48 protein-coding genes and 6 pseudogenes are annotated in these 49,392 nt (G+C 39.1%); 30 read left to right on the forward strand and 24 right to left on the reverse strand.

Translation table 11 applies throughout. The annotated features are described in order from the left end of the window. Positions 1-189: 189 nt before the first annotated feature. Both HMPREF9088_RS04015 and HMPREF9088_RS04020 read left to right on the forward strand, forming a co-directional pair. A complete protein-coding gene (locus HMPREF9088_RS04015; RefSeq protein WP_007207869.1) occupies positions 190-1,512 on the forward strand; it encodes a coiled-coil domain-containing protein in 1,323 nt (440 codons plus the stop codon). Positions 1,513-1,679: 167 nt separating this feature from the next. After that, positions 1,680-2,972 (forward strand): CHAP domain-containing protein, encoded by a 1,293-nt coding sequence (locus HMPREF9088_RS04020; protein ID WP_007207870.1) that lies wholly within the window; start codon positions 1,680-1,682, stop codon positions 2,970-2,972. Between the two features lie 135 nt (positions 2,973-3,107). Here the strand turns inward: HMPREF9088_RS04020 and HMPREF9088_RS04025 are convergent, their stop codons facing one another. Further along, on the reverse strand, positions 3,108-3,794 hold the full coding sequence (locus tag HMPREF9088_RS04025) for a prepilin peptidase (protein ID WP_007207872.1): 687 nt from the start codon (positions 3,792-3,794) through the stop codon (positions 3,108-3,110). 141 nt (positions 3,795-3,935) lie between these two features. Here HMPREF9088_RS04025 and HMPREF9088_RS04030 point away from each other — a divergent pair, with 141 nt between their 5' ends. After that, the gene (locus HMPREF9088_RS04030; RefSeq protein ID WP_007207873.1) at positions 3,936-4,424 is read left to right on the forward strand and encodes a Dps family protein; all 489 of its coding nucleotides are present in this window, start codon (positions 3,936-3,938) and stop codon (positions 4,422-4,424) included. A 59-nt stretch (positions 4,425-4,483) separates the two neighbouring features. On the opposite strand, the gene HMPREF9088_RS04035 is transcribed toward HMPREF9088_RS04030, so the two are convergent. The 4 genes and pseudogenes from HMPREF9088_RS04035 to HMPREF9088_RS04050 form a co-directional block, all read right to left on the reverse strand. Continuing rightward, on the reverse strand, positions 4,484-5,155 hold the full coding sequence (locus HMPREF9088_RS04035) for an ABC transporter ATP-binding protein (protein ID WP_007207874.1): 672 nt from the start codon (positions 5,153-5,155) through the stop codon (positions 4,484-4,486). Positions 5,156-5,170: 15 nt separating this feature from the next. Next, a pseudogene (locus HMPREF9088_RS04040) lies at positions 5,171-6,635 on the reverse strand (ABC transporter permease). 228 nt (positions 6,636-6,863) lie between these two features. Further along, positions 6,864-8,234, reverse strand: a complete 1,371-nt coding sequence (gene argH / locus HMPREF9088_RS04045; protein ID WP_007207877.1) for an argininosuccinate lyase — start codon at positions 8,232-8,234, stop codon at positions 6,864-6,866. A gap of 14 nt (positions 8,235-8,248) precedes the next feature. Continuing rightward, positions 8,249-9,466 carry an argininosuccinate synthase gene (locus HMPREF9088_RS04050; protein ID WP_007207878.1) on the reverse strand — a complete coding sequence of 406 codons (1,218 nt, stop codon included), beginning with the start codon at positions 9,464-9,466 and terminating at the stop codon, positions 8,249-8,251. 316 nt (positions 9,467-9,782) lie between these two features. On the opposite strand from HMPREF9088_RS04050, the gene rplM reads away from it, so the two are divergent. Together rplM and rpsI are read left to right on the forward strand one after the other, a co-directional pair. Next, the gene (rplM, locus tag HMPREF9088_RS04055; protein WP_338063985.1) at positions 9,783-10,229 is read left to right on the forward strand and encodes a 50S ribosomal protein L13; all 447 of its coding nucleotides are present in this window, start codon (positions 9,783-9,785) and stop codon (positions 10,227-10,229) included. A gap of 15 nt (positions 10,230-10,244) precedes the next feature. Beyond that, positions 10,245-10,637 (forward strand): 30S ribosomal protein S9, encoded by a 393-nt coding sequence (gene rpsI / locus HMPREF9088_RS04060; protein WP_007207880.1) that lies wholly within the window; start codon positions 10,245-10,247, stop codon positions 10,635-10,637. Between the two features lie 174 nt (positions 10,638-10,811). On the opposite strand, the gene HMPREF9088_RS04065 is transcribed toward rpsI, so the two are convergent. From HMPREF9088_RS04065 to HMPREF9088_RS04100, 8 genes are all read right to left on the reverse strand, one after another. Beyond that, positions 10,812-12,047: a tyrosine-type recombinase/integrase gene (locus HMPREF9088_RS04065; protein WP_007207881.1), complete on the reverse strand. Its 1,236-nt coding sequence runs from the start codon at positions 12,045-12,047 to the stop codon at positions 10,812-10,814. Between the two features lie 68 nt (positions 12,048-12,115). Next, positions 12,116-12,391, reverse strand: coding sequence for a helix-turn-helix domain-containing protein (locus HMPREF9088_RS04070; protein WP_026501626.1), 276 nt, complete (start codon positions 12,389-12,391; stop codon positions 12,116-12,118). A 16-nt stretch (positions 12,392-12,407) separates the two neighbouring features. Beyond that, on the reverse strand, positions 12,408-13,439 hold the full coding sequence (locus HMPREF9088_RS04075; protein WP_007207883.1) for a replication initiation factor domain-containing protein: 1,032 nt from the start codon (positions 13,437-13,439) through the stop codon (positions 12,408-12,410). Next, positions 13,414-13,926, reverse strand: a complete 513-nt coding sequence (locus tag HMPREF9088_RS04080; protein WP_040366367.1) for a hypothetical protein — start codon at positions 13,924-13,926, stop codon at positions 13,414-13,416. The genes HMPREF9088_RS04075 and HMPREF9088_RS04080 overlap by 26 nt, the downstream gene beginning before the upstream one ends. A gap of 549 nt (positions 13,927-14,475) precedes the next feature. After that, positions 14,476-14,868 carry a metal-dependent transcriptional regulator gene (locus HMPREF9088_RS04085; RefSeq protein WP_052607478.1) on the reverse strand — a complete coding sequence of 131 codons (393 nt, stop codon included), beginning with the start codon at positions 14,866-14,868 and terminating at the stop codon, positions 14,476-14,478. Positions 14,869-15,119: 251 nt separating this feature from the next. Beyond that, positions 15,120-16,055, reverse strand: coding sequence for a metal ABC transporter solute-binding protein, Zn/Mn family (locus tag HMPREF9088_RS04090; RefSeq protein WP_007207886.1), 936 nt, complete (start codon positions 16,053-16,055; stop codon positions 15,120-15,122). A 2-nt stretch (positions 16,056-16,057) separates the two neighbouring features. Next, the gene (locus HMPREF9088_RS04095; RefSeq protein ID WP_007207887.1) at positions 16,058-16,912 is read right to left on the reverse strand and encodes a metal ABC transporter permease; all 855 of its coding nucleotides are present in this window, start codon (positions 16,910-16,912) and stop codon (positions 16,058-16,060) included. Continuing rightward, positions 16,913-17,644 carry a metal ABC transporter ATP-binding protein gene (locus HMPREF9088_RS04100; RefSeq protein ID WP_007207888.1) on the reverse strand — a complete coding sequence of 244 codons (732 nt, stop codon included), beginning with the start codon at positions 17,642-17,644 and terminating at the stop codon, positions 16,913-16,915. Between the two features lie 275 nt (positions 17,645-17,919). Here HMPREF9088_RS04100 and HMPREF9088_RS04105 point away from each other — a divergent pair, with 275 nt between their 5' ends. The 3 genes from HMPREF9088_RS04105 to HMPREF9088_RS04115 all read left to right on the forward strand — a co-directional run bounded on the left by HMPREF9088_RS04105 (position 17,920) and on the right by HMPREF9088_RS04115 (position 20,438). Further along, positions 17,920-19,527, forward strand: coding sequence for an Nramp family divalent metal transporter (locus tag HMPREF9088_RS04105; RefSeq protein WP_040366370.1), 1,608 nt, complete (start codon positions 17,920-17,922; stop codon positions 19,525-19,527). 8 nt (positions 19,528-19,535) lie between these two features. Beyond that, the gene (locus HMPREF9088_RS04110) at positions 19,536-19,973 is read left to right on the forward strand and encodes a universal stress protein (protein WP_007207890.1); all 438 of its coding nucleotides are present in this window, start codon (positions 19,536-19,538) and stop codon (positions 19,971-19,973) included. Between the two features lie 252 nt (positions 19,974-20,225). Next, positions 20,226-20,438 (forward strand): hypothetical protein, encoded by a 213-nt coding sequence (locus HMPREF9088_RS04115; protein ID WP_007207891.1) that lies wholly within the window; start codon positions 20,226-20,228, stop codon positions 20,436-20,438. A 368-nt stretch (positions 20,439-20,806) separates the two neighbouring features. On the opposite strand, the pseudogene HMPREF9088_RS04120 reads toward HMPREF9088_RS04115, so the two are convergent. Beyond that, positions 20,807-21,133, reverse strand: a pseudogene (locus tag HMPREF9088_RS04120) (tyrosine-type recombinase/integrase); the annotation flags it as partial. Between HMPREF9088_RS04120 and HMPREF9088_RS04125 the strand changes: the two are divergent. The 4 genes from HMPREF9088_RS04125 to HMPREF9088_RS12215 all read left to right on the forward strand — a co-directional run bounded on the left by HMPREF9088_RS04125 (position 21,119) and on the right by HMPREF9088_RS12215 (position 27,825). Then, a complete protein-coding gene (locus HMPREF9088_RS04125) occupies positions 21,119-21,607 on the forward strand; it encodes a hypothetical protein (protein WP_007207893.1) in 489 nt (162 codons plus the stop codon). The pseudogene HMPREF9088_RS04120 and the gene HMPREF9088_RS04125 overlap by 15 nt on opposite strands. 162 nt (positions 21,608-21,769) lie before the next feature. Then, positions 21,770-26,485, forward strand: coding sequence for a DEAD/DEAH box helicase (locus tag HMPREF9088_RS04130; RefSeq protein WP_007207894.1), 4,716 nt, complete (start codon positions 21,770-21,772; stop codon positions 26,483-26,485). Between the two features lie 16 nt (positions 26,486-26,501). Then, the gene (locus HMPREF9088_RS04135) at positions 26,502-27,659 is read left to right on the forward strand and encodes a hypothetical protein (RefSeq protein WP_007207895.1); all 1,158 of its coding nucleotides are present in this window, start codon (positions 26,502-26,504) and stop codon (positions 27,657-27,659) included. Continuing rightward, entirely contained in the window at positions 27,649-27,825 is a 177-nt protein-coding gene (locus HMPREF9088_RS12215) for a hypothetical protein (protein ID WP_007207896.1), read from the forward strand. The genes HMPREF9088_RS04135 and HMPREF9088_RS12215 overlap by 11 nt, the downstream gene beginning before the upstream one ends. Before the next feature lie 391 nt (positions 27,826-28,216). Here the strand turns inward: HMPREF9088_RS12215 and HMPREF9088_RS11590 are convergent. The 5 genes and pseudogenes from HMPREF9088_RS11590 to HMPREF9088_RS04155 form a co-directional block, all read right to left on the reverse strand. After that, positions 28,217-29,459 (reverse strand): annotated as a pseudogene (locus HMPREF9088_RS11590) (tyrosine-type recombinase/integrase). Positions 29,460-29,527: 68 nt separating this feature from the next. Beyond that, a complete protein-coding gene (locus tag HMPREF9088_RS04145) occupies positions 29,528-29,803 on the reverse strand; it encodes a helix-turn-helix domain-containing protein (RefSeq protein ID WP_040366371.1) in 276 nt (91 codons plus the stop codon). Between the two features lie 161 nt (positions 29,804-29,964). Further along, positions 29,965-30,210: a GlsB/YeaQ/YmgE family stress response membrane protein gene (locus HMPREF9088_RS04150; RefSeq protein WP_007207901.1), complete on the reverse strand. Its 246-nt coding sequence runs from the start codon at positions 30,208-30,210 to the stop codon at positions 29,965-29,967. Between the two features lie 43 nt (positions 30,211-30,253). Next, positions 30,254-30,379, reverse strand: coding sequence for a hypothetical protein (locus tag HMPREF9088_RS12525; RefSeq protein WP_007207902.1), 126 nt, complete (start codon positions 30,377-30,379; stop codon positions 30,254-30,256). Positions 30,380-30,396: 17 nt separating this feature from the next. Then, the gene (locus HMPREF9088_RS04155; RefSeq protein ID WP_007207903.1) at positions 30,397-31,290 is read right to left on the reverse strand and encodes an SDR family oxidoreductase; all 894 of its coding nucleotides are present in this window, start codon (positions 31,288-31,290) and stop codon (positions 30,397-30,399) included. 243 nt (positions 31,291-31,533) lie between these two features. Here HMPREF9088_RS04155 and HMPREF9088_RS04160 point away from each other — a divergent pair, with 243 nt between their 5' ends. Beyond that, complete coding sequence (locus tag HMPREF9088_RS04160; protein ID WP_007207904.1) at positions 31,534-32,475, forward strand: magnesium transporter CorA family protein; 942 nt, start codon at positions 31,534-31,536, stop codon at positions 32,473-32,475. A 312-nt stretch (positions 32,476-32,787) separates the two neighbouring features. On the opposite strand, the gene HMPREF9088_RS04165 is transcribed toward HMPREF9088_RS04160, so the two are convergent. Further along, entirely contained in the window at positions 32,788-34,041 is a 1,254-nt protein-coding gene (locus tag HMPREF9088_RS04165) for an ISL3 family transposase (RefSeq protein ID WP_052607480.1), read from the reverse strand. A gap of 158 nt (positions 34,042-34,199) precedes the next feature. Between HMPREF9088_RS04165 and dhaK the strand changes: the two genes are divergently transcribed. From dhaK to HMPREF9088_RS04185, 4 genes are all read left to right on the forward strand, one after another. Then, complete coding sequence (gene dhaK, locus HMPREF9088_RS04170) at positions 34,200-35,189, forward strand: dihydroxyacetone kinase subunit DhaK (RefSeq protein WP_007207906.1); 990 nt, start codon at positions 34,200-34,202, stop codon at positions 35,187-35,189. A 12-nt stretch (positions 35,190-35,201) separates the two neighbouring features. Beyond that, positions 35,202-35,777 (forward strand): dihydroxyacetone kinase subunit DhaL, encoded by a 576-nt coding sequence (gene dhaL, locus HMPREF9088_RS04175; protein WP_040366372.1) that lies wholly within the window; start codon positions 35,202-35,204, stop codon positions 35,775-35,777. A gap of 1 nt (position 35,778) precedes the next feature. Further along, positions 35,779-36,153, forward strand: a complete 375-nt coding sequence (dhaM, locus tag HMPREF9088_RS04180; RefSeq protein WP_007207908.1) for a dihydroxyacetone kinase phosphoryl donor subunit DhaM — start codon at positions 35,779-35,781, stop codon at positions 36,151-36,153. A gap of 128 nt (positions 36,154-36,281) precedes the next feature. After that, entirely contained in the window at positions 36,282-36,506 is a 225-nt protein-coding gene (locus HMPREF9088_RS04185) for a hypothetical protein (protein WP_007207909.1), read from the forward strand. 118 nt (positions 36,507-36,624) lie between these two features. Here the strand turns inward: HMPREF9088_RS04185 and HMPREF9088_RS11595 are convergent. After that, positions 36,625-38,153: pseudogene (locus tag HMPREF9088_RS11595) on the reverse strand (L-lactate permease). A gap of 406 nt (positions 38,154-38,559) precedes the next feature. On the opposite strand from HMPREF9088_RS11595, the gene HMPREF9088_RS04200 reads away from it, so the two are divergent. The 6 genes and pseudogenes from HMPREF9088_RS04200 to HMPREF9088_RS12645 all read left to right on the forward strand — a co-directional run. Further along, positions 38,560-38,928 carry a YccF domain-containing protein gene (locus tag HMPREF9088_RS04200; protein ID WP_040366375.1) on the forward strand — a complete coding sequence of 123 codons (369 nt, stop codon included), beginning with the start codon at positions 38,560-38,562 and terminating at the stop codon, positions 38,926-38,928. Positions 38,929-39,100: 172 nt separating this feature from the next. Then, positions 39,101-39,745 carry a FusB/FusC family EF-G-binding protein gene (locus HMPREF9088_RS04205; RefSeq protein WP_007207913.1) on the forward strand — a complete coding sequence of 215 codons (645 nt, stop codon included), beginning with the start codon at positions 39,101-39,103 and terminating at the stop codon, positions 39,743-39,745. Between the two features lie 19 nt (positions 39,746-39,764). Continuing rightward, the gene (locus HMPREF9088_RS04210; RefSeq protein ID WP_007207914.1) at positions 39,765-40,754 is read left to right on the forward strand and encodes a DUF3114 domain-containing protein; all 990 of its coding nucleotides are present in this window, start codon (positions 39,765-39,767) and stop codon (positions 40,752-40,754) included. 128 nt (positions 40,755-40,882) lie between these two features. Next, a complete protein-coding gene (locus HMPREF9088_RS04215) occupies positions 40,883-41,302 on the forward strand; it encodes a GNAT family N-acetyltransferase (protein ID WP_007207915.1) in 420 nt (139 codons plus the stop codon). Between the two features lie 237 nt (positions 41,303-41,539). Then, positions 41,540-41,770 carry a hypothetical protein gene (locus HMPREF9088_RS04220; protein ID WP_338063983.1) on the forward strand — a complete coding sequence of 77 codons (231 nt, stop codon included), beginning with the start codon at positions 41,540-41,542 and terminating at the stop codon, positions 41,768-41,770. A 113-nt stretch (positions 41,771-41,883) separates the two neighbouring features. Continuing rightward, a pseudogene (locus HMPREF9088_RS12645) lies at positions 41,884-42,076 on the forward strand (hypothetical protein); the annotation flags it as partial. Here HMPREF9088_RS12645 and HMPREF9088_RS04225 read toward each other — a convergent pair. Then, positions 41,998-42,264: pseudogene (locus HMPREF9088_RS04225) on the reverse strand (type II toxin-antitoxin system RelE family toxin); the annotation flags it as partial. The pseudogenes HMPREF9088_RS12645 and HMPREF9088_RS04225 sit on opposite strands and share 79 nt — an antisense overlap. Then, entirely contained in the window at positions 42,264-42,443 is a 180-nt protein-coding gene (relB, locus tag HMPREF9088_RS12330; protein WP_052607481.1) for a type II toxin-antitoxin system RelB family antitoxin, read from the reverse strand. The pseudogene HMPREF9088_RS04225 and the gene relB, both read right to left, overlap by 1 nt. A gap of 252 nt (positions 42,444-42,695) precedes the next feature. Here relB and HMPREF9088_RS04235 point away from each other — a divergent pair, with 252 nt between their 5' ends. The 7 genes from HMPREF9088_RS04235 to HMPREF9088_RS04265 all read left to right on the forward strand — a co-directional run bounded on the left by HMPREF9088_RS04235 (position 42,696) and on the right by HMPREF9088_RS04265 (position 48,853). After that, positions 42,696-43,163: a PTS sugar transporter subunit IIA gene (locus tag HMPREF9088_RS04235; RefSeq protein ID WP_007207918.1), complete on the forward strand. Its 468-nt coding sequence runs from the start codon at positions 42,696-42,698 to the stop codon at positions 43,161-43,163. Then, on the forward strand, positions 43,153-43,434 hold the full coding sequence (locus tag HMPREF9088_RS04240) for a PTS sugar transporter subunit IIB (RefSeq protein ID WP_007207919.1): 282 nt from the start codon (positions 43,153-43,155) through the stop codon (positions 43,432-43,434). Before HMPREF9088_RS04235 ends, HMPREF9088_RS04240 begins: the two co-directional genes overlap by 11 nt. A 503-nt stretch (positions 43,435-43,937) precedes the next feature. Beyond that, positions 43,938-44,549 carry an SIS domain-containing protein gene (locus tag HMPREF9088_RS04245; protein WP_007207920.1) on the forward strand — a complete coding sequence of 204 codons (612 nt, stop codon included), beginning with the start codon at positions 43,938-43,940 and terminating at the stop codon, positions 44,547-44,549. Positions 44,550-44,562: 13 nt separating this feature from the next. Beyond that, positions 44,563-45,465 carry a 4-hydroxy-tetrahydrodipicolinate synthase gene (gene dapA / locus HMPREF9088_RS04250; RefSeq protein WP_040366377.1) on the forward strand — a complete coding sequence of 301 codons (903 nt, stop codon included), beginning with the start codon at positions 44,563-44,565 and terminating at the stop codon, positions 45,463-45,465. Positions 45,466-45,467: 2 nt separating this feature from the next. After that, a complete protein-coding gene (locus tag HMPREF9088_RS04255) occupies positions 45,468-46,094 on the forward strand; it encodes a bifunctional 2-keto-4-hydroxyglutarate aldolase/2-keto-3-deoxy-6-phosphogluconate aldolase (RefSeq protein ID WP_007207922.1) in 627 nt (208 codons plus the stop codon). Positions 46,095-46,118: 24 nt separating this feature from the next. Beyond that, positions 46,119-48,203 (forward strand): BglG family transcription antiterminator, encoded by a 2,085-nt coding sequence (locus HMPREF9088_RS04260; protein WP_007207923.1) that lies wholly within the window; start codon positions 46,119-46,121, stop codon positions 48,201-48,203. Further along, entirely contained in the window at positions 48,200-48,853 is a 654-nt protein-coding gene (locus tag HMPREF9088_RS04265) for an HAD family hydrolase (protein ID WP_007207924.1), read from the forward strand. The genes HMPREF9088_RS04260 and HMPREF9088_RS04265 overlap by 4 nt, the downstream gene beginning before the upstream one ends. Positions 48,854-48,932: 79 nt before the next feature. Here the strand turns inward: HMPREF9088_RS04265 and HMPREF9088_RS04270 are convergent, their stop codons facing one another. Further along, a complete protein-coding gene (locus HMPREF9088_RS04270; protein ID WP_007207925.1) occupies positions 48,933-49,301 on the reverse strand; it encodes an alpha/beta hydrolase in 369 nt (122 codons plus the stop codon). Between the last annotated feature and the right edge of the window lie 91 nt (positions 49,302-49,392).

Consider the following 49,392-nt stretch of genomic DNA (forward strand, 5'->3'; position numbering starts at 1 on the left):
ACAATCACTTCCAGATTTTCTGGTCTTTTTGATTATAATTGAAGAATTTAATCTCAGATTTTGTATAAATGAAATATATTTGAAACATTTCATTTATTTTTATGACATATTTATGTGGTAAAATTTACCATGACTTATATAACGTGCGATTTTTAAAAAATAGGAATAAATTCTTGGAGGAACTAACTCGTGAAAAAAAGTATTGGGAAGAGCCTATTATTATGTACCTTATTATTGGCAACGTTAGTACCAATGAGTGCTCATGCCGATGATGTGGATTCAAAAATAAATGAACAGACCGAAAAAATTTCGGCTATTAAAGAGCAAAAAGAAACAACTGAATCACAGATTGCTTCATTAGAAAGTGATATTGCAACGATCTACAATAACGGAATGAAATTGCAAAAAGAGCAAACAGCACTTGAAGAAGCTACTGCGACTTTAATAAAAGAAATTAGTGATTTACAAACAAGAATTGAAAAACGGACAGAAACGATGAAAAACCAAGCACGAGACATTCAAGTGAATGGTCAGGATACAAGTTTTGTTGACGCGGTATTAAGTGCGGACTCGGTATCGGATGCTGTAAGCCGTGTTCAAGCGGTAAATACATTTGTCCAAGCTAATAATGAATTGATTCAAGCGCAAAAGGCAGATAAAGTTGCCGTTGAGCAAAAGAAAGCTGAAAATGAGAAAAAAGCAAAACGTTTGGCTGCAGCGAAAGAAGAATTGGATGCGCAAAGACAAGAATTGGTCTTGAAGCAAGCTGCTTTATCTGTAAAAAAAATCAGCTTAGCTGCGGAACAAGCGACAGCGGAGTCTATTCGTAATTCTCTCCTTGAGCAAAAAGCACAAGCTGAAGCCGAACAAGCAAGAATCGAAAAAGCACAGGCTGAAGCAGTGGCAAAAGCGAAAGCCGAAGCAGTAGCACAAACGACAAGTAACACTACGACAAAAGCGTCAGAAACGCAAGCAACTGCAAGTCAGGCAACAACAAGCTCAAGTCAAGAAACCAAAGCGGCTGAAACGACAAGTTCAAGCCAAGAAGCAAAAGCGACTGAGTCAACTACGCAAGCGACAGCGAGCAGTACCACTCAAACAAGTAGTAGTACAGAGCAAGCAACGACTAAAAAAGAAACATCTACAAGTACATCAACTAGCAACACCAGTACCACATCTGCTGATGCAACATTGAATGCTTTAAATGCGTTACGCGTTGCGAATGGGCTAAATCCTGTTTCTTGGGATGCTAGCTTAGCTGCAGCTGCATCAAGTCGAGCAGCTTTGATTAATGGCAATGGTGGAGCAATTCCAAGTGATCATTGGACGAGTGGAAATGAAGTGATTGCTATTTTATTCAGTCCTGGTTCCGATGTAATCAATGCATGGTACAACGAAACCAATATGATTACAGCAACTGGTTCAGGTCATAGAGATTGGGAAATGAATCCATCTATTACACGCGTCGGTTTTGGTTACAGTGGCAGTGTGATTGTTGGTCATTCTGCATAATCATTCACAATTAAGAAGCATTTGTTTAGAAAAAATCTAAACAAATGCTTTTTTTGAAATGTTTTTGTAACATACCTATTACTTAGTTGACATGATGCTATGGTAAACTTCATTTGTCTTTAGAAATAATTAAGAACTAGTAGAAAAGTGATAGTGGAGGAATAATTGTGAAGAAACGCATATTTGCTTCGATTTTTTTAAGCTCAATCATCTTGACAACTGTAGCGGCTCCATCGATTGCTGTAGCTGATACATATGATGATCAAATTTCTCAAAAAAATTCAGAGATTTCCAACTTAGAAAACCAACAAACAAGCACACAAGCACAAATTGATACATTAGAGTCACAAGTTGCGACAATTAATGCCAAAAGCGATGAAGTAGTCGCGCAACAAAAAGTATTGGCTGCCGAGTCAAAACAATTAAAACAAGAAATTGCTGATTTGGAAGTTCGTATCGAAAAAAGAACGGAAACAATGAAAAATCAAGCGCGAGACGTCCAAGTTAACGGCCAAGATACAAGCTTTGTTGATGCGGTTTTAAGTGCAGATTCGCTATCAGATGCTGTTTCAAGAGTTCAAGCTGTTAATACTTTTATTAAAGCGAATAACACGTTGATTGAGCAACAAAAAGAGGATCAAGAAGCAGTTAAAGCAAAAGAAGCAGCTAACTCAGAAAAAATTGAATCATATCAAAAATATCAAGTTCAATTAGATACTCAAAAAAAAGAATTGCAAGCGACTCAAGCAGAACTAGCAGTACTAAAGACTAGCTTGGCAATCCAACAAGCAACAAAAGAAGATGAAAAAGAAGCTTTAGTGAAGCAAAAAGCCGAAGCCGAAGCAGAACAAAAACGAATTTTAGCGGCTCAAGCAGCGGAAGCGGCAGCGAAAAAAGCAGCAGAACAAGCCGAAGCGAAAGCCAAAGAAGAAGCTGAAGCAAAAGCAGCAGAGCAAGCAAAAGCTCAATCTAACGCTACTACAACTAGCACAACAGAGAGTGCTGTGACTGAAAGTAATACTGCGACAAGCACTTCAAAAGCAACTACAACAAGTACCGTAGCAAGCAGCTCACAAGCGACTACATCAAGCTCAACTTCTACAAGTAGTGTAAGCACAACAACGCAAGTGACAGATACATCGAACACGTATCCTGTTGGTCAATGTACTTGGTTTGTTAAAAACCGCGCGACTTGGGTAGGCAATCGTTGGGGCAATGCGAACCAATGGCCAGCAAGTGCACGAGCAAACGGCTTTAGAGTAGATAATTCTCCAGAAGTTGGTTCGGTCGTTGTATTCTTAAACGGTGCCCAATATTCTGACGCTACTTATGGACATGTCGGTTATGTTATCTCTGTCGCAAATGGTGTCATTACGATTGAAGAAGGAAACTACGCCGGACAAAGTTACAACGTTCGTCAAATTACGACTGAAGGTACTGTCTTCATTCATCAAAACTAATAGACATAGAGGCTGAGACAAAATGGTTCAGCGCTAAGTAAAAACCAGAAAATCCAAAAGCTTTTCTTCAAACTTTTGGCTTTTCTGGCTTTTTTGTCGTTTAGCTTGTCTCTTTTTATAGCAGCTATCACTGTGCTATAAAAAAAGACAAGCACTTAAGCCGATACTTAAAAAGGGAACGAATGGTAGGTGTTTTGGGGGCTGACGCTTAGAAAAGAGAAACAGGAGATAATACAGAATACCGGTGCCACTGGCAAGAAAAAGTAAGAGATGAATTTGTTGCCAACGTAGCCAAGGGAACCAGATGAAAAATAAAAGCAAATCACCGTCTCCAATGAAGTACCAATGACGTTGACCATACCAATAGATACAAAAAAATAAAAGCCAGGTCCACCAAGAAAACGCGGCACGCTGCCATAGTAGAACAGCCCATAAGATGATAGCAAAAGGATATAATAGGTAAGGATCGATAATCTGGTAGAGCCAATCTGTAATACTTAGACTAAAAGCCATTGTAAACCAGACAAGTGCGACTAATTTAGTCTCCAACGTGGCGGTAGAAAATGAAAATAGATAGCAAAAAAACAACCCGTAGATCCATTCAGCGACAAAAATGTGTCGAGGGATGGCTTGATGACAATGACGACAATTCCCCTTAAGTGCAATGAATGAAATTATAGGAATCAAATCATAAAAGGCAAGGGGACGCTGGCAGGTCGAGCAGCGACTACGGTCAGACCAAAAATTCATACGTAACGGCAGACGATCGGCGACGACGCACCAAAAAGAACCCATCACAGCTCCAACTATAAAAGAAATCATTGTGTACTCCTTTCTCCTTTATAATTACATACGAAAACCATAAGAAAACCTGAGAAGAATTCTCAAATAGTTGTTTTTAGTGTACATTTTTATGAAATCTAGTATGCTTAAAGTATAGAAGTTTAAAGGAGGAATCGAATTATGAAATATGGGAAAACGAAAGATCTTTTAAATCAATTGGTCGCAGATTTAAGCCAATTTTCAGTGGTGATTCACCAAACACATTGGTACATGCGTGGACCTGAATTCCTAACATTACATCCTTTAATGGATACATTTATGGATGAAATCAATGCACAATTGGATGTTGTTTCAGAACGTTTGATTACATTGGATGGTGCACCATACTCTACTTTACAAGAATTTGCTGACAATACAGCGATTAAAGATGAAATTGGTACGTATGAACGGACAATTCCTGAACGTATGGCTAAATTAGTAGAAGGCTACCGCTACTTAGCTGACTTGTATCAAGAAGGAATTGAAATTTCTGGAGAAGAAGGCGATGATTGCACGCAAGATATTTTCATCGGATTCAAAACTGAGGTTGAAAAGAAGATTTGGATGCTACAAGCTAAATTAGGTCTAGCACCAGATGTTGCTTCAGATGATTCAGTAAAAAATCTATAAGATTAGCTCATACTATCAAAAACCCCCTAAATCCTCAAATTTAGGGGGTTTTATTTGTTTTACTCAGCGGCAGCTGATTTTAAATGAAATACTTTGTGTTTTAGTTCAAATACTTCGTCACATGCTTTGGCCACGTCGCTTTCATGAGTCACAATGATGATGCATTTTTGTTCTTCATGGGCCATTTCTTGGAACACTTTAACGATATCTGATGATGTTTCTTCGTCAAGGTTACCGGTTGGTTCATCGGCGACAATTAGTTCATGATCACAACAAATCGCACGAACGATTGCGACCCGTTGTTGTTGGCCACCGGAAAGGAGACCGACTTTTTTGTTGGCTAATGTTTCATCGATGCCGACTTTGGCTAGGCATTGAAGAGCATAGGTTTTCTTGTCAGAACGTTTTGATCCAGCAATTTCCATTGCCGTCAAAATATTTTGAAGGGCGGTCATATAAGGAAGGAGATTATAGGCTTGGAAGACAATCGAAATGTCTTTGCGGCGATAATTCCGTAAGCCAATCTTTTGAATATTTTCTCCATTGTAAGTAATGGTTCCTTTTTTCGGTGTATCGAGTCCTGAGATTAAGGAAAGGAAGGTCGTCTTGCCAGATCCACTTGCGCCGAGGATGGCGTAGACTTTTCCTTTTTCAAATGTTAAATTGACATCTTTGTATAGTGCATCTTGCTCGTTGGTATACCAATAAGCTAAGTCTTGGGTTGCTAACATGGATTTCCCTTCTTTCTAACCAATTAAGATTTTCTTCGGATTCAAGCGTAAAATACCAAATGAGGAGAGTAGGATCGAGAAGAAGCTAATCACGAGCCCTAAGCCAGCGAGGATAGCGACTTCTTTTGGTTGAACGGTGATATTTAAGTCATCAATTTCAGTTGAACCTTGTACGGCTGTATTGAAGCCACCCATTTGGCCACCACCGCCAGGGCCACCATTTTGGTTTCCTTGTTGGTTGTTTGCGCCTTGTTGAGTTTGGGTATCTGTTTGAGACGTTGTTGTTTCTTGTGAAAGTAGTTGATTCCCTACGACATTACCGACAATATTACCAGTAAACGTAGCAATCACTAAGGCAATCAGCATTGTCACAAACATTTCAGTAAAGAATTGGAAAATCATCTTGGCACGTGATTCACCCATTGACAATAGAACACCTATTTCATAGCGGCGTTCGCGAATCATGAGCATAACGATGAGTGTTAGGATAATGATCCCAGCAACGGCAACTAAAATCACAATGTTTTTGGCAAAGCTAGAAACATTTTCTAATGGTGTAATCATTGATTGATACAATTGATCATCGGTTGTTAAGTCATACGTATCTGTATCGATTACTTTTTCTGCCGCTTTGGTGAACGCAGTGACTTTTGAAGGTTCAGAAAGTGTGTAGATGGCAGAGTCGACGGTATCTTCATCAGTGTTACCAGATAGTGTATTGGCTAATGTGTAATAAGAGTAAATCGTATTAACTGGGTTTAGCATGCTGACCTGTGCAGCGATGCCTGATGCAGATTCAGTAGTAGAGTAAATTCCTTTGACGGTAACTGTCACTTTATTTTCACCGTCTGAATCAGTCAGTTTGAAGGTATCACCGACCGACAAGTCGTTCGATTCTGCTAGAGTTTTTTCAATCAAGACATTGTTTGTACCAGCATCATCAGCAGTCAATGCTTCACCGTCTTCTAATGTAGCTGTGCCGTCTGAGAAGCTTGAGTAGTTAGCACTAGATGAAACACCGGTAATGGTGAAGTCACCTGTTTGCATATTGCCACCCATGCCACCAGGTCCTTGTTGTATCACTACTTGTAATTGGTTCAATACCATCACCAGCTGTTGCGGTACCAGATGTCACTAAGACATATGATTTCACGTTGTCTAGTGCGGCAATTTTCTCAGCATCGCTGACTTTGACAGGTGTTGAAGTGAATTCACGACGTTCACTTGTTGAGTCAGTGGAAGATGAATCGGATGTACTTGTATCATTTTGGCCACCACCAAACATTGCTTCACGACTCGCAGCGAGTGTGACTGTTGCACCCAAACTGTTCTGTGCATTCTCTGTTGCTTTTTCTGCCGCACTTTTGATTGTTAGCCCTGCTAAAACAAAAATTAAAATAGCAGAAAAAACAGCACATAACAATAACGTGCGACCTTTTTTGGCCCATAAACTTAAGAGCCCACGTTTGATAAAATTCATATCTTCCTCCTGTTCGTGCGAATAAATACCATCCGCTCGTTAATCGATTTGTTACTAATGTAAGATAGCCAACGAACCTTAAAGCAAGGTTAAATGAATTTGAAGAAACTGTGAAAAGAAGGTTGAGATAGCGTTAGCGACAAAAACCATACAATCCAGAAGCTGTTTTTCAGACTTTTGGATTGTATGGTTTTTGTTTATAGGAATACAAACTGATTGTCACAAACGTTATTCACTCAGATGGGCTTGGTTGATCTGTGCGAGTACTTGATCAAATCCTGTCCCACCAAGCGAGTGGCGATTTTTGACAGCTTGCACGCTATCTAGTTTTTGGTAGATGTCTGCTTCGATAGTCGGCTCGATTTCTTGGTACTGACTAAGCGGGACATCTTGCAAGTAAATCCCATCTTCCATACAAGAAAGGATGAGCTTACCGACAATCTCATGCGCTTTTCGGAAGGGAATGCCCTTAGTCGCCAAATAATCGGCCAACTCCGTAGCATTTGAGAAATCTTGTTGGGTCGCTTGAAGCATGTTTTGTTCTTTGACTTTCATCGTGTCAATCATGCCAGCAAAAATTTCTAGCGAATGCATGACCGTAGAAACCGTGTCAAACATGCCTTCTTTGTCTTCTTGTAAGTCTTTGTTGTAAGCTAAAGGCAAACTCTTCATAATCGTTAATAGACCGAATAAATCCCCATACACACGTCCTGTTTTGCCACGGATTAATTCCGCCATGTCAGGGTTTTTCTTTTGCGGCATAATCGAGCTACCTGTCGAAAAGGTGTCCGTCAACTCAATGAATTGGTACTCATAGCTACACCATAAAATCAGCTCTTCGCAAAAACGAGAGAGGTGCATCATAATCAAAGAGGCATTGCTTAAAAACTCTAAAATAAAATCACGATCACTAACTGCATCTAGACTATTGGCATAGACACCGGCAAAACCAAGCTCTTGTGCAGCGTAGGAACGATCAATTGGGAAAGTCGTCCCAGCTAGTGCGGCCGCTCCTAATGGTGAAAGGTCAATCCGACTCAGACTTTCCGTGAGTCGTTCTTGATCACGCGTGAACATCTGATAGTAAGCCATCAAATGATGCCCAAAGGAAATAGGCTGTGCATGCTGAAGGTGCGTATAGCCAGGCATGACGGTATAGACATGTTGCTCGGCCTTTGTGACCAAGACTTGTCGTAAGGTTTTCAGTTGTGCCACAATTTGTTGGACGTGATCTTTTAAGTACAGATGCATATCTGTTGCTACTTGGTCGTTTCGACTGCGAGCAGTATGCAACTTGCCAGCGACAGGGCCAAGTAATTCATGCAAAAATACTTCCATATTCAGATGAATGTCTTCATTTTCTACTGAATAGTCCAACTCATTATTTTCGACCTTTGTGACTAAGGTCTGCAAACCAGCAAGAATGGCGTCAGCATCTTCTGCCGGAAGAATCGCCGTTTTTTTCAGCATTTTGACATGTGCGATGCTTCCTTGCAGATCATATGCCGCCAATTGTTGATCAAAGGAAATGGATGCACCAAATGCATCAATCCACGCTTCATTTTTTCCGTCGAATCGACCGCCCCATAATTTTGACATACTGTTTGCTCCTTTTATCCGATTGGTGTTAAAGGTGATTGTTGATTGGCTTGGACTTCTGCGTGCACTTTTGTTGGTAAGCCCCATAGCTTGATGAAGCCAACTGCAGCATCTTGATCAAATGTATCGGCAGAAGTGTACGTCGCTAAGTTTTCATCGTACAAGCTATTTGCTGACTTCCGACCTTCACAGATGACATTCCCTTTGAATAATTTTACACGAACCGTGCCGTTTACGACTGTTTGTGTGGATTTTAAGAAGGCAATCAGGGCATCTGTCAGTGGATTAAACCATAAGCCATCATAGATAACTTGTGCAAGCTGTTGTTCGATGACGGGTTTGAAATGAGCCAACTCACGAACAAAAACCAAATCCTCTAATTCTTTATGAGCCGTCATGAGCGTAATCGCACCAGGACATTCATAGACTTCCCGTGACTTAATCCCTACTAGACGGTTTTCAATATGATCAATCCGACCAATCCCATGTTCACCTGCTAGCGTGTTAAGCTTCATAACAATTGAAGCAAATGTATCTTCTTGACCATCTAGGGCGACGGGGACACCTTGCTTAAAGGTAATTTCTACAATGGTAGGTGTGTCAGGTGTTTCTTCTAATTCTTTGGTAATAGCGTAAGCACCTTTTGGCGGTGTTGCCCACGGATCTTCTAAGACACCACACTCACACGCCCGCCCCCATAAGTTTTGGTCAATCGAGTAAGGATTGTCCAAGTCAGCAGGGATAGGGACATTTTTTTCAGCAGCGTAGGCAATTTCTTCTTCACGCGACCATTTCCATTCACGCACAGGGGCGATGACGTTTAAATTAGGGTCTAAAGCAGCGATAGCCACTTCAAACCGTACTTGGTCATTCCCTTTGCCTGTGCAGCCGTGTGCGATGGTTGTCGCTTGTGTATCATGAGCCAATTCGACTAATTTCTTAGAAATCAATGGCCGTGAAAGGGCAGACACCAATGGATAAGAATTTTCATAAAATGTATTCCCTTGTAAGGCAATCAAGGCAAAATCGTCCGCAAACTCTTCGCGTGCATCAATCGCATACGATTCAGAAGCACCGACAAGCAACGCCTTCTCTTTAATCGCCGCCGTGTCGCGCCCTTCACCAATGTCTAGACAACAAGCAACTACATCGTAGCCTTCATCTACTAACCATTTAATTGAGACAGATGTATCTAATCCACCGGAATAAGCCAAAATAACCTTTTCTTTCATGAAACAACTTCCTTTCTATCGAAACCTACTTGATTGAAGCTATCATAGCAAATAAATATAAGTTAATCAAGCATAAAAATTATATTTATACATAAAATATTCTGATAAACGGTATTTTATTCAAAATAATGGCTAATCCTGTTTCTTTTATTAATCAAAAAGATCTGCGAGCGGGAAAAATAGTTACAAATTTAAAGGGAAAAACATTGACGTGCTACCTGATTCTGGGGTATCATACTAAATGGTATTGTTTACCCCATAAGAGCCCCGGAAACTCAAATGATTGTAAACATTCGAAATTGAATTGGAGGAAAAAATTGTGCGTACAACATATATGGCCAAACCAGGCGAAGTAGAACGTAAATGGTATGTCGTTGATGCAACAGATGTTCCTTTAGGACGTCTATCAGCAGTCGTAGCTTCTGTTCTACGAGGAAAAAATAAACCAACATTCACTCCTCATGTGGATACTGGTGATTTCGTCATCGTAATTAATGCAGATAAAGTAAAATTAACAGGTAATAAAGCTTCAGGAAAAATTTACTACCGTCACTCAAACTTCCCAGGAGGATTAAAATCAGTAACTGCTGGTGAATTACGTGCAAATAATTCTCGTCGTTTGATCGAAACTTCTGTAAAAGGTATGTTACCTAAGAACACGTTAGGTCGCGCTCAAGGAATGAAACTTCACGTATATGCTGAAGGAACTCATCCACATGCAGCTCAACAACCAAAAGTATTGGACATCACAAACTTAATCTAATAGGAGGGAATTTCATTGGCACAAGCTCAATATATCGGCACTGGCCGTCGTAAAAATGCTGTGGCCCGCGTACGTTTAGTACCAGGTACAGGTAAAATCACTGTTAACAAAAAAGACGTTACTGAATATATCCCACACGCTGACTTGCGTGAAGTAATCAACCAACCATTTGGCGTTACTGAAACAAAAGGCGCTTACGATGTTTTCGTAAACGTAAACGGTGGTGGATATGCTGGACAATCTGGCGCAATCCGTCATGGTATCGCTCGCGCATTACTAGAAGTAGACCCAGACTTCCGTTTAGCTCTTAAACAAGCTGGCTTACTTACTCGTGACGCACGTATGGTTGAACGTAAAAAACCAGGTCTTAAGAAAGCTCGTAAAGCATCTCAATTTTCAAAACGTTAATATCCTTTATATATCAACGTTTCTGGCACTTTCTGATTTTTGGAAAGTGTCTTTTTTTGTACGCTTAGGTACGAAAAAATGTACGAGATTTTGAATAGGCTGTTTTTAAGACCTAGGTTAGGAACCATATAATTGTTCTTTTTAAGTTGTTTAGTTGTTATTTTAAACTGTTATTTATTTCGCTTGGCGAGCTTCATCCAGACGTTTCTCGAATTTCTCATAGGTGGAAAGATCCACAACGTTCGGTGTATTAACGTATATCTCTGTCGTTTTGATATCCGAGTGGGTCAAGGCTTGAGAAATTTGAGCCATCGTTGCACCACCTTCACGAGCTAAGGTACTAAAGGTATGCCGCAGCTTGTGTGGATTTGTTTGAGTCAGTTCCTCATGTCTTCGGCGAATGGATTTTAGCCGATAATTTAAATAATCCACATGAACTGGAATGTTTACTTCGCCACTTCGATTGGCATAAGTGAAAAGAAACTGTTCTTTTGTCTGCTTAATCCCAAGCTGTAAAAGTTCTTCCTTTTGCTTTTTCTTCCATTCTTTTAAAAGTTCAATAAGGAATGTCGGAATCTTGAATTTCGTGGCTTTTCGACCTTTTGTGGATTTCAGATTGCCAAACTTATCCTTACTTTGAATCAAACTGACATAACCATTTTCAAAATCAATATGTTTCCACTGAAGGGCATAGGATTCGCTCTTGCGGTCACCTAGATTCAACGTCAGCATAAAGAGAACATAGTCTTGCATGATGAGGGAACCATTGCGATAATCCTCATTGGTTGCGTCTAACCAAGCAATCAATTCTTCTGCTGTCAGTGCTTCACCATTTAACTGACGTTCTGCTTTTAGTTGTTGTTTCTTAGGATCACCTACATAGCGAATGACTTTTTCGATCCGATTGTATTCGATATACTCTAATAATTCCGCGATATCAAAAACCTGATTGACATAACTTTTAATGATTTTGATATTGGCGTAGGTTTGGGATTTTTTCATCAATGTACGAAGCACAAAGTCTTTATTGTCGTTTAAAAACTTGATGGAATAATCCCCAAACATCGGTAGAATATGAAGACGGAAGACATCTTTTGTATTGCTAATGGTTGTAGCAGTCGGAATTTGTCGAGAACGACCTGTCGAACCAGCGATATACATATCCAACCAAACCGTTTGATAAAACTCTTTGAATTTGATATGGCCGTTCAGTTCAAAGGAACGAGCGCTTTTTTCGTTAAGGACACGTTGGATTTTTTGAGTAAGATCTTTTTCAGCCTGTTCTGCTTCTTTCTTTGTTCTGAATGTTTTGCGGTAGCGCTCGGTAGTGACACCGAGAATTTGTCGCACCTCCTTGGGGTAAAAGACCTCCAATTTGTAGTGATTGTTTTTCAATTTGGTAATTGCCATGTTACTTCCTACTTTCTTATACGCAAACCAGAACGTAGGAATGACTACGTTCTGATTATAAACCGCTTCTAGCGATTATAGCAACGCAGCCATTCATCCACGACTTGTCGATCAAAACGAACAACACCTTGAATCGTGATTCTCGGCAATCCTTGTTCGACCCATTTATCCAAAGTATTATTGGCAATGTGGAGATATTGGCAAGTTTCTTTTTTGGTTAAATAGCGCTTGTCGAGAGTGACGTCTTTTCGAACTTGATTCACACTATTCAGAATAAGTGTATAAACGCTATTTCCCAACTGCTTCATTTGCTCATCACTGAGTAAAAATTGAACTTCATTCATAGCTAACCTCCTTTCGTTAGTAAGAATCTTCATTTTCCAATTCCAGTATTTTTTGTTCGATAAAAGTTTGATCCGTTTCTGTAAATTTTTCTTTGCCCTTGGCTAATAATTCTTTCAAATAAACTTCCGCTTGATCTGGCCCATAGGCTTGTAGAAAAGCTTCATAAACCATGGCAAGAGATTTCGAGGTGGTATTCTCTAGCCAGAATTTCTTCTTGGAAAAAGTTGGCTTTTCCCGGACGACACGTAAGGGAATTTTTGGAATGCCCCCCACAAATTTGTCCCACCATTTCATATTGGGCCAACGAGCTTTATTGTGATAATTGACCGGTCCTTTGGGTTTGGTCTTGAAGCTGTAGTGGGAAGCTAAAATGCCACGAATGACCGTATTGAGTGGTATTCCTTTCGCAAGTTTTTCTATTGCTTGCCGGGCCTTTTGATCGGTTAATTCCATTTCCCAGCGAACCCATTCATTGACTTGGGCGATTTCACCTGTCTTATCTCGAATTTCTTGCTTTTTATCGTAAATCCGCAGTAGTTGAGGTTGAGCACCAATATAAAGCGTGTGGCCTGTCAGAATGCCATCTCGTAATTGACCACTATTCACTTCTCGAAAGTGGCGACTTTGAGAGCTGAGTTGGCCGTTCTTCACATATTTTTGCAAGGTAGACACTGGAGGAGAGGAGCCATCAAACAAGTCCATCGCTAAGTCTGCACGAGTGATGGTTCCTTTGGCTTTTAAAATGGTGGCTAAGAATTTCTGCCAATGCCAACCCTCAACGCTGGACATATATTCTTCATATTGGCGACACCCTTGCCCCGATAAGTTTACTAACAGATTGTTATGGTGGTCGCTTTGATGGATGATGATATCTGCAAAGGAATAGTGAGAATCGTAAGTGGGAAAAGGACTCCCTTTCTTTTCCGAAGTAAAGTCAGAAAGGGCAATTCCCAATAAATCCGCAACTTTTTCCATTGAAGCATCCGGCAATGAAAAGCGTAGAAAATCAATCAGACATTCGTTACTTTGCCGGTGTGTTTGGTTCATTCGCTTCTCCTAGCTGATAGGAGGTGGCGCTGATTTTCAACGCTGCAAATTGCCAGGTATCAATCATTGGTTGACCTTCTCCCACAAATGATTTTTTCTGAATTTTTCGGGGATAAACATTTAAACCAGTAAAACGAATGGGAATCAACTCGCCGTCTTCATAGTTATCTAAAATAGGCAGTTCTTCTTGATGCTCGACCACAATGGTGATAGGGGAGCCGAGTTCTGTTCCGCCGTTGTTTAGAACCAGTTCGACAAAAGCCCGATCATAGACTTTGAAGGTGAGGGTCATTAGCCCGGTTTCAACACGTTCGCCAACATGGTTCTGTTCACGTTCCATGCGCATTTGAATATCACTTTTGGCTACAACAAAACGTTGCGGGAGTTTGAATTGTTTGAGATCGAAACGTAGACTGGCTAGATTGACAGTTTCTGAATCGTTTAGTGAGATGCTGGTTCCTTTTTGGATCATTAATTTATTTGACATGTGTATTTCTCCTTTGATTTTGAATTTAGTCTTTGTTTTAATTGGTTGAAACAAAGTAGAGTGGGTGCACGAATCAGTTGCATAAAATTTCCTCCTTTCACTAACAAGAACAATTTGGAACTCCCTATTTTCCAAAAAATGTGGAATTTCTCATAATTTTCTTTATGGATGATTTCCCTTCCATTACTACTACAATCTGAGTAGGGTAATTTTTCGAAACAACAGACAATTGAATTGACTTGTAAGAGATTCTTAAGCTATTTGCTTCTTAATCGCCTCATTTCGAAAAAGTTTCTTTTTTGAGAAAACACAAAAAAGACGTGTAAACGAACTCTGCTCTGCCGCTGGCAGCCGGTCCGTTCACACGTCTTTTGCTTTTCTATTTAGCTAATTTTGACAAAAATTGAATCTTTGAAAAATGCTCATGAAGCCTTTTGTAGCAAGCTTAAGCGGGATTTCCAATGAGTTCGGTACCCCCGTGTTACTAACGGGGAATCCCATAGTGATAATTTGACTAAACTCCTTAGAATAAGAAAAATAGGACTTGTTTTATGAACCATATTGGATATGGCTTTCAATAGTCTCCTGTGCTGTATAACAGTCAAGTTTTTCAAAAAATAGAGGGCTCTGAACTTGTAGGAGTTCATCTATGATTTCTGGTGACTTAGTTTTCGAAATATCAAGATAGGATGTTAAGAAAGTTGAGAGTATACGACGTCTTTCTTTAAGTAAAGCTACTTGTTTCTTACCTGATGATGTTAAAAAAACACCTTGATAAGAAATGCGCTGAACTATATTTTGATTAACCAATCGATCCATTATTTCTGTAACAGAAGAAGGCTTAACCTCTAAGAAATCAGCAATTTGTCTATTTTTTACCAAGTGTTTATCTTCACTAAGCTTATCAATCGCTAATAGATACTTTTCTTGAGTCGGTGTCAATGTTGGGCCTCCTTTCAAGCAAAACCAGTAGCATCCTGAGTTATTAAATTTGAGCGTCCTTATGTAACCTAGCTAAAAATAATTGTAAGCAAAAATTTGGCTAAGTTAAGTAATAATGTATTTGTTGATAATATCTTATCATGATGAGGTATCTGTGAACCGTTCAAGCATCAAAAGTTTTCCCTCTAAATAAATTACAAGAATAATTACTTAGAGGGGAACTTTAAGATATCAATATATTTTTAGTATTGTTAAGCTAAACCATCATGAATTTTGTCTAGATTCCACTTCATCATCGTATAGTAGGTATCACCTTCAGTGCCTTCTTTTGCTAATGAATCAGTAAAAATTTTGGAATAGATTTCTAATCCCGTTTCGTCGGCAATCTTATTCATCGATTTAGGTGAAACAGAAGTTTCTACGAATAAATGTTTGACATCAGAGTTTTCAATTTTAGCTAAGACGGCTTTCATTTGTTCGGGAGTACCTTGAGATTCGGTATTGATTTCCCAAATATAAGCTGGCGTTACATGATAGGCTTTTGAGAAGTATTTGAAGGCGCCCTCTGAAGTGACCAACAAACGCTGTGATTCAGGAATATCTAGAAATTTTGATTGCGCTTCTTCGTGTAACTTTTGTAATTTTTCGATATAAGCATCAGAATTAGTTTGGTAATAATCTGCATTTTTTGAATCTTTTTCCTTTAATACTTTGGTGATCGTTTTAACGTATTGAATACCATTGGCTAAATCAAGCCATGCATGAGGATCTTCTTCTTCAACGTTGGTTGTTAAATGCTCCGGTGATACACCCTCACTAGCAGCAAAGACATCTTTATCGAATTCCTTATGAGCAGTGCTTACCAACTTCTTGAACCAACCACTACCGCCAGTTTCTAAATTCAGTCCGTTATGAAACAAAACTGTTGCATCCGTTGCTTTTGAGATGTCTTCAGGTTTAGGTTCATATTCGTGAGGATCCACGCCGCGTTGAACAATACTATATAGCTCAACTCGATCTTTAGCCACATTTTTGACCATATCTTCTAAAATTGAATTTGTGGTTACTACGCTGATTTTTTTTGCATCGGTTGTTTGTTTAGAATCGCCACTTCGTCCGTTGACAAAAAAGATTACTCCCGTCACAGCTACAATTACCACGACAATCGTTACTAATATTCTTTTCATATTTACGCCTCTTTTCTATTTTTGTGTAGATGTAACAAGTTTTGTTTTGGTGAGAAGATAAAGGAAATTAGGAATAACCCTGCAGCGACAATAACAATCGCGGGACCAGAAGCCCAGTTAAATGTGTAGCTGAAGTACAAACCACAAATTGATGCGACAACACCAAATATAGCGGAGAAAACAAGCATCACAGACAAGCGGTCAGTCCAAAAGTATGCTGTTGCAGCAGGTGTGATCAACATGGCCACTACTAAAATAATTCCCACAGTTTGTAATGCCGAAACAGTTACCAGTGTTAAGACGAGCATAAGGCTATAGTGGATTAGTTGGGTATTTAATCCATATGTTTTAGCGAAGGTCTGATCAAAGGAAGTGATTAACAATTCTTTATAAAATACTTGTACAAAAATAATCACAATTCCTAAAACAATTGCCGTTGTGATCATATCACTATTACTAACAGCTAGAATGTTTCCAAATAAAATATGGTGTAGATTGGTTGAGCTTTCGGCCATAGAGATTAAAATGAATCCCAATGCATAAAAGAAGCTGAAGACAACCCCTATTGCAGTATCTACTTTGATTTTACTATGAGAAGCCACGTAGCCGATTAACATTGCAGCTAGTACACCAAAAATAGATGCTCCAATCAAGATATTTATACCTAACATATAAGCAACAGCAACCCCTGGCAATACTGAATGAGAAATAGCGTCCCCCATCAAAGACATTCCTCGTAGAATGATGAAACTCCCAATAATCCCAGACATAATCCCCACCATTATTGCAGTGATTAATGCACTTTGAAGGAAATCATATTTTCCTAACGCTTGAAAAAAATCCGAGAGAGCAGTCATTCAATTTACCTCCTGAAATAGAACTGAAGATAAGTCATCACTGAATGCTTTACTGATATTCTTCGAATTGTAGACTTCTTGAGTTGGCCCAAAGTCAATGATTCCGTGATTCATAATGACTAATTCATCAAAGTAATCATAAACTTTATTTAAATCGTGATGGATAACGATAATGGTTTTTTGTTCGTCTCGCCATTGTTTTAAAATAGCCATGATGGCACGCTCACTTTCCACATCAATTCCAACAAAAGGTTCATCTAAGACAACAATTTCTGCCTGTTGTAAAATTGCTCGAGCTACGAATACCCGCTGTAATTGTCCGCCTGACAAATTACCTATTTGCCGATTAGCAAAGTCAGTCATTTTAACTTGCTCAAGAGCTGCATCACAAGCAACACGTTCGCTTTTTCCTGGAGTCTTAAACAATCCCAGTTTTCCATAACTACCAGTTAAAACCAAATCATAGACATTGATTGGAAAACTGAGATCTAAATCCTTTCGTTGCTCTACATAGGCAACCTTCTTTTTTACTGTTGCCATTGAATGACCATCAAGCGCGCTACTACCTGATTTTGGATGAATAAGACCCAATATTGCCTTGATTAAAGTAGATTTACCAGCTCCATTAGGTCCGATAATGCCAGTAATCTTCCCTGCATTAAAATGGACGGATAAATTATTGAATACCGGTGTATCGCAGTACGCAACAGATAATTTTTTTACAGTTAACAAATAAAAACCTCCTTTAAAAACTAAATTTTTCTAATTTTAGTTTAACCTATAAAAATATTTTGGTCAACCTTACTTTTTTCTCTCGACTATTTCAACAAAAAATCGTGAATATTAACAATGGTAATTATCATATAGATATATTTTTAACGTGTACAATTGATTCATTCCGATACAAATGAAATGAAGGCAAATAATATTAAATTAGGCGAATGTTTATTTTTTTTTAGGTTTGTCTAATATTTTGCTTTAATTTAATAAAAAAGAGGTGTATGCTTATGATGTTTTTAAAGGAAGGTGGAAATATTTTGAAAGATACAACAAGTCAGTCCGGTAAAGAGCACAAACCTCGATTAATTCAGCATGCGAATGGTCCCTCTTTAGAGGAAATTAACGGAACTGTCGAGGTACCCAAAGGCAAAGGCTTTTGGAAAATCCTGTTCGCCTATTCTGGACCGGGAGCATTAGTTGCTGTGGGATATATGGATCCAGGCAACTGGTCTACTTCGATTACGGGTGGGCAAAACTTCCAGTATTTATTAATGTCGGTCATTTTAATGTCTAGTTTAATTGCAATGCTATTACAATATATGGCTGCTAAATTGGGAATTGTTAGTCAAATGGATTTAGCTCAAGCAATTCGAGCGAGAACGAGTAAAAAACTAGGAATCATTTTATGGATTTTAACGGAATTAGCGATTATGGCAACAGATATTGCGGAAGTAATTGGCGCATCAATTGCTCTTTATTTACTTTTTAATATTCCGCTTGTCGTCGCAGTCTTTATTACGGTATTTGATGTTTTATTATTATTGTTGTTAACGAAAGTTGGTTTTAGAAAAATTGAAGCAATAGTTGTCTGTTTGATTTTTGTAATTCTTTTTGTGTTTGTTTATCAAGTAGCGTTGTCTGATCCTAATTGGGGGGATGTACTTAAAGGATTGGTTCCGACTGGTGAAACGTTCTCCTCTACACATTCAATTGGTGGTCAAACGCCTTTAACTGGTGCATTAGGAATTATTGGTGCAACCGTTATGCCTCATAATTTATATCTACATTCGGCTGTGTCTCAGACTCGAAAGATAAATCGTACGGATGAAGATGAAATCGCCAATGCTGTACGATTTTCAACATGGGATTCTAACATTCAATTGACTCTCGCTTTTTTTGTTAACTCCTTATTGCTCATAATGGGAGTTGCTGTTTTTAAAACAGGGGCAGTGAAAGATCCATCATTCTTTGGGTTGTATGAGGCTTTATCAAATCCGGATACATTGAGTAACGGAATTTTAATCACCGTTGCAAAATCAGGTCTTCTTTCTACATTATTCGCAGTCGCGTTACTAGCTTCTGGACAAAATTCAACGATTACCGGAACTTTAACTGGACAAGTAATTATGGAGGGATTCATTCATATGAGAATGCCAATTTGGCTAAGACGTTTAATTACGCGTTTGATTTCAGTTATCCCAGTGTTAATCTGTGTAATTATTACAAGCAGGCAAGGAACGATTCGGGAGCACACAGCGTTAAATACACTAATGAATAATTCACAAGTCTTCTTAGCTTTTGCGTTACCATTTTCGATGGTACCATTATTAATGATGACCAATAGTGAGGTGGAAATGGGAAGCCGGTTTAAAAATTCGATAGTTATTCGGATACTAGGATGGGGTTCAGTAATTGGATTGACATATTTAAATTTGATTGGATTGCCCGGCCAAATTGAAGGTTTTTTTGGTGAAAAGGTGACATCAAGCCAACTTGTACTAGCTGATTCTATTGCCTATGTCATTATCGTCGCAGTATTACTACTGTTAGCGTGGACAATTATTGAACTGTATAAAGGAAATAAAAAATATAATCAATTAATTAATGAAAGGTAAGATGCACTATGGAAGGATTTGATGAATTTAAAAATATTTTAGTTGGGGTAGATGAATCAGAAGGAGCTCAAAAAGCCTTTCAATATGCTGTAAAGCAAGCGAGTAAAACTGGAGCCGCATTACTGATTGCCTCAATTTTAGAAATTGAAGAGTTGAATGTTTATGAAGCGTTAGACCCTGAGTACTTGAGCCAGAAACAAAGTCAATTGTTACTTAATTTGGAAAAGTACAAACAATATGCAGAAAATAGCGGTGTAAAAAACATTCAGCTGTACAGTGGAGAAGGTGATCCGGCCGAGGAAATTATTAAGACGATTTTGCCAGCAACATCTGCAGATATGTTAATCATTGGCTCGCGATCAATGCATGGGATTAAAGGATATTTTGGTTCACATGCTACTTATATGGTTAAAAATTCTCCAATCTCAATCACGGTTATTAAGTAACTATTTCAGATAATATATTGGAATTTTTTCTTAAACCGGGGGGAGCTTAAGAGGAAAGGCTGGGAAGGAATTAAACTCCGTAAAGGTGATAGAGCATTAGTATTTAAGCAAAATGTGAATTGAGAGGATACCGTTTAGAATGATTTAAAAATCTAGTTTAGTTTTCTATGTGGAATTTTTCTTATTATCCAGTGAGCCCTTGAATCATGTTATATTAGGCAATAAGAGATTCAATAGGGAGCTGATGAGATTATGTCCGATTACAAATATTCTATAAAAAATACTAAGAAAATTGAGCGAGAAAAACTTCGAGATACTGCTTTGGCATACTCAGCATTAGATGTAGCAATGCCTTCCGAAGATACGATGAAATTAGTAGAAGAATATGTAGATGGAAATATTGAAATTGTTGAGATTTTAAAAATAGTCATTGAGAAATATCACTCGTCTGAGTTAGAAAGCTGATGAGATATAATGTTGTTTAAGGCGGCTGTAGAGAATTAATCTTGAATATTTCTAGGTATGATATGTCAAACATAAATAATTATTAGTTCGTTATTTATTTTGAGTAGTCGTGTTCTGGTTTGCGTATTTTTTTGATGTACGTTTTGATGTGCGAGTTGCTTGAAGTCAGTTTAAATTGATTGATATATAGATTTAGGAAAAATCTATAAAAACCTTGATATTAAAAGATAATCAAACTTATTGTGTTATTTATAAGCAAAACCAGGTCTTAAGAAAGCTCGTAAAGCTTCACAATTCTCAAAACGTTAATCAATTTGTTGTATTGTCAGGCTCAACTGCTACTTTCTGGTGTCAGTTGGTGTTAATTACTACGATAATTCATTTAACAGATTTAAAGCGTCAGCGTCTTGCTGGTGCTTTTTTTCTGGCATTAATTCCAAATAATAGTTTTGGGTAGTAAGAATGGAATTGTGGCCTAGACGCCTTGAAATGTAGTCAATACTGATTTCTTTTGAAAAAAGAAAGCTTGCATGGGTATCACGCAGACCGTGAAAGGTAGTTTTACTCAAATCGAGTTTCTTGAGCAGTTTTTGAAGCTGCCCGGCTTGTCGAAATCCGTTCCAATCAAATAGATAATTTTCTTTTTCCTTCGCTAATTTCTGTAAAGCCTCATACACATCTTGGTTAAAGAGAATAGGGCTGATGAGGCAGAGTATTTTGAAACGCTTGCTTTTTTTACTAATGTTCTATTTAAGTATTGTGGTAGTGATGAGGGAGTTGAAGAATTACGTCAATCAATTGAAGAAAATTTAATTAGCGATGGTAAATCCTCGCTTGTGAAATCTTTTCTTGATGAGGTCTGGGATCTGCGTACGTCACGTGAAATAAATAGAGACAGCTATACTGATAAAAATATGCCAGAAATGATTAAGTATTTCGAAATGTCTGATGATGAAGTGGAATATGCTTTAAATAAAGACTATAAAGTTGTGGACAGCATTTTTTCCGAAGAAAAGGTTAACTTGATAGAAAAATTTTCTGAAGAACATTTTGATGTTGAACAGAAAGAAGCTCTTTCAGAATTAATATCCCAGTTAAGATTAGGTAAGTTTATACCACAGATAAGGTTACGGTTAGAGCCGAAGTTCCAGAAGCTTTATTTTGAATAGAATAGATCTTCAAGTAACCTCTAGTGTTTTAGACCTAGGGGTTTTTCTTATACAACGAATAATGAGGCGGTTTTTAAAACATTCGATCTATCAAATATTTCTATTTCTTTTAAGCAGTCATTGTTCTAATATTAATGTATATATATAATTCTGGAGGTAACCATGGGCGAGAAAACAAGTCACACTTTTGATGATTTAATTCAGCAGATAAATCAAACTGCTGGAGATATACAAAGAGAAAGAGGCACACTGTTTGAAAAGTTAGTTCTATCTTATTTGCGTAATGAGCCAACATACCAACGGTTATACAAGAATGTTTGGGCGTTGGGAGACGTACCCGCTGAGTATGGTATTCCTAAAAAGGATACTGGTGTTGATCTTGTTGCCGAACAGTTTAACGGTGAACTAGTCGCTATTCAGGCAAAGTTTTACCAAAATAAAGTTGGAAAGAATGAAATTAATTCTTTTGTTGCTGAGCTAGGAAAGAGCTACTACCAACGTGGGTTAATTGTCTCTACAGTTGACGATTGGAATAAAAATGCGAGAGATACGATTGAGCGAAACGAAAAGGGTATTGAGATTATAGGGTTATCTGATTTACGGAATTCACAAATTGATTGGACTAAGTACCGTTTTGAACGTCCAGAAGTAGTTACGATCAAGGAACCTAAAAAGTTGCGACCTTATCAGGAAATCGCATTAGAGTACGCATTAAAGCATTTTTTAACAAAAGACCGCGGACAATTGATCATGGCTCCGGGAACAGGGAAAACTTTTACCAGTTTAAAAATTGCCGAAGCATTTGTAAAAAAAGAAAATAAACAGCTTAAAGTTTTGTACCTTGTTCCAAGTATTCAGTTATTAACGCAAACCTTACGAGGGTGGAATAATGATACTGAATTGAAAATTACCAGTATGGCAGTAACTTCTGATCGTGACGCTTCAAGAGGCGAAGATGGGACTGAAGATATTAAGGCAAGTGATATTGGGTACCCAGCGACGACATCTAAAGAAAAGCTGCTGAAAAACTGGGAGGATGTGAAAAAAACACAACAAACCGCAGATATGGTTGTTGTGTTTAGTACGTATCAAAGCATCGATGTTATTGGCGGTGCTCAGAAAGATGGCTTTCCAGAGTTTGATTTAATTATTTCTGACGAAGCTCACAGAACGACAGGGGCACATGAATCAAGTAAAGAAGCTAGTATTTTCTCTCGGGTTCATAGTAATACGTATGTTCAAGGGCGAAAGAGAATTTATCAAACTGCTACACCAAAAATTTATGGTGAAAGTGCAAAAAAGAATGCCAAAGAGAAAAGTATTCTTATATCGTCAATGGATGATGAAAGTAAGTACGGAGAAGTTTTCTATCGGATGGGCTTTGGACAGGCGGTCTCTCACGGAATCTTGACCGACTATAAAGTGATGGTTCTCGCGGTAGATGAAACTGCAATTCAAAAAGATATGCAGCGAACTTTGGCTGATCCAGAGAATGGCTTAAATATTGATGATGTCGGGCGGATTGTTGGTATCTGGAATGGGATGATGAGACGGAACGGATATAAGAATCCTATTAAGAATTCTCCTTATGACGGAGCACCATTAGAGCGGGCTATCGCCTTCACAAGAACAATTGCCGATTCTAAGAAAGTATCACAGCAGTTTGAAGAAGTTGTAAATGATTATATTGGATCAGAAATAGAGGATGAATCTATCCATCTATCAATGCGTCATGCTGACGGTACTATGAATGCTTTGCAAAAAGGTGAGGTATTAGACTGGTTGGCAGATCCAGAAAAGCCGTCAGACGAGGCTAGAATTGTTTCAAACGTAAGGTTCCTAACAGAAGGTATTGATGTTCCTACACTGGATGCAGTTATCTTCTTGGCACCGAAAAAATCTCAAGTGGATATCGTTCAGGCTGTGGGCCGTATCATGCGTAAGGCTGAGGGGAAAGATTACGGGTATATTATTCTTCCCATAGTAATACCGGCTGATGAGACACCGGAAACAATTTTAGACAATAATAAAAATTATGAAGTTGTCTGGCAGGTAATTAATGCGTTGCGTTCTGTAGATGAACGTTTTGAAGCTATGGTGGATAAACTTAATATTGCAAAACCTAAGCAATTGAAAGTTATTGGTGTGGGTAGTGCACCGACTAAAGGTAACGACTTAATCAATGAAGAACTTGATAATTCATATACTCAAACGAAACTTGACCTTGAATGGGACAAATTTGAAGGTGCTATTTTCGGGAAGATAGTTCAAAAGGTTGGGGATCGCAAGTATCTCGAAAATTGGTCAGCGGATGTTGCGAAAATTGCACAACGTCAAATTAGCTGGATTAAGAATAAGCTTAAGGATAAGAAAGATCCAATCACTATTGAATTTAAGAAGTTTATTTCTTCATTACAACATAATATCAATGAGAGTATAGATGAAAACCAGGCTGCGGAAATGCTTTCACAGCATTTGATTACTAAGCCAATATTTGAAGCTCTTTTTGAAGAATATAGCTTTGTAAATAATAATCCTGTGTCCTCTGCAATGGAGAATATTGTAAAAGAACTTGAAAAAGCTGGGTTTGCTAAGGAACAGGAGAACCTAGAACCACTGTATGAGTCGGTAAGAATGAGAGCAGAAGGTGTCGAGAAATCAGAAGACAAGCAAAAAATTATTATTACTCTTTATGATAAATTCTTCAGCACAGCCTTTAAATCAACTACTGAGCGTTTGGGTATTGTTTTTACACCAGTAGAAGTAGTAGATTTTATCGTTAAATCGGTAGACGATGTATTGAAAATACATTTTGGAAAGTCATTGGCAAGTGAGAACGTTCATGTACTTGATCCTTTTACTGGGACGGGAACATTTATTGTTAGAACATTGTCATACTTGAAGGAACAAATGGATGAAGGAAAAATTAACCTTGCTGATATAACTCGTAAATTTACTCAGGAACTGCATGCAAATGAAATAATCTTGCTGAGTTATTACATTGCTGCAATTAACATTGAGGCGACGTACGATGAAATTAATGGTACTGAAGAAGGATATGTTCCGTTTGATGGAATAGTTTTGACCGATACCTTTGAAAGTACCGAGGATGATAAGGTAATTGAGGATACTTATTTCATTACAAATGATGATAGATTGAAGGTTCAACAAAAAGTCCCAATTACAGCAATAATTGGAAATCCTCCTTATTCAATAGGACAATCAAGCGTTAACGACAACAATCAAAATTTAAATTACCCTAAATTAAATGCAAGTATTGAGATGACATATGCAAAGTATTCTAAGGCAAATTTGAAAAAGGCTGTTTATGACTCATATATTCAAGCTTTTCGTTGGTCAAGTGATCGAATAAAGGAGTTGGGAGTTATCGGGTTCGTTTCAAATGGGTCTTTCATCGATAGCCAGAGTACAGACGGTTTTAGAAAGGTACTATTTGAAGAGTTCAATCATTTATATATCTTCCACTTACGAGGAGACCAACGTACCCAAGGGGAGACTTCTCGCCGAGAAGGGGGGAAAATCTTTGGTTCTGGTAGTCGGGCACCAATTGCTATTTCTATTTTGATTAAGGATGGTAGCGATGAGCATAAAATACACTACGCTGATATTGGAGATTATTTAAGTCGGGATGAAAAACTTTCGATTTTAAAAAATACTGAATCTATTAAAGGTATTGATTGGCAGGAGATTACTCCAGATGAAAATAATGATTGGATAAACCAACGAGACAGTAATTATTTGAATTACGCTTCGTTATATGATGATAAAGATAAGGATAATTCGATTTATTTAGATCAATTGACTGGTGTGAATTCAGCAAGAGACGCTTGGGTAAGTGGATTTTCAAGAGAAAAAGTTATCAAAAATACCACAAAGCTTGTGGAGAATTATAACTCTGAGATAGAAAGATTAATAGAAAATAAAAATCCTAAAGAACGTACAGAACTAGTCAATAAGAAGGAAAATTTTATTAGCTGGACTAGAGGTCTTACTCAATCATTTGGAAAAGGAAAAGAGCTTTCCATAGATTCAAATAAAATAAGATTATTTATGCATAGGCCCTTTACAAAAAAATGGCTTTTCTATGATCGAAGTGTTATGGAAATGCCTAGTAGATATTATGATATAGCAGGAAACACCGGTAAGATTGTCTATCTACAGGGACAAGGGATGAATAAACCTTTCTCTTCTTTAATTACGGAATTGGTTCCAAGTTTCCAGTTTGTTGGAAATGGAAAAGGATTCCCTATGTATAAAGGGATGGATGACGGTGGAAAAATATCAAATCTTTCAAAAAGGTTTGAGAATAAAATTAAGCTTTCTAGCGATGATCTTGTATTTTATATTTACGCTGTTCTCCATGATAGAACCTATTTAGACAGATACAGTAGTGACTTAAAAAAAGCTTTTCCGAGAATTCCTATACTCAAAAATAAAGAAAAATACGTTGAAATAGGTCGTAAATTAACTGACTTGCATTTGAATTATGAAAACCAACCTAGTTGGGAAGGTGTTGACGTTCAAATTTCACATTCAGAACCAAGTTATAAGGTTACTAAAATGAAGCATTCAAAAAAAGACAAGCTTGATAATATTATTTATAATGAGAGTATAAAGATAGTTAATATCCCTGAGAAAGCTTACGAATATGTAGTTAATGGACGTCCAGCAATAGAGTGGATTATTGATCAGTATCAAATTAAGACAGATAAAAAATCAGGTATTACTGATGATCCTAATAATTTTAGCGAAGATCCTAAGTATATACTGAATCTGTTGCTTTCAATTATTACAGTAAGTATGAAGACGTTAGAATTAATTGATGAACTACCTGAGTTTGAAGTGATTGAACCTTAGAAAAGGCGGTGTGTGAATGGTGAATGAAAAAGAGAAATCTTATGAAGTATCTGAATCTATTAAAAGTAATATAGAGAACTTCCAATTGTTTACCTCACACACTGATAAGTGGACACAAGATATTTTTGAAATCAGTGATCCCTATGAATTTTTACTTCCAAAGTATATGGATGATCATAAATTTACTAAATTAGGCCAGCTTTTTAACCTAGATGGCTCAAGCCTTATTAATTTAATGGCAACTGGAACTAACCTAAAAGACCTGATTTTTAATAGTAAAAAAGGATTCGTCTACCAGCCCGATTATGATAATCTATCCGTTGAAACAAAGGAAGGATTAAAGTCTGGCGTCCTTAAAATCGGAGAATCTAAAAAAGTTGGTGGGAATAAGCGGGCAGTAATAGTTGATACAACGAATTCTAATCAACGTGTGGAAGATCTAACATTGAAAGAGGTTAGGACAGAACGCGATATTACCCGTAACTTAACGGATTTAGCTATTCAAGCACAATTAAAACAAATTTACGAAATTTTGCTTGATATGCAAGAAACACAAGAGTATCAGCTTCAATGGGATCGAAATAATAGTATATTACCACCGTTCTTCACAGCAAGAACTCAAATAATCAAGTTCTATAATACTGATGATTTAAATAGTAAAATCCAGTTGCTTCATGACGCTTCTCAAAGTATGGAACAAGCAGTGAGTGCAATTAAAGCTGACCTAATTTCAAATCGAGATCAAATTGAAAAGATACTAAGAAAACCGATACACGGGAAAAGTTTTCAAAGACATGCTAATTTTATTCTCTCTGATATCAATTTACTGTTAAAAATAGTAGGTATGCAAACGTATATAGATTTGACCTTGGATAATGAGTCAATGGCTAGAGAACGATTTGAGTCAGTAAAATATATTTTCGATTTATATTCCAGTCAGACTATCCCTGAACCAGTGCATGTTGTTTTAAGTGCCCTGCAACGCGTGCCAATCCTAGATAATCTTTTATCTAATTCTGAGAGAAATGAGCTTTCTAGTATGTTAGAGGTAATTCATGATAATTATAGATATTCTTCTACGAATAAAAATTTGTGGTTGATTATTAATGACGAAATGCAGGAAGGCAGTCAACTAAGCTTGTTAAGTGAAGGAGATTCAGATCATGAAGAATAATGAGAAGAAAGAAAGTCACTGCTTGATTTGTGGAAAGACGATTCGATCATCAAAAAAGATTAGGATTTGTCAGGATTGTAAAAACCGAGGTAAGGGTATTTCTTTAACGGCAATTGGGATAGTGGCAGCGGGACTTGGGATAAACAAAGTAAGTTCAAAAAAATGACTAGTCTATTTTATGGTGTTAATTGGTGTCAATTCTGTCCTCTTCTATCAATTTGTACCAGCAATCAAGTAATTTTAATTTGCTGAATTGTTGATATAAAAGGATATCTGAGGACTGAGTATTCTTCAATTTCCTTTTGGGAATTCTCAAAACGTTAATTGCTGGAGTCGTTGGCAATTTATTGCCTTACGAATACAGTATGGGACGGAGATTTCAAGGAAATCGAGTACCATTCATCACAACGATACGGACACTTTCCAATTTTTGGGAAGTGTCTTTTTTTGTACGCTTAGGTACGAAAAAATGTACGAGATTTTGAATTGGCCGTTTTTAAGACCTATGTCAGACACTATATAATCGTTCTTTTTATCTTGTTTGATTGTTATTTTAATTAGTTATTTATTTTGCTTGCTTGTCGCACTTCATCCAGGCGTTTCTCGAATTTCTCATAAGTGGAAAGATCGACAACATTCGGGGTATTGACGTATATTTCTATCGTTTTGATATCCGAATGGGTTAAGGCTTGAGAAATTTGCGCCATTGTGGCACCGCCTTCACGAGCCAACGTACTAAAGGTATGACGCACTTGTGTGGATTTGTCTGGGTTAGTTCCTCATGTCTTCGGCGAATGGATTTTAGCCGATAATTTAAGTAATCCACATGAACCGGAATATTTACTTCACCATTTCGATTGGCATAAGTGAAAAGAAATTGCTCCTTTGTCTGTTTAATCCCAAGCTGTAGCAGTTCTTCTTTTTACTTTTGCTTCCATTCTTTCACTAGTTCAATAAGGAATGTCGGAATCTTGAACTTCGTAGCTTTTCGTCCTTTTGTGGATTTTAAATTGCCAAACTTATCCTTACTTTGAATCAAACTGACATAACCCTTTTCAAAATCAATATGCTTCCACTGGAGGGCGTAGGATTCGCTCTTACGGTCTCCTAGGTTCAACGTTAGCATCAAGAGAAGTCTTGCATGATTAGTAAACCTTTGCTGTAATCCTCATTGGCTGCGTCTAACTAAGCGATTAATTCTTCGGCTGTCAGAGCTTCACCGTTAAGCTGACGCTCCGCCTTTAGTTGTTGTTTCTTGGGATCACCCACGTACCGAATCACTTTTTCAATCCGATTGTATTCGATATACTCTAATAGCTCCGCAATATCAAAAATCTGATTGACGTAACTTTTGATAATTTTGATATTGGCGTAAGTTTGGGACTTTTTCATCAAAGTACGAAGCACAAAGTCCTTATTGTCGTTTAAGAACTTGATAGAATATTCACCAAATATCGGCAGAATATGAAGACGGAAGACATCTTTCGTATTGCTAACGGTTGTGGCAGTTGGTATTTGCCTAGATCGTCCAGTAGAACCAGCAATATACATATCCAACCAAACTGTCTCATAAAACTCTTTGAATTTGATATGCCCGCTTAATTCAAATGAACGAGCACTCTTTTCATTAAGCACACGTTGAATTTTTTGAGACAGGTCTTTTTCAGCCTGTTCCGCTTCTTTTTTCGTCCTAAATGTTTTGCGGTAGCGCTCGGTAGTGACACCGAGAATTTGTCGCACCTCCTTGGGGTAAAACACCTCCAATTTGTAGTGGTTGCTTTTCAGTTTAGTAATTGCCATGTTATTTTCTACTTTCTTATACGCAAACCAGAACGTAGGAACGACTAAGTTCTGATTATAAACCGCTTCTAGCGAGTATAGCAATGGAGCCATTCGTCTATAGCTTGCCGATCAAACCGCACAACACCTTGAATCGTAATTTTTGGCAGGCCTTGTTCGACCCATTTGTCCAAAGTGTTGTTCGCAATATGGAGATACTGGCAAGTTTCTTTATTGGTTAAATAGCGTTTGTCAATCGCAGTATCTTGTCGTACTTGATTCACATTGTTTAGAAGAAGTGTGTACACACTATTTCCTAGCTGTTTCATCTGCTCATCGTTCAGTAAAAATTGAACTTCTTGCATAGGCAACCTCCTTTCTCTAGTAAGAATCTTCATTTTCCAATTCCAGTATTTTTTGTTCTATTAATTGTCTAACTTAATGACAATTAATACATCAAAAAAACCTCGACTATTAGCCGAGGCTATGACTTTTTATGTCATTGGGGAAGAACTCACAATACAGTTTAATTACTCGTCCTACGACTGAAGAAGAATGACACCACGGCAACGAGAATCACCGCTCCGATAATCGATGGTACCAATGCCATCCCGGCTAATGACGGTCCCCAAGAACCAAAGAGTGATTGTCCGATAGCGGAACCGACTAAACCGGCCACGATATTCGCAATCCAGCCCATCCCTTTTCCAGTGATGGCACCTGCCACCGCTCCGATAATCGCTCCGACAATTAATGACCAAATAAGACCCATATTAAATCCCTCCTCTATTAATTAGATTGCTTCTTTCCTAGCTTCACGACAACTTGTTTGTTTTTTCCTGTTTGCGATAGTCATCGTGTATTTCTTTGACCTTCAGCAACACCGGCAGCAAAGTCGCCACCAACGAGACAATCATCATGACTTTTCCTTGCTTTTTCATGTGCTTTCAAGTCCTTTCTATAAGTTGATTGCTTCGCCACCGGTTACCCCGTAAATTTGGGCGGTTACGTAGCTTGCTTCGTTGGAGGCTAAGAAAACATAGACTGGCGCTAATTCTACCGGCTGTCCTGCCCGCTCCATTAAAGAGTCTTGCCCGAAGACTGGTAATTTTTCTTCCGGTTGGCCTTCGTCTAGTTGCAAGGCTGTCCAAATCGGTCCCGGTGCGACACCGTTGACCCGAATGCCTTTTTTGCTCAACTGTTTGGCTAATCCCACCGTGAAGTTGGCAATCGCGGCCTTCGTTACCGCGTAGTCCAAGAGATGACCACTTGGACTGAACGCTTGCACCGAGGTGGTCGTGATAATGCTGGACCCTGCCGGCAAGTGTGGTAAGGCGGCTTTCACCGTGGCAAACATGGAAATAATATTCACATCAAAAGTATCTCGGACTTGCTCCATGGTCAACTCTGCTAAAGAAGGCTGAGTAATCTGTTGCGCCGCGTTTAACACCAGCGTATCTAATCCGCCTAGTTCTTTCACTGCTTGAACCACCATTTTTTCAGGTGCCGCAGCGTCGCGCAAGTCAAATGGTAGTAAGACGGCTTTGCGCCCCGCTTCTTCCACATACTTGGCCACTTGCTTGGCATCCGGTTCTTCTCCCGGATAAAACTGCAAAGCAATATCGGCGCCTTCTCGCGCATACGCAATCGCCGCCGCTCGGCCAATCCCCGAATCGCCCCCGGTAATTAAAACCCGACGATTAAGTAAGCGCTCATGACCAACATAGCTCTCTTCTCCACAGTCCGGCACAGGTTTCATCTTCTTCTGTAGGGCCGGGGTTTCTTGATCCTGTTTCGGAAAGTCTGATTCATAATATAACTCCCGTGGATCCTTTAACACTGGATCTGTCATATCCTCACTCCTAACATAATGTCGATGGTACAATTTTATGTTAAAATAAATTTCATTTTTTGAAAAGAATTACGCCTTTTTATGCAAAAACAGCACATCATTTGACGAAAAAAAAGCAAATGCTCTACCCTAGGATTCGAGGATGAAATGTTGTTATTTACTAAAAGTAAGCGTTTTCTCATCGTTGCTTATTTTATTTATTGCTTGTGGTCCATTGGTTAGAAATATTATAGGGGGATTAAGATGATTTCAACTTTTAAGATAACAGATTCCGGCATAGAAAAAGCGACCCAAGACGTAAGTAACTGGATTGTCTTGCAAAAAGCCACCAAAGTCGAACTCACCGAAATCGTGGAGAAATACGAATTACCAAAAGACATCTTTGTCGGCGGTGACGATGCAGAAGAAATCAACCAATATGAAAAAATGAATAACGACCGCCTAGGGGAGTTGACGATTCTTTCTTTAATGAACCTAAGCGACAATCGCGAGCTCCCCATTGAAAAACGCTTAGAACCGTTAATCTTGATTTTTGCTAAAGAAATGACCTTGACTTTTGTGGGAGATAATTCAGATTTTCTGACTTCTTTTTTGACCCGTTCCGCTCATAAAGTCACGAATAAAGAGCAACTCTGCGCCTATATCATCAAACGAACCTATGCGCATTTTCTAAAGGAATTAAAAACCATCAAAAAAATCATCGATGAGCTAGACGCAGCGGCTCGCACCACTACGAAAAACGAAGCACTCTTTCGCTTGGCAGACACGCAGCGGGATGTCGTATATCTGGACAACGCGCTGCAAGGCCAAAAAGAAACTTTGAATTACCTCTGGGAAGAAACCAATTTTGCCCAGCAACTAGGCGATGAAAATCTCGTGTACAACATCCGCTTGCGCCAAGCCCATGCAGAGGAACGAATCCTGATTTACCGTGATTTGCTTGAGACCATCGGCGGGTTGTTTTCCGATATGATGAGCAATCATTTAAACCGCTTGATGAAATTCTTGGACTCCGCTACTTTAGTCGTCTCCATAGCTGCTCTCGTTGCCGGCATCTGGGGCATGAATACCGGTGGACTCCCAGGCAAAGAGACAAAAAACGGCTTTTTCTTCGTGATGATCCTCGCGGTCGTTGTCAGTATCTTGACCACCATTTATTTAAAACGCAAAGACTTTACCAAATAAATCACCAAACAAGCACTGACAAAAAAGAGGTGAGAATTCGTGAAAGAAAGTGGGCGCACAAAAAATAAGCAAACCGCGCTTACACCTAGGGCTTCTCCTAGGTTTTGACTAGCACAAGTGCTGATTTTTTACAAAAGGAGGAATCCAGATGAAGAAATTTCTAAAAATTGCGGCGGTCATTTTGGGCATTCCCTTACTATATGTGTTAATGGCCCGCAAGCAAAACCAACAAAAAACGGCTCTTTGTCAAATGGTGTTGTTTTGATCAAATCAAACGGCAGGAAATGCTTCGGCATTTCCTTTTTAGCGTTATTAAATGATTTCACAGATGTTCTGCTGAATCAAGACACGCATCCGGAGATGACGAAAAATCCGAAATCCAAAGGCAATTCTTTTGGTTACTTTGATGAGGTTGTTCTTTCCCTCTGATTTTCCGTTTGAATAGGGATATTTTAAGGAGTTTATGATAGCTTCTTTGTGCTTTCTCAAATAACAAATCGCCTTTTTGAATCCATTATTCAAGGAATGTGGCAATGATTCAATGAGATTGAAGATTCCAATGAAATCTTTTGCATCAAAAACAGCTAATAATTCTTGATAGACTTCATAGCTTTGTCGTAGTTGGTTATCTATAGAAAGTAGATAATCAAGCACCTCCGACTCCGTTAAGTATTTCCTTTGGAAGAGGGGAAATTGCTTGAAGGAAGTGTAGTTTAGCTTCGTATTTTTCTTTAGGATTTTTCGCCAATACTTTTTCAGCTTTCGGTAATCCTTTTGAGCTTGTGGATCGCTTTTCTTTAGCTGCTTCATTGTCTGAATTCGTTGGTTATTAAATGCACGTGTCATTTGTTGAATGATGTGGAAACGATCGATAGAGAGTCGCGCATTGGAAAAGACTTCTTTCATCACTACATCGTAAGAGGCATTCATATCCATCACGATGTGTGTAACCCGTTTTCTGGATTTTAATGTGAACCGGTGAAAGTATGTCCGTAACTTGAAGTTGCGTCGATCATCTAAGATATCAAAGATTTTGCCAGTATCAGCATCACTAATAATAAAGCACATTGCCCCTTTACAATCACTCGTTCCTTTAAATTCATCAATTAGAAGATGCTTGGGAAGAGAAGTGATTTTTTTACGTGGCACCTCAAAGAAGCTGTCTAAGACACGTTCAACGGTTTTTGTGGAAACAAAATACTGCTGAGCAATATCTTTCATTGAAATTTTTTTCTTCAAATCCACAGCAATCGCAAATTTTAAGGCTTGTGAGATGTAACAATTTTCCGCTACATAATAGGTTTTTGCAGAAAACGTATGATGACACCGAGTACAACGAAAACGCTGTTTGTACAGGTGTAAATAAGTTGGTACTTCTTGATATGGAAGCAACTGAATCCAGCTATCATGATAGGCATGACGGATGACAGAATCAAACCCACAACATTCGCAACGATGTTTTTCTCCGGTAAATACATTGGCCATACGGCCATGAACGCTCTCTTTAGTAATGGCATCTTTTGAAAAGGTAATATGGGAATTCTTAATATTCAAGATTTGTTTAATGGAATGACTTGTCTTTTCATCCGTATATCAGCACCCCCTTGCCTTCGTTAAAAACTTGTATTAGTTGACGGTTTCTTTTGATGTCAGCTATAATTTTTATAAAGAACGCGGTTTCAATAATTTGTAATCGCTTTTAAAAAAGTGAGGAGATCAGGAAGATGAAGAAAATTATAAATAAACCAACGGATGTTGTAACGGAAATGATCGATGGCATGGTGGCGATCAATGGTGATTTGGTGCATCGCGTCGAAGGATTTGATATTATCGCGCGTAATACTGAGAAGACCGGGAAAGTCGGCATTGTCTCGGGTGGCGGTAGTGGACACGAGCCGACACATGCTGGTTTTGTCGGTGAAGGTATGTTATCGGCGGCTGTTTGTGGAGCGGTGTTTACGTCGCCAACGCCGGATCAGATTATTGAGGCCATTAAAGAGGCCGATGAAGGCGCGGGGGTTTTTCTAGTTATTAAGAATTATTCTGGCGATATTATGAACTTTGAGATGGCGCAAGAGATGGCTGAGATGGAGGGCATCGAGGTACAGAGCGTGGTTGTTGATGATGATATTGCGGTCGAGGATAGTCTGTATACGCAAGGTCGTCGTGGCGTAGCGGGAACGATTTTTGTGCATAAGATTCTAGGTGATGCTGCCCGTAACGGCCAATCATTGAGTGAGATAAAAGAGCTCGCAGATCGCTTGGTACCAACGATTCATACGGTTGGATTGGCGCTCACTGGGGCGACAGTTCCTGAAGTAGGGAAACCGGGGTTTGTTTTACCGGATGATGAGATTGAATTTGGTATTGGCATTCATGGGGAACCGGGGTATCGCCGTGAAAAGATGCAGCCGTCTAAAATGCTTGCCGAGGAGCTCGTTAATAAGCTCGTGACTTCGTTTGAGCCAAAAGAAGGCGAAGAGTATGCGCTATTGGTGAATGGGATGGGGGCGACGCCGTTAATGGAGTTGTACATTTTTGCAAATGATGTCGTGAACTTATTAGCCGATAAGCAGATTACTATCAGATACAAAAAATTGGGTAATTATATGACGTCGATTGATATGGCAGGATTGTCGTTGACACTGATGAAATGTGAAGATGCACAGTGGGTAGAAGCATTGGAAGCCCCAGTCATTACACCAGCTTGGTAGGGAGAGATGAAGATGGATGCAACAGTAGCATTAAAATGGATGAGTATCTTTAATGATAAGATTCAAACGAACAAAGACTATCTGTCAGAGTTAGATACGCCGATTGGTGATGGCGATCATGGTGGGAATATGGCTCGTGGAATGACGGCAGTGATGGAAAAATTGAATGCAGAAAAATTTGAGAATGCTGCCGATGTATTCAAAGTCGTGGCGATGCAGTTACTGAGTAAAGTCGGAGGTGCATCAGGGCCGCTATATGGATCGGCCTTTATAGGAATGACCAAGTCGTTTCAAACGAGTGATTCACTCGCTGACGCGGTACAAGCTGGACTGGAAATGATTGAAAAGCGCGGTAAGGCGACAGTCGGTGAAAAAACCATGGTCGATATTTGGGCAAGTGTGTTGGCCGATTTACAACAGGATCAATTAACAGTAGCGAGGGTTCAAGAGTATGTCCAAGCGTCGGCGGATCTGAAGGCTACAAAAGGGCGTGCTTCTTATGTGGGCGACCGATCAATTGGTCATATTGATCCTGGTACGTGTTCGTCGGGGTATTTGTTTGAAGCATTATTGGAGGCGAGTAAATAAGATGAACGATATCGGAATTGTCATTGTCTCACATTCAAAGAATATTGCACAAGGTGTTGTTGATTTGGTTCGCGAAGTTGCCAAAGACGTAGAGATTACCTATGTCGGTGGGACGGAAGATGGCGGCATTGGTACGAGCTTTGAGCGTGTACAAGCAGTCGTCGAGGCGAATAGTAAAGAAACGTTGCTAGCGTTCTTTGATTTGGGAAGTGCCAAGATGAATTTAGAAATGGTCACGGATTTTTCAGATAAGACCATTCATATTAACTATGTGCCGATCGTTGAAGGAACCTACACAGCAGCAGCCTTGCTCCAAGCGGGTGCTGAGCAAGATGCGATATTGGCTCAGTTAGCTGAGCTAAAAATGGAAAAGTAACAGATGAAAAGAGGAAAAAGATGCTAATTGCATTGATTGGTGAAAATTGCAGTGGGAAATCGACGCTGGCGGAAAGATTACAAAATTAACGGCAAGCGACGGTTTTTGTCGGCAAGGATTATTTGCGCATGGCAAAAAACGAAAAAGAGGCGGCCGAGTTATTTCGGCAGCGTTTGGCGACTATCAAAGAGCGCTTTGCTCAAAGGATGCATGGGCACTTGCCTGAGCCGGTGAGTCGGATGCTAGAGCAGCATCATGGGAAATTTGCCGATGAAAACGTGCTGGGCGTACTTGACACGACAATTACATCTATCGAGGAAAACTACGAACGCTTACTGGCATTGGTGGAATAAGAAAAAGTCGGAGCCGGCATTAGTGAAAACAGCCAGGACATCAGGAAGTTCGAGAGACAACTTTCAGATATCCTGGCTTTCACTTTCGCTGAGCAATTCTGCTGCAGCCTTCAAAACCCTAAATCTGTCCGAAGACTTTTCCTAAGCCAAAGATGACTAGGCAAATAATGAGCGTATAGATGGCGCAGAATTTCATGGCTTGTTTTAAAATGGTTCCTTCTTCGCCAACTAGACCAGTCGCACCCGTTGCGACGGCGATGCTTTGCGGAGAGATCATCTTGCCGGCTGTCGCCCCAGCCATATTTGCCGCAGCTAGCCAATATGGATTGACGTCTAGGCTAGTAGCTGCCTTGACTTGTAGCTCACCAAATAAGACATTGGCGGATGTGTCGCTACCAGTAATAAAGGTACCAAGTGCACCGATAATTGGAGCAATAAAGGGATAGAAACTACCGGTAACCATAACTAAGCTGAGGGCAATGTTGTTGACCATACCGCTGTAGCCCATCACTTTGGATAGTCCGACAATCGAAGCGACCGTGACCATCGTTTTGGTCATCTGCTTGGTTGTATGCCAAAGAATCTGCAAGCTCTTGCCAAAAGAAATTCCTTGGAAGAGACCGCCAATAATCGTAGCGACAATAATTAAGGTACCAGGTGACGTAATCCACGTGATGACATATGGTTTAGCATGCGAGCCTTGGAATATGGTGAAGGAGCTTTGCACCGTATTTAAGCGATCATGGATGGCAGGTACAAGAGAGGAAGACAAAATAATAAAGGCAAAAACGAGAATAAACGGCAACCAAGCGACAATTCCTTCTTTAAGCGAGACGGTAGGTGCCGTTTGTTCTTGGGTTTTTTTGGTCCGATGACTTTGACTAAGAGGATGATCGTCACGATACAAATCAATGACCCCGCAATAGATGGCAATTCCGCCCCGAGATACTTAGAAACGATGATTTCTGGAATGGAAAATGCAAGACCAGATGCCAAGGTAATCCAAAAGACCCCTTTAATGGAACGGAAGCTACCACCTGTCAACGTAACCAAACAAAACGGAATCAGAATAATCAAGATACTTAATTGCAAGGTGACGACAAAAGAAAGTTGCTTGACGTCAAGACCGGTGACTTGAGCTAAGGTCGTGACAGGCAGACCAATCGCACCAAATGCGGTCGGAGTCGTATTGGCAATCAGACAAATAATCGCCGCTTTGACCGGTGACATACCCAAGACAGCTAAAATACTAGCCGGAATCGCTACGGCTGTACCAAAGCCGGCAATGGCTTCCAAAAATCCCCCAAAACCCCAAGCAAGTAACAACACGAGTATGCGCATATCGCCAGTAATGGACGTCAGCATTTCTTTGATGGTATTCATCCCACCAGACTCGGTGCTGGCATTGTACGTAAAGACAGCTGCGATAATCACGTAAATAATTGGCCAAAAAGCCATGACAATTCCTTCTAAGGCAGCGGATAGACTTTCTTTGCCACTAAAATGAAAGCCGACCATACTGAGGATAATCGTCAGCACTAAGCCAATCAAACAAGCGAGATCTCCACGCATTTTAAAGACCCCAAGAGAGAGAATTAACCAAATAATAGGAATAACAGCAAGTAACGTTAGCAAACCTTGTGACATACATTTCATCCTTTCAATCCATTATTTTTGACTGCTAGAAAATTGACGAAAAAAATTCCTCCTCAGAAAATGCTTGAGCAGGGATGGTCGGTTTCTGGGTTATTGATTGTCAAAAGTGAATGACTTCGGCAAGGAATAAGAAGAGGACTGGCACACGGCTGCACAAGAATCATCTATTCTAGTTTAGAAACAATCTAATCTAGTTAATTATAGCATGCATGCGCTAAAAAAGTTTGTCATTTTTTCTCGAAAGCACCAAACTTTGCTCATTTTTTTGAATAAATAGAAACCATCAGATAGTCCGAGACTAGTCGTTGCACAAAGTATTCGAAATAGGTGGAAAACCAGAAACAGCCGAGCTTCATGGTATACTAGAATGAAGCAAAGTGAGAAAGTAGGGATTGTTATGAGTTGTATTGGAAATGTTATTTGGTTTATCTTTGGTGGTTTATTTGGCTGGATCGGTTGGATGGTTGCGGGCATTCTTTGGAGCATCACGATCATAGGGCTGCCGATTGGCTTGCAATGTTTTAAAATCGCGACGATGAGTTTAGCACCATTTGGCAAAGAAGTGGTCTACGAGCATACGAATACGAGTTTTTTATTGAATATTTTATGGATCATTCTTTCTGGCTTCTGGTTAGCGGTCGGACATCTGATTAGTGCAGTGATCCTATGCATTACGATTATCGGGATTCCTTTTGCTGGTCAATCATTGAAGCTGGCGCAAGTATCATTTATGCCATTTGGCGCGCGGATCGAGCGAGTAAGATGATTTTACTTGCGTAATAGCGCAAAAGTCGCTATGCTATTACCGGTATATGAATCAAAGGGAGGGGATCAGGATGGCAAACGCATCTTGTATCGTACGATCAAAGAACACTAGCACAAAATGACGTTCTTTGAAGAAAAGAGTTTCCTCAAAGGACTAGAAATGAGGAAAACAAATGAAAGAACAACTACAACCCTATGAATATTGGTATAGTAAGCAACAATTATCTGAATTGGTCAATGCCTACCATTCAGTCAATGATAAGAAAGTGATTCAGTCACTACAAGCATTAATGAAAGAGCGGACAGGTGAGCTCTTTCAGCGGCATCCTGACTTAGCAGCTTATTGGCCAGTCTTAATGGACAGCAAGTTGACGCGCAAGCAATTTGAAGCGGTATTTGATGAACTACAAGCATTTGTGGTGCCGATGAAGCAGCCATCTGCTAAGCAAATCGATAAAATATTTCGCAAGGTGAAGAAGATGTATTACCCACCGGTGGATAGCCTAGACTTTCGCACGATGACTTTTTTAGGTTGGAATGATCCGGGCACGAATCGCAAGTACTTGCTGCGCGAAAAAGAGGGCCGCTTGCAAGGTGTATACGGCAGCTTCCGCTCAGATGTACAAAAAGGACACTGTGCCATCTGCAATCAAATCAGTACGGTCGGCTTGTTTTTAGCTACGACGAAAGCCTCGGCAGACGGTACCTATACAAAAAAAGGCAATTACATTTGTAGTAACAGCGAGCAATGCAATCAACAAGTGACACAACTAGAAACGCTAGAGCGCTTTTGGGAGACGGTCACATACGAGAAGTAAACGGACAGGAGGTAGTGCAATGAGTGAAGGAACTAGTCCCATTGTCGGCTCGCTCGCCTATCTCCAGTGGTACCGCACCTGTTGCCTGAGCGAAAAGGAAAAGCTTGCACGAATGATGGAGCAACTAGGCGCTTGGATTGATGACGATGGCATGTTACAGCTGACTGGTCCAGGAAAGCTAGCAGAGCTGCCGCCACATAGTGAATGGTATGCGTGTTTACGAAAGAGTGTCCAACGCGCCTACAAAGGGGACCTAGGCTTAAACCAAGATGAGCTAGGGCATAAGCTGCATCTCTTTCGAAGCTATCTCGATCGGCAAAATATCCAGTACATTCGTCGCCACTATTCAGGCGCAAGTGACTTCGATAAGCTTGTCGCCTATGCCGCTCACACCAAGGTGGGTATTGATTTCTCGGTAGGGGCCAATTATCATAATCGTACAATGGGGCCCTTTGATTATCCGCGGAATATGAAAGTCTTGGTGCCCAAAAGAAACACAGGTGGCTGGCGGTACAATACTGCGCGCATGAGTGAATTCATTTTGGATAGTCAAACAGGGCGCTTTGTCAGTCAATGGAACGATCTGAAGCTTAAAGAAGATGGCTACGACGCTAATCCTAAAGCGTATCAAGTAAAGGAATGTGGCGATGTGGCGAATACGGAGTCGTTTAATTATGGTGTGCCGCACGGGTATCATCTCGATCGCGCGACATTTAGCAAAGCCCATCGCTATTTGGATGTCAATCATCCACCTGATCTGCATTTGCGGCGTATCGTTTGTCGAAAATGGAAGAGTGAGCCTGATTTCGACAAAGGTGGGCGCTATGCAGATATTGTCAAAAAAGGTCAAGTGGATCTTATTGCTTGGCGCCAAATCCCATTAGAAGAGAAGCCGACAGTCTATGAGGCATTTGTTCGCGACTGCCAGCGCCGCAGACGAAACGCCGGCTTTGGTAAGTATTGGCGCAGACAAATGCGACCGCGATGGCTACGATTTTGGGGAAAATAAACTATCTGAATCAGCAGAAGCAGACACGTATGTGAAGCTCTTGCATTTGGATAGTTTTTTGTTGTAAGTTCTTATCTAAGAAAAATAGAAAAGGGTTGTAAATTATTTAGGGCAAAGGAGAATTTTTAATGATTAATTATGAAATAGGAAATGATTTCGATGCTGTCTTTATTGAATCAGAGCTAGAATTATTTAACAATCATTCAAAAAGAAGTCCTCAAGATGAAGAATATAAAAAGTTCATAATTGTTGTAAAAAAAAATCAACAAATTATTGGTGGAGGAATTGCCTACTCTTCACTATATTATATTGGCTATATAGATACTTTATGGGTAGATGAAAAATTTAGAAATCAATCAATTGGAACCAAAATACTTTCTTTACTAGAAAGTAAATTAAGGGAATATGGCTGTGAATTATGTCATTTAGATACCTTTAATTTTCAAGCACCTGTATTTTATAAAAAGAATGGTTATGAAATTTTTGGAGAATTACATCATAAAAAACAGAACATTACAGAATATTTTTTAAAAAAAGATCTCTGTTAAATAAATAGATCCATTATTTGACGGTGATCGATCAAGCCCATAATCTTTTGTAAAATACTATTCAACGTTTTAACTGTTACTTACTGAATGCCGTTTTCAATTTTTAAATAGTTTGACACACCATTAAAAATTCTATTTTCCACTCTGCGTCGTTAGCAGGAACATATAACTTAAAGCAACCGTTCCTGAGAAAATAGTTAAGAACCGTATTGTTTAATAACAAAGGGGAGAATGAGTATGTTTGAAAAAGTTGTTGAAAAATTAAAACAGAGAAGACTAAAAAAAGCTGAACTGTTAAGGAGAAAAAATGCAAAAATGCGAAGCGAAGGTAAAGATCCCTTAAAAGGCTGGGGAAAAATGATTGATTCTGGAACAGGTGGTGCTAATAGAGCTAATCCGTTAGATACGAAATATTTTCATATAGAAGATCAGAAAAATTTAAGAGAGCAGATTAAAAAGAACAAATAAACTAATCTTTTATAGTACTACCCTTTTGGATCATATGTTATTTGATTTTGGGTTTCAGTAATAGAGTAAGCGCACACTACTTGTTAAAGTGGCAATAAGGGTTCTGTTGCAACTTTTATCGAAGCCTACGTACTGCCTCTACCCGGTTAAGGCATGGCAACCATTCGAACAATCTACAAAAAAAGCCGAAAAGAAAGAACGCTTTTCGGCTTTTCAGTACAATTGTTAATTGTACACTTCTCTACAATGGCCACTAAAACTAAAATCGTAATCGTTTCATCGGCTATATTTGCTAATAAACGATAATCTCCTATTCTATATCACCATTGACTACTTTTATTTCCTACCAAACCTTTCCCATGAACCCTAGGAGAACCGGTACCTTCTAAATTTTTAGAAATCCAAGATAATATAAGACGAGCTTGATGCTTGTCCATCTTTTTTACTGCTTTTTGAGCATTTTTTTCATATCGAACCGTATATGTTTTCTCCATCATAAACCTAGTTCTCGGAGCATATCTGGGTGTGAAATACTTTCGTCATTTAACTCATGATCTTTCATTGCTTTTTGGTACAAATTCATATCAACTTGATCTTCTAACACTTCTAATAATTTCGTTCTAGCTAATTCTGATAAACTTAATCCATCAATGGCTACGATTTTTGGGAAAATAAACTATCTGAATCAGCAGAAGCCGACACGTATGTGAAGCTCTTGCATTTGGGTAGTTTTTTGTTGTCGACAAATTATTTTTTTGGATAGTTACACAGTTGAAAATAATTAATGAACTGTCATAAATTAAGGTCACAAGTGAGTACGACAAAAGTCCAACATTTGTACAAGGATGTCCAAAATGCGTGCCAAAAGTTGATTGAATAAAAGGAAACGATTTCTTAAAATGGTAATGAAAGGAGGAAAGCGATGATGAAATTGCAGTCAGTCGATGAGTCGTTAATCCAAATAGATGTAGAAGCAGAAAATTTTGAGGATGCGGTTCGAAAATCAATGGAGCCTCTTGTGGCACAAGAATACGTTAAACCAAGCTATGTGGAAAAAATTCTCTCTATTTATCGTGAAACGGGTCCGTATATCGTGATTACCACGCATATTGCCTTGCCTCATGCAGACAGTGAAGCGGGAGCATTAAAGATGGGGATAGGATTTACCAAGCTGAAACACTCAGTTGTTTCTGGTAATGTTGCGAATGATCCTGTGAAGTATCTCTTTCCATTAAGTGCAACCGACAGCACAAAACATATTCAAATGTTATCAAAGTTGGCTGAATTACTGGGCAATCCTTCATTTGTTGAAGGCTTAGATACGGTGACATCCAAAGAAGAATTTATTGCATTATTAACTAAATATGAAGGGAATGAGCAACATGATGCATAAAGCATTAGTCGCATGTCGTGCTGGAGTTGGTTCTAGCTTGATGTTAAAAATAAAAGTCAACGAAGTAGTTAAAGAAAATAATCTTCAATTAGTTGTCGAACACTCATCTCTAGATGGATTAAATGGGTTTGATGGTGATATGGTTATTACCTTAATTGATGTGGCACAAGAATTAGAAGAAAAGAAAGTTCCGTATAAAGTTGTGGGTATTCGTAACATTGTTGACAAAGAAGAAATTAAGACGAAGTTACTAGAAGCATTAGCAGAGTAGGGGGTATTCTGGCGTTGCTCAAAAAAAGAGCCTTCTTTGCAAAAAAATGTGCCAAAGAAGCAAAAAACACTGGAACTCGCCAGATATCCTGCAATTCATCACCATCGAAATTCTTCGTTTTTAACTTAGCATTGTTAGGCAATAAGTGAATGGTTATTCACTATTCGTCGTTTCTGTCATTCTTCTCTTTCTTTGCTATTCTCAGGTGGCACGAAAGAGAAAAAATGTTCAACTAGTGGTTGGCCTAGTGCTAGCACAGTAGAATGAAAAGGTTATCAGCAGATCCAGTGAACGATTTCCTATTGTTAGGAAATCTGTGTAAAGGAAACCCTTACCTTTTCTGATTATACCATAATTCCAATCTACCACAATTGGTTTCTGCTGGTTTTTGGAGTAGGTAAAAATAAATTTATAGCGACGATGGATAGAAACCATTGCCTTTCACGACTGAATAACAAATAGCAGATAAAGCGATTGATTCAATCAAAAGGGGGTTCTTTCTCGTGAATGAACAAGCATTAAAAAATTATACACAGCATATTGAAACTGAAGTGACACAATTTTTAAAAAGTATTGATGAAGAACAATTAAATCGTGCGCGTCAATTGATTGGTGCTGCCAAAGAACAACACGGTCGTCTCCATATCACTGGAATCGGAAAACCAAGCCATGTCGCGGAATATATGTGTGCACTGTTTTCTTCCACTGGAACACCGTGTTATTTTTTAGATGGTACTGAAGCAGTCCACGGTTCAGCTGGCCAAGTATTGCCAGAAGACGTAGTGATTGCCATCTCAAATAGTGGCAATACCATTGAACTACGCAATACCGTTGAAGCCTTACAACGAATGGGGGTAAAAATCATTTCGGTCACAGGTAATCTTTCTTCTTGGTTAGCAAAAAATACAGAAGCTGTTTTATTTGCTGGTGTGCAAAATGAAGGTGATGACACAAATAAGCCACCACGACTTTCGATTGTTGCAGAAATCATTGTTCTACAGTGTCTGTCGATTCTTTTACAAGAGGACACAGCATTTACAATGGAAAAATATGCAATGTGGCATCCGGGTGGTGCGCTAGGTGCTCAAGCACGCGAAGAAATTGGACATGCCTAAGGAGGAAAAAGACGTGAGACTAAAAGGAATTATTACCGCAATGGCTACACCTCTAGATGAAAAAGGAGCAATTTCTGAAGCAGGTGTGGCAGCCTTAGCGGAGCATTTGATTACCAATGGTGTGGCAGGCCTTTTCGTTTTGGGAACGAACGGGGAATTTTATAGCCTAACCAAAGAGCAAAAATTAAACTTAGCCGAGTATACGGTCAAAGCAGCTGCTGGTCGGGTACCGGTATATGCGGGTGTTGGTGGTATCAGTACGAATGAAGTTGTAGAATTGGCCAAAGAAATGGCAACAAGAGGTGTGGATGCATTATCTGTTATTACTCCTTACTTGATCCATATAACACAAGAAGAGTTGATTCAACACTATGAAACAATTGCCGATGCGAGTCCATTACCAATTATTTTGTACAATATTCCAGCTAATACGCAATTAAATATCGAACCAACAACCGTTGCGCGGTTAGCAAAACATCCTAATATCATAGGAATGAAAGACAGCAGTGGTCATTTAGATCAAATGGAAACGTATCTTGCGCTAGTCAAAAAAGAAACGTTTGATGTTTTAGTAGGGTCGGATTCTCGTATTTTGAAAGCTCTTCAATTGGGAGCAACAGGTGCAGTAGCCGCAACTTCTAATGTATTGACGAAAACTGATGTGGGGATTTACGAAGCTTTTTTAGCAGATGATATTGAAAAAGCAGAACTGTTACAAGAAAGTATCAATGCATTCCGCGGTGTATTGAAACTTGGCAGTGTGCCTGCTGTTTTGAAGGAAGCATTAAACATGATTCAACTACCTGTGGGTAAACCCTGTCTACCTGTTCAACCGGTAATCAACACTGAGGACCGTGCTAAAATCAGAGAAGTTTTGGTTTCTTATCAAGAATCGGAAGGATTTGAGGTGAAATAATAATGGAAAAATTAACAACACTGAATCGCATTCATGAAGAAAAAATTATGGCCGTTGTGCGCGTGGAAACATTTGAACGCGGATCAGAAATTGTGGAAGGATGTCTAGCAGGCGGAGTTAGCATTTTAGAAATTAGTTATACCAATGCCAACGCAGGTGAAATCATCCAACAACTGAATCAAGCATACGGAGACAAAGTATTATTAGGAGCAGGAACAGTACTGGATGCACCAACTGCGCGCGATGCTATTTTACGAGGGGCAAAATTTGTGATTGCCCCAACCTTTAGTGCAGAAGTCGCTCGCCTTTGCAATCGCTATCAAATTCCTTATATGCCAGGATGTACGACCATGACGGAATTAGTTGAAGCACTAGAAGCCGGTGCCGATATGATTAAGGCTTTCCCAATCTCAAACTATTATGGCCCATCCTTAGTCAAAACCATTAAAACGCCGCTACCTTATGTCTCAATTCTTTCATCAGGAGGCGTAACATTGGAAAATGTTGACGAATGGGTTGAAAATGGGGTAGATTGCATGGGTGTGGGAAGTCTTTTGACAAAAGGTTCCAAAGAGACAATTGCTGCCAATGCAAAAGCTTTGCGGATAGCTGTTGAGAAAGCAAAGTAATAATAACGAAAGGAAGTGGGAACGATGCTTGATCGAAAATCGGTGTACATCATGAAAAAATGTGTTGAGGAAAAAGAGGTATCCCTCAATCAACTCATCCAAATGATGGACTTGTCAAAACGACAAGTATTGTATGCCATAGAAAAAGCCAATGAATTTTTAATCGACGCATCCGTTGCCCCACTTCATTTAGAAGGACGATTTCTTTCGCTATCAACTGAAACCAAAGACTATATTGTCCAATGCTTTTTAAATCAAACTATCTACCATTCTTATTTGCTAGATGGTCCTGAAAGAGAAACCTATATTTTCTTAATGCTGCTGTATCGTTATGAATCCTATGTAACTGTTCCGCATTTTTTGGATACGCTTGAAGTTGGAAAAACGACATTTCTTCAAGACATGAAGCATTTAGAAGAAACACTCGCAAATGAGAACATCGCGGTATTGAATAATCGGACCATCGGCTATTATTTGGCCGGTGATGAATGGCAAATTCGGGCTTTACTGATGCGCAACATTTTGATTGATTTTAACCAACCAACGGGCAGTTTTTTGTATGACTACTTCTTATTTCATGAAAATATTGCCGACTTTGACGGTCTGCAAAAAAACGTGGCCGATTTGCTTAAAAAATACCATATTCAACTGGTAGAAAATCGCCTACGTGAGTTTTGTTATACCTTTCAACTATTGCTTCCACGCTTAGGAATTACCAATCAAATCTCAAATAAAACATACCATCTTGAATTTTTTCATCAAATGAAAGAATATGATTTGGCAACCGAGTTATTAGCCACGTATCAAATTGAAAATGAAGAGGCCAAAAAATACATTTGTTCATGGATTTTGAGTTTATCTGTAGGGAATGTTCATGAACAAACCTTTGATCGTTCAATTATTTTGGAAATTGTCACAAGGATGACCAATCGTTTCGAGTTATTGTCAGGTATTCGTTTTACGGATGAGGAAAAAGTGATTGAGAAATTATATGGGCATTTTCGTTCCGTGTACTATCGCTTGTTTTTCCGTATTCCGATTATTAATTATTTTACAGAACGAATTCAAGCAACATACCCTGATATGATAAAAATTGTCGAGGAAGTGTTGAAACCAATCTCGGCACTTTTCGAAGATCCGATACCGGAAGAAGAAATTGCCTTTTTGACCATGCACTTTGTTGCGGCCATTCATCAATTTGAAGAAAAGAAGTCAGCTGGCAAAAATGTAGGAATCGTTGTCTGTCCGAGTGGTATTGGAAGCTCAGCAATTGTTTTAAATGAACTGAAATCGCTCTTTCCAGAGTTCGTTTTCTTAGGCCCTTTTGATACGGACATTTTAGAAACAATTCATGAAGAGTATGACTACATTTTTTCAACAGAGCCCAATGTGCGTTTGTATACGGCCAACAAGCCAGTCTTTATTGTAAACCCAATTTTGACACCAGCTGAGCGTTATCATCTGTTGCGAAGCGTCTATGCAACCACTCAAACGGCGATGCTTAGTTTTCCGAAAATCTCGGATTTGATGTCAGTGATTGAAAAATATGCAACAATCAAAAATCGCAATCATCTCGAAAAAGAACTGTCGGAACTGCTGATTAATGAACCTGTGCAAAAAGATGTTGTCTACGAAAAAGGCGAGTTGAATCTTTCAGATGTTTTAAAGAAAGCATTCATTCAATTTCATTTACCAGCAACGACCTATGCACAAGCAGTTCAACAAAGTGCTGCCCCGTTACTGACTGAAGGGATTGTTACAGAAAATTATTTGGCTGAAATTATTCATTCAGCAGCAGAGCGGAAAAGTTGGATGATGATTACCGATGGAGTAGCTTTGCCTCATACCAAACCAATGTATGGAGCCAATGAAATTGGGCTAAGCTTGGGAGTTCTTGAAACACCCATTCTATTAGAAAATGGGCGTGAAATGCGCTATATGATGGTGCTATCTGCCGTGGACAACCAGCAGCATTTAAAAGCCATTGCGCAATTGGTCCATTTTTTAGAAGACGGTGCATTCTTTGAATTATTGCAAACAACAGATAATCCTGAAACTGTGTTTGCCTATATTGTAGAGCATGAAAAAGGAGTTGGTGAAGAAGCGTGATTCAATTGGTCATATTTGATATGGATGGTGTGTTAGTTGATTCGGAACGTGTCCATTATGAACGGCGTAAACGTTTTTTTCAACGGCATCAGTTTCAACTAACAGATCAACAACTAGATAAAATGGTTGGTTCAAATGCCAATGATATTTGGCAAGCGTTGATTCCAACAGACACCGAAAAACGAGAACAGTGGTTAACCATCTATCGCGAAGATGTGCGAGCCCATTTGATGGACTATGATGCCATTCGTGATGCACAAATGATTCAATTTGTTCAATGGCTACACCAAAAAGCGATTGCCTGTGCTTTAGCATCTTCTGCTCCTCGTTTGTTGATTGAAAAATGTTTGGCGGATATTGGGTTAACGCAAACATTCGATGCAATCTTGTCTGGTGAGGAAGTGGCTTATAATAAGCCAAATCCAGATATTTATTTAAAGACTATTGAAAAATTTCCGCTGATTCCTAAACACGATATTTTGGTGATAGAGGATTCAACTATTGGCATTGAAGCCGCAAAAAAAGCGGGTTTAACTGTAGCTGCCAAAGAAACATCCTTTACCAAAAAAGTCAATATGGATCAATCGCAGGCGGATATTCGATTTATTCAGCCAGAGGAATTGGAGCATCATTATTTTCAAGAAAATTAATCTATGACAAGCAATAGAAAAGTAGGTAAAAGATCATGGAAGCATGGTCTTTTTTTGTATCAAGAAGATAAATGAGCAGCTAAGTTAAGTGACCTACAGCTGAAAAGCCCGCGACGACGATTTTTTCTGGATCCACTGTGAATTCCATCGCATGTTGACGGACATAACGGATCAAATGAGCCAATTGAAAAAGCTGCTTTGGATAAAATGACTCAGCATCAACGCTATATTGCAAAATGAATGCTTGATACCCTAATGCAAGCATCTGTATAGCGACGGGTTCCGATTCACGAGGAGAAAGGCGATGGTAACCACCACCTGGACAAATGATTATAGCTGGACGCCGGCGATTAGGATCAATTTCTGGGATGGTGTCCATCACGTATCCCATTGCATGAACGGTAAGCTTATTTTGGGTATCTTCCATAGTGATAGGTAAAATTTTCATTGTAGTAGTCTCCTTTTAAATCATAACCACCCTTCAAAAGGGTGGTTTGCTCTGAGGCTATAAGCCTCTGCTACTAGCCAGCGTCTCAAGG

Origin of the sequence: Enterococcus italicus DSM 15952, from assembly GCF_000185365.1 — a bacterium.
Classification (GTDB): Bacteria; Bacillota; Bacilli; order Lactobacillales; family Enterococcaceae; genus Enterococcus_G; species Enterococcus_G italicus.

Excerpts from the sequence above, each read along its gene's own strand:
- HMPREF9088_RS04210 (WP_007207914.1), top strand. The coding sequence starts at position 39,765 with ATGAGTGAAGGAACTAGTCCCATTGTCGGCTCGCTCGCCTATCTCCAG.
- HMPREF9088_RS04115 (WP_007207891.1), top strand. The coding sequence starts at position 20,226 with ATGTCCGATTACAAATATTCTATAAAAAATACTAAGAAAATTGAGCGA.
- argH (WP_007207877.1), bottom strand. The coding sequence starts at position 8,234 with ATGTCAAAATTATGGGGCGGTCGATTCGACGGAAAAAATGAAGCGTGG.
- HMPREF9088_RS04145 (WP_040366371.1), bottom strand. The coding sequence starts at position 29,803 with ATGCAAGAAGTTCAATTTTTACTGAACGATGAGCAGATGAAACAGCTA.
- HMPREF9088_RS04025 (WP_007207872.1), bottom strand. The coding sequence starts at position 3,794 with ATGATTTCTTTTATAGTTGGAGCTGTGATGGGTTCTTTTTGGTGCGTC.
- HMPREF9088_RS04215 (WP_007207915.1), top strand. The coding sequence starts at position 40,883 with ATGATTAATTATGAAATAGGAAATGATTTCGATGCTGTCTTTATTGAA.
- dhaM (WP_007207908.1), top strand. The coding sequence starts at position 35,779 with ATGAACGATATCGGAATTGTCATTGTCTCACATTCAAAGAATATTGCA.
- HMPREF9088_RS04185 (WP_007207909.1), top strand. The coding sequence starts at position 36,282 with ATGGCAAAAAACGAAAAAGAGGCGGCCGAGTTATTTCGGCAGCGTTTG.
- HMPREF9088_RS04065 (WP_007207881.1), bottom strand. The coding sequence starts at position 12,047 with ATGGCAATTACCAAATTGAAAAACAATCACTACAAATTGGAGGTCTTT.
- HMPREF9088_RS04070 (WP_026501626.1), bottom strand. The coding sequence starts at position 12,391 with ATGAATGAAGTTCAATTTTTACTCAGTGATGAGCAAATGAAGCAGTTG.
- HMPREF9088_RS04235 (WP_007207918.1), top strand. The coding sequence starts at position 42,696 with ATGAAATTGCAGTCAGTCGATGAGTCGTTAATCCAAATAGATGTAGAA.
- HMPREF9088_RS04105 (WP_040366370.1), top strand. The coding sequence starts at position 17,920 with ATGATGTTTTTAAAGGAAGGTGGAAATATTTTGAAAGATACAACAAGT.
- HMPREF9088_RS04160 (WP_007207904.1), top strand. The coding sequence starts at position 31,534 with ATGATTTCAACTTTTAAGATAACAGATTCCGGCATAGAAAAAGCGACC.
- HMPREF9088_RS04030 (WP_007207873.1), top strand. The coding sequence starts at position 3,936 with ATGAAATATGGGAAAACGAAAGATCTTTTAAATCAATTGGTCGCAGAT.
- HMPREF9088_RS04155 (WP_007207903.1), bottom strand. The coding sequence starts at position 31,290 with ATGACAGATCCAGTGTTAAAGGATCCACGGGAGTTATATTATGAATCA.
- HMPREF9088_RS04080 (WP_040366367.1), bottom strand. The coding sequence starts at position 13,926 with ATGTCAAATAAATTAATGATCCAAAAAGGAACCAGCATCTCACTAAAC.
- HMPREF9088_RS04205 (WP_007207913.1), top strand. The coding sequence starts at position 39,101 with ATGAAAGAACAACTACAACCCTATGAATATTGGTATAGTAAGCAACAA.
- HMPREF9088_RS04150 (WP_007207901.1), bottom strand. The coding sequence starts at position 30,210 with ATGGGTCTTATTTGGTCATTAATTGTCGGAGCGATTATCGGAGCGGTG.
- HMPREF9088_RS04050 (WP_007207878.1), bottom strand. The coding sequence starts at position 9,466 with ATGAAAGAAAAGGTTATTTTGGCTTATTCCGGTGGATTAGATACATCT.
- HMPREF9088_RS12215 (WP_007207896.1), top strand. The coding sequence starts at position 27,649 with ATGAAGAATAATGAGAAGAAAGAAAGTCACTGCTTGATTTGTGGAAAG.
- HMPREF9088_RS04260 (WP_007207923.1), top strand. The coding sequence starts at position 46,119 with ATGCTTGATCGAAAATCGGTGTACATCATGAAAAAATGTGTTGAGGAA.
- HMPREF9088_RS04090 (WP_007207886.1), bottom strand. The coding sequence starts at position 16,055 with ATGAAAAGAATATTAGTAACGATTGTCGTGGTAATTGTAGCTGTGACG.
- HMPREF9088_RS04240 (WP_007207919.1), top strand. The coding sequence starts at position 43,153 with ATGATGCATAAAGCATTAGTCGCATGTCGTGCTGGAGTTGGTTCTAGC.
- HMPREF9088_RS04200 (WP_040366375.1), top strand. The coding sequence starts at position 38,560 with ATGAGTTGTATTGGAAATGTTATTTGGTTTATCTTTGGTGGTTTATTT.
- HMPREF9088_RS04035 (WP_007207874.1), bottom strand. The coding sequence starts at position 5,155 with ATGTTAGCAACCCAAGACTTAGCTTATTGGTATACCAACGAGCAAGAT.
- HMPREF9088_RS12525 (WP_007207902.1), bottom strand. The coding sequence starts at position 30,379 with ATGAAAAAGCAAGGAAAAGTCATGATGATTGTCTCGTTGGTGGCGACT.
- dhaL (WP_040366372.1), top strand. The coding sequence starts at position 35,202 with ATGGATGCAACAGTAGCATTAAAATGGATGAGTATCTTTAATGATAAG.
- HMPREF9088_RS04255 (WP_007207922.1), top strand. The coding sequence starts at position 45,468 with ATGGAAAAATTAACAACACTGAATCGCATTCATGAAGAAAAAATTATG.
- HMPREF9088_RS04075 (WP_007207883.1), bottom strand. The coding sequence starts at position 13,439 with ATGAACCAAACACACCGGCAAAGTAACGAATGTCTGATTGATTTTCTA.
- HMPREF9088_RS04095 (WP_007207887.1), bottom strand. The coding sequence starts at position 16,912 with ATGACTGCTCTCTCGGATTTTTTTCAAGCGTTAGGAAAATATGATTTC.
- HMPREF9088_RS04220 (WP_338063983.1), top strand. The coding sequence starts at position 41,540 with ATGTTTGAAAAAGTTGTTGAAAAATTAAAACAGAGAAGACTAAAAAAA.
- HMPREF9088_RS04110 (WP_007207890.1), top strand. The coding sequence starts at position 19,536 with ATGGAAGGATTTGATGAATTTAAAAATATTTTAGTTGGGGTAGATGAA.
- HMPREF9088_RS04130 (WP_007207894.1), top strand. The coding sequence starts at position 21,770 with ATGGGCGAGAAAACAAGTCACACTTTTGATGATTTAATTCAGCAGATA.
- HMPREF9088_RS04270 (WP_007207925.1), bottom strand. The coding sequence starts at position 49,301 with ATGAAAATTTTACCTATCACTATGGAAGATACCCAAAATAAGCTTACC.
- dhaK (WP_007207906.1), top strand. The coding sequence starts at position 34,200 with ATGAAGAAAATTATAAATAAACCAACGGATGTTGTAACGGAAATGATC.
- HMPREF9088_RS04135 (WP_007207895.1), top strand. The coding sequence starts at position 26,502 with ATGGTGAATGAAAAAGAGAAATCTTATGAAGTATCTGAATCTATTAAA.